General features: G+C 36.5%; 51 protein-coding genes (2 of these 51 running past the window's edge). 15 read left to right on the top strand and 36 right to left on the bottom strand.

The window, feature by feature from the left end:
* On the bottom strand, nt 1–682 hold the beginning of the coding sequence (gene ccsA / locus IC610_RS04440; RefSeq protein ID WP_191735416.1) for a cytochrome c biogenesis protein. It extends 2624 nt beyond the left edge of the window; 682 of the gene's 3306 nt are visible here — the first part of the coding sequence; it begins with the start codon at nt 680–682; its stop codon lies off the left edge, out of view.
* A 249-nt stretch (nt 683–931) separates the two neighbouring features.
* On the opposite strand from ccsA, the gene IC610_RS04445 reads away from it, so the two are divergent.
* Together IC610_RS04445 and IC610_RS04450 are read left to right on the top strand one after the other, a co-directional pair.
* Nucleotides 932–3451, top strand: coding sequence for an FtsK/SpoIIIE family DNA translocase (locus tag IC610_RS04445; protein WP_191735417.1), 2520 nt, complete (start codon nt 932–934; stop codon nt 3449–3451).
* A gap of 211 nt (nt 3452–3662) precedes the next feature.
* Nucleotides 3663–4310: a LolA family protein gene (locus IC610_RS04450; RefSeq protein ID WP_191735418.1), complete on the top strand. Its 648-nt coding sequence runs from the start codon at nt 3663–3665 to the stop codon at nt 4308–4310.
* 110 nt (nt 4311–4420) lie between these two features.
* Here the strand turns inward: IC610_RS04450 and IC610_RS04455 are convergent, their stop codons facing one another.
* A complete protein-coding gene (locus tag IC610_RS04455) occupies nt 4421–6982 on the bottom strand; it encodes a M4 family metallopeptidase (RefSeq protein ID WP_191735419.1) in 2562 nt (853 codons plus the stop codon).
* Between the two features lie 206 nt (nt 6983–7188).
* On the opposite strand from IC610_RS04455, the gene IC610_RS04460 reads away from it, so the two are divergent.
* Nucleotides 7189–8643, top strand: a complete 1455-nt coding sequence (locus tag IC610_RS04460) for an LptF/LptG family permease (RefSeq protein WP_191735420.1) — start codon at nt 7189–7191, stop codon at nt 8641–8643.
* A 283-nt stretch (nt 8644–8926) separates the two neighbouring features.
* Here the strand turns inward: IC610_RS04460 and IC610_RS04465 are convergent, their stop codons facing one another.
* The 12 genes from IC610_RS04465 to pepE form a co-directional block, all read right to left on the bottom strand.
* Nucleotides 8927–9397, bottom strand: a complete 471-nt coding sequence (locus IC610_RS04465; protein WP_191735421.1) for a DUF3347 domain-containing protein — start codon at nt 9395–9397, stop codon at nt 8927–8929.
* 6 nt (nt 9398–9403) lie between these two features.
* Nucleotides 9404–11608: a TonB-dependent receptor plug domain-containing protein gene (locus IC610_RS04470; RefSeq protein ID WP_191735422.1), complete on the bottom strand. Its 2205-nt coding sequence runs from the start codon at nt 11606–11608 to the stop codon at nt 9404–9406.
* Nucleotides 11609–11649: 41 nt separating this feature from the next.
* The gene (locus IC610_RS04475) at nt 11650–12168 is read right to left on the bottom strand and encodes a hypothetical protein (RefSeq protein WP_191735423.1); all 519 of its coding nucleotides are present in this window, start codon (nt 12166–12168) and stop codon (nt 11650–11652) included.
* A 64-nt stretch (nt 12169–12232) separates the two neighbouring features.
* Nucleotides 12233–13042, bottom strand: coding sequence for a 3-deoxy-8-phosphooctulonate synthase (gene kdsA / locus IC610_RS04480; RefSeq protein WP_191735424.1), 810 nt, complete (start codon nt 13040–13042; stop codon nt 12233–12235).
* Nucleotides 13043–13082: 40 nt separating this feature from the next.
* Nucleotides 13083–13610: a DUF1697 domain-containing protein gene (locus IC610_RS04485; protein WP_191735425.1), complete on the bottom strand. Its 528-nt coding sequence runs from the start codon at nt 13608–13610 to the stop codon at nt 13083–13085.
* A gap of 1 nt (nt 13611) precedes the next feature.
* Nucleotides 13612–14514 carry a hypothetical protein gene (locus IC610_RS04490; RefSeq protein WP_191735426.1) on the bottom strand — a complete coding sequence of 301 codons (903 nt, stop codon included), beginning with the start codon at nt 14512–14514 and terminating at the stop codon, nt 13612–13614.
* Nucleotides 14511–15188 carry a RadC family protein gene (radC, locus tag IC610_RS04495; protein WP_191735427.1) on the bottom strand — a complete coding sequence of 226 codons (678 nt, stop codon included), beginning with the start codon at nt 15186–15188 and terminating at the stop codon, nt 14511–14513. The genes IC610_RS04490 and radC overlap by 4 nt, the downstream gene beginning before the upstream one ends.
* Before the next feature lie 15 nt (nt 15189–15203).
* On the bottom strand, nt 15204–15779 hold the full coding sequence (locus IC610_RS04500; RefSeq protein WP_191735428.1) for a murein L,D-transpeptidase catalytic domain-containing protein: 576 nt from the start codon (nt 15777–15779) through the stop codon (nt 15204–15206).
* A 2-nt stretch (nt 15780–15781) separates the two neighbouring features.
* On the bottom strand, nt 15782–16450 hold the full coding sequence (locus IC610_RS04505) for an ABC transporter ATP-binding protein (RefSeq protein ID WP_056079509.1): 669 nt from the start codon (nt 16448–16450) through the stop codon (nt 15782–15784).
* Between the two features lie 70 nt (nt 16451–16520).
* Nucleotides 16521–17687, bottom strand: a complete 1167-nt coding sequence (locus tag IC610_RS04510; RefSeq protein WP_056079506.1) for a sensor histidine kinase — start codon at nt 17685–17687, stop codon at nt 16521–16523.
* A gap of 3 nt (nt 17688–17690) precedes the next feature.
* A complete protein-coding gene (dacB, locus tag IC610_RS04515; RefSeq protein WP_191735429.1) occupies nt 17691–19064 on the bottom strand; it encodes a D-alanyl-D-alanine carboxypeptidase/D-alanyl-D-alanine endopeptidase in 1374 nt (457 codons plus the stop codon).
* A 33-nt stretch (nt 19065–19097) separates the two neighbouring features.
* Nucleotides 19098–19790 (bottom strand): dipeptidase PepE, encoded by a 693-nt coding sequence (gene pepE / locus IC610_RS04520; RefSeq protein ID WP_191735430.1) that lies wholly within the window; start codon nt 19788–19790, stop codon nt 19098–19100.
* A gap of 152 nt (nt 19791–19942) precedes the next feature.
* On the opposite strand from pepE, the gene fsa reads away from it, so the two are divergent.
* On the top strand, nt 19943–20596 hold the full coding sequence (gene fsa / locus IC610_RS04525; RefSeq protein ID WP_056079496.1) for a fructose-6-phosphate aldolase: 654 nt from the start codon (nt 19943–19945) through the stop codon (nt 20594–20596).
* Nucleotides 20597–20892: 296 nt separating this feature from the next.
* Here the strand turns inward: fsa and IC610_RS04530 are convergent, their stop codons facing one another.
* On the bottom strand, nt 20893–21321 hold the full coding sequence (locus tag IC610_RS04530; protein WP_191735431.1) for a DoxX family protein: 429 nt from the start codon (nt 21319–21321) through the stop codon (nt 20893–20895).
* A gap of 68 nt (nt 21322–21389) precedes the next feature.
* The gene (era, locus tag IC610_RS04535; RefSeq protein ID WP_056079492.1) at nt 21390–22265 is read right to left on the bottom strand and encodes a GTPase Era; all 876 of its coding nucleotides are present in this window, start codon (nt 22263–22265) and stop codon (nt 21390–21392) included.
* A gap of 278 nt (nt 22266–22543) precedes the next feature.
* On the opposite strand from era, the gene IC610_RS04540 reads away from it, so the two are divergent.
* On the top strand, nt 22544–23107 hold the full coding sequence (locus tag IC610_RS04540) for a Crp/Fnr family transcriptional regulator (protein WP_191735432.1): 564 nt from the start codon (nt 22544–22546) through the stop codon (nt 23105–23107).
* Between the two features lie 160 nt (nt 23108–23267).
* On the top strand, nt 23268–23594 hold the full coding sequence (locus tag IC610_RS04545) for a DMT family transporter (protein ID WP_191735433.1): 327 nt from the start codon (nt 23268–23270) through the stop codon (nt 23592–23594).
* 122 nt (nt 23595–23716) lie between these two features.
* Here IC610_RS04545 and IC610_RS04550 read toward each other — a convergent pair whose 3' ends face one another.
* From IC610_RS04550 to gpmI, 6 genes are all read right to left on the bottom strand, one after another.
* Nucleotides 23717–24484 carry a class I SAM-dependent methyltransferase gene (locus IC610_RS04550; protein WP_317173346.1) on the bottom strand — a complete coding sequence of 256 codons (768 nt, stop codon included), beginning with the start codon at nt 24482–24484 and terminating at the stop codon, nt 23717–23719.
* Nucleotides 24485–24544: 60 nt separating this feature from the next.
* Entirely contained in the window at nt 24545–25354 is an 810-nt protein-coding gene (gene map, locus IC610_RS04555) for a type I methionyl aminopeptidase (protein ID WP_191735434.1), read from the bottom strand.
* Between the two features lie 61 nt (nt 25355–25415).
* Nucleotides 25416–25781, bottom strand: coding sequence for a four helix bundle protein (locus IC610_RS04560; protein WP_191735435.1), 366 nt, complete (start codon nt 25779–25781; stop codon nt 25416–25418).
* Nucleotides 25782–25843: 62 nt separating this feature from the next.
* Entirely contained in the window at nt 25844–26272 is a 429-nt protein-coding gene (locus tag IC610_RS04565; protein ID WP_056079475.1) for a BT0820 family HAD-type phosphatase, read from the bottom strand.
* A 99-nt stretch (nt 26273–26371) separates the two neighbouring features.
* The gene (locus IC610_RS04570; protein WP_056079472.1) at nt 26372–27352 is read right to left on the bottom strand and encodes an acyl-ACP desaturase; all 981 of its coding nucleotides are present in this window, start codon (nt 27350–27352) and stop codon (nt 26372–26374) included.
* Nucleotides 27353–27492: 140 nt separating this feature from the next.
* Nucleotides 27493–29034 (bottom strand): 2,3-bisphosphoglycerate-independent phosphoglycerate mutase, encoded by a 1542-nt coding sequence (gene gpmI, locus IC610_RS04575; RefSeq protein WP_191735436.1) that lies wholly within the window; start codon nt 29032–29034, stop codon nt 27493–27495.
* Between the two features lie 152 nt (nt 29035–29186).
* Between gpmI and IC610_RS04580 the strand changes: the two genes are divergently transcribed.
* Nucleotides 29187–29435: a hypothetical protein gene (locus IC610_RS04580; protein WP_191735437.1), complete on the top strand. Its 249-nt coding sequence runs from the start codon at nt 29187–29189 to the stop codon at nt 29433–29435.
* 277 nt (nt 29436–29712) lie between these two features.
* On the top strand, nt 29713–30036 hold the full coding sequence (locus tag IC610_RS04585; protein ID WP_191735438.1) for a translation initiation factor: 324 nt from the start codon (nt 29713–29715) through the stop codon (nt 30034–30036).
* 1 nt (nt 30037) lies between these two features.
* On the opposite strand, the gene IC610_RS04590 is transcribed toward IC610_RS04585, so the two are convergent.
* Together IC610_RS04590 and IC610_RS04595 are read right to left on the bottom strand one after the other, a co-directional pair.
* Nucleotides 30038–30934 carry a leucine-rich repeat domain-containing protein gene (locus IC610_RS04590; protein ID WP_191735439.1) on the bottom strand — a complete coding sequence of 299 codons (897 nt, stop codon included), beginning with the start codon at nt 30932–30934 and terminating at the stop codon, nt 30038–30040.
* A gap of 51 nt (nt 30935–30985) precedes the next feature.
* Nucleotides 30986–33652, bottom strand: a complete 2667-nt coding sequence (locus IC610_RS04595; RefSeq protein ID WP_317173347.1) for an alkaline phosphatase PhoX — start codon at nt 33650–33652, stop codon at nt 30986–30988.
* Between the two features lie 235 nt (nt 33653–33887).
* On the opposite strand from IC610_RS04595, the gene IC610_RS04600 reads away from it, so the two are divergent.
* Nucleotides 33888–34202: a hypothetical protein gene (locus IC610_RS04600; RefSeq protein ID WP_191735440.1), complete on the top strand. Its 315-nt coding sequence runs from the start codon at nt 33888–33890 to the stop codon at nt 34200–34202.
* 47 nt (nt 34203–34249) lie between these two features.
* On the opposite strand, the gene IC610_RS04605 is transcribed toward IC610_RS04600, so the two are convergent.
* A complete protein-coding gene (locus tag IC610_RS04605) occupies nt 34250–36097 on the bottom strand; it encodes a cytochrome-c peroxidase (protein ID WP_191735441.1) in 1848 nt (615 codons plus the stop codon).
* A 120-nt stretch (nt 36098–36217) separates the two neighbouring features.
* On the opposite strand from IC610_RS04605, the gene IC610_RS04610 reads away from it, so the two are divergent.
* Nucleotides 36218–37072 carry a nucleoside phosphorylase gene (locus IC610_RS04610; protein WP_191735442.1) on the top strand — a complete coding sequence of 285 codons (855 nt, stop codon included), beginning with the start codon at nt 36218–36220 and terminating at the stop codon, nt 37070–37072.
* A gap of 92 nt (nt 37073–37164) precedes the next feature.
* On the opposite strand, the gene IC610_RS04615 is transcribed toward IC610_RS04610, so the two are convergent.
* Both IC610_RS04615 and IC610_RS04620 read right to left on the bottom strand, forming a co-directional pair.
* Nucleotides 37165–37992 carry a hypothetical protein gene (locus tag IC610_RS04615; protein ID WP_191735443.1) on the bottom strand — a complete coding sequence of 276 codons (828 nt, stop codon included), beginning with the start codon at nt 37990–37992 and terminating at the stop codon, nt 37165–37167.
* Nucleotides 37993–38350: 358 nt separating this feature from the next.
* Nucleotides 38351–39502 carry a hypothetical protein gene (locus IC610_RS04620; RefSeq protein WP_191735444.1) on the bottom strand — a complete coding sequence of 384 codons (1152 nt, stop codon included), beginning with the start codon at nt 39500–39502 and terminating at the stop codon, nt 38351–38353.
* Between the two features lie 308 nt (nt 39503–39810).
* Between IC610_RS04620 and IC610_RS04625 the strand changes: the two genes are divergently transcribed.
* Nucleotides 39811–40110, top strand: coding sequence for a hypothetical protein (locus tag IC610_RS04625; protein ID WP_128414276.1), 300 nt, complete (start codon nt 39811–39813; stop codon nt 40108–40110).
* A gap of 118 nt (nt 40111–40228) precedes the next feature.
* Complete coding sequence (locus tag IC610_RS04630; RefSeq protein ID WP_056079442.1) at nt 40229–41038, top strand: enoyl-ACP reductase FabI; 810 nt, start codon at nt 40229–40231, stop codon at nt 41036–41038.
* 179 nt (nt 41039–41217) lie between these two features.
* Here IC610_RS04630 and IC610_RS04635 read toward each other — a convergent pair whose 3' ends face one another.
* The 5 genes from IC610_RS04635 to IC610_RS04655 form a co-directional block, all read right to left on the bottom strand.
* Nucleotides 41218–42030 carry a glycoside hydrolase family 16 protein gene (locus tag IC610_RS04635; protein ID WP_191735445.1) on the bottom strand — a complete coding sequence of 271 codons (813 nt, stop codon included), beginning with the start codon at nt 42028–42030 and terminating at the stop codon, nt 41218–41220.
* Nucleotides 42031–42165: 135 nt separating this feature from the next.
* On the bottom strand, nt 42166–44388 hold the full coding sequence (gene bglX, locus IC610_RS04640; protein ID WP_191735446.1) for a beta-glucosidase BglX: 2223 nt from the start codon (nt 44386–44388) through the stop codon (nt 42166–42168).
* Nucleotides 44389–44553: 165 nt separating this feature from the next.
* Nucleotides 44554–45984 (bottom strand): glycoside hydrolase family 30 protein, encoded by a 1431-nt coding sequence (locus IC610_RS04645; RefSeq protein WP_191735447.1) that lies wholly within the window; start codon nt 45982–45984, stop codon nt 44554–44556.
* A 2-nt stretch (nt 45985–45986) separates the two neighbouring features.
* Complete coding sequence (locus IC610_RS04650; RefSeq protein ID WP_191735448.1) at nt 45987–47450, bottom strand: RagB/SusD family nutrient uptake outer membrane protein; 1464 nt, start codon at nt 47448–47450, stop codon at nt 45987–45989.
* A gap of 11 nt (nt 47451–47461) precedes the next feature.
* Entirely contained in the window at nt 47462–50245 is a 2784-nt protein-coding gene (locus IC610_RS04655) for a SusC/RagA family TonB-linked outer membrane protein (protein WP_191735449.1), read from the bottom strand.
* 177 nt (nt 50246–50422) lie between these two features.
* Between IC610_RS04655 and IC610_RS04660 the strand changes: the two genes are divergently transcribed.
* From IC610_RS04660 to IC610_RS04670, 3 genes are all read left to right on the top strand, one after another.
* Nucleotides 50423–51607: an MFS transporter gene (locus IC610_RS04660; RefSeq protein WP_191735450.1), complete on the top strand. Its 1185-nt coding sequence runs from the start codon at nt 50423–50425 to the stop codon at nt 51605–51607.
* A 21-nt stretch (nt 51608–51628) separates the two neighbouring features.
* On the top strand, nt 51629–52417 hold the full coding sequence (locus tag IC610_RS04665; protein WP_056079422.1) for an NUDIX hydrolase: 789 nt from the start codon (nt 51629–51631) through the stop codon (nt 52415–52417).
* 81 nt (nt 52418–52498) lie between these two features.
* Nucleotides 52499–53677, top strand: coding sequence for an acyl-CoA dehydrogenase family protein (locus IC610_RS04670; protein WP_191735451.1), 1179 nt, complete (start codon nt 52499–52501; stop codon nt 53675–53677).
* A 62-nt stretch (nt 53678–53739) separates the two neighbouring features.
* On the opposite strand, the gene IC610_RS04675 is transcribed toward IC610_RS04670, so the two are convergent.
* From IC610_RS04675 to rsmG, 4 genes are all read right to left on the bottom strand, one after another.
* Nucleotides 53740–56442 carry a PD-(D/E)XK nuclease family protein gene (locus IC610_RS04675; protein ID WP_191735452.1) on the bottom strand — a complete coding sequence of 901 codons (2703 nt, stop codon included), beginning with the start codon at nt 56440–56442 and terminating at the stop codon, nt 53740–53742.
* Entirely contained in the window at nt 56439–56981 is a 543-nt protein-coding gene (locus IC610_RS04680; protein ID WP_191735453.1) for a DUF922 domain-containing protein, read from the bottom strand. The genes IC610_RS04675 and IC610_RS04680 overlap by 4 nt, the downstream gene beginning before the upstream one ends.
* A complete protein-coding gene (locus IC610_RS04685; RefSeq protein ID WP_191735454.1) occupies nt 56982–57389 on the bottom strand; it encodes a hypothetical protein in 408 nt (135 codons plus the stop codon).
* A gap of 63 nt (nt 57390–57452) precedes the next feature.
* On the bottom strand, nt 57453–57671 hold the final stretch of the coding sequence (rsmG, locus tag IC610_RS04690) for a 16S rRNA (guanine(527)-N(7))-methyltransferase RsmG (RefSeq protein WP_191735455.1). 417 nt of this gene lie beyond the right edge of the window; 219 of the gene's 636 nt are visible here — the last part of the coding sequence; its start codon lies beyond the right edge, outside the window; the stop codon is at nt 57453–57455.

Below are 57671 nucleotides of genomic sequence, written 5' to 3' on the forward strand. Positions count from 1 at the left end.
TGTTGGCAAATTCCACAGCGCCTTCAATTGCTCTTCCGAAAGAAACCAGAGTCCCGTTAACTGACTTTGTTTCTCCCTGTTTTAGATAGATATTCTGTCTTCCGGTACTGGCTGTAGAAACCAAATGAAGATATTCCGCACCCTGAGCATTAGGAACTAAACTGTCTTTTTTTCTCTGCACATATTCTTTGGCTACAACCTTGATTTTCTTATTGTGAAATTCGTAATTGGCTTCAAAATCTTTATGAAGTGGTGACATCAGATAAGGAATATCCTGATATGTAAGAATATCGCCTTTTTCTTCGATCTGAATTTTAAAGAAATGCTTGTCGGTAACAATTTCATTGGTCGTTTCTCCTTCACGGATGCTCATCTGACCTTCAAAACTGATGTATCTTGTAATTGCGCCACCAATAAAAATTAAAATAAATGAAAGGTGAAAAACCAAAACAGGCCACTTTTCTCTTTTCCACAGACGATACCTTGCAATGTTTCCACAAAAATTGATGATCAGCAAAACCATTACCATCTCAAACCATTTGGCTTCATAGATGAGTGCTTTGGCCGTTGGTGTTCCGTAATCATTTTCTAAAAAGGTGGCGTAGGCCATAGAGAAGGCATATACGAGTAAAAGTACTGCCATCGTTCGGGTAGAAATCAGTATGTCTGTTAACTTCTTCATTTTATTTTTTACTTGACATGCAAAAATAAGGATGATTAGACGAAAGGCAGATAAAAAAAACTGTTTTTTGTCAGTCAAAGCCTACGGGAAGCTTGTTTGGAATCATTCTTAATAATTAATTTTAATTCCTCATTATCAGTAAAAATAGAAGGACAGGAGACAGGAATTTAGATAAAAATCTACAAAATTGACTTGCCAAAAAGGAAAACTTTAAACTAAAAAAACATTAAATTTGCCCACATTGAAGCTATGGAAAAGAAAACACAAAAAACACAGCCCGTTGCGCAGGAGCAATCTAAAATATTATCCAAACCGAGAATCTTTTTTGGTTTGCTGTTCATCGTATTTGCAGGTATTCTTACAATATCATTTATTTCCTATTTAATCAATTGGAAATCAGATCAGAGCCAGGCAGGAGCACTGCTTGATAAAACCATAAAATCATCGAATATTTTCGGGAAAATGGGTCAGTGGCTTGGTAAAATTTTCATTTATGAAAGCATTGGTGTTGCGGCATTTATTGTGGCGTTTCTCTTTGTGGTTTTCGGTACAATGATCCTGAAAAAGAAGATCTTTAAACCATGGATGACTTTCGGACATTCCCTGTTTTTCATCTGCTGGCTTCCGATATTTTTTGGAGCGGTAACTAAAGGCCAAAGCGTACTTTGTGGTGTTTACGGATATCAGATTATGGATACAATGGTTTCAATGATTGGTTCCGTTGGTCTGTGGGTTGTTCTGTTTGTGAGCATTGCTTTATATTTTATACTTGAATTTAATTTAAGACCGAGCTCAATTAAAAATAAATTAGATTCTCTCAACGAAAACACAATCGGACGGGTAAAAGCGATGATGCCAAATTCAGACGAAGATTTTGAGGCAGATCAGGAACTTGCTGTTGAAGAAGAGATTCAGCCAGAACAGAAAATTACAGTTCAGGAAGTTGTTTCTACTCCTAAAAAGACGGAAATCATCCCTGAAGTTAAAATTGAGGAGCCTAAGCTCGATCCAATTGTTACGCCTAATCAAACTTCTTTCAATGAAGAAAAAGAAGTGAAAATAGACTTTTCAGCTCCTGTAAATCTTCCAGTGAATGCACCTGTTTCGCTTCCGAAAACGACTCCTCAGGATGCTTTTGATGTGAAAGTAAATTCTAATAATTCTGTTGACGATATTTCATTTAAAGTAGAAGTTGCTCCGGTGATCGACATTGTGGATGATGCAGACAGGCAGTCTCAGGATTTGGTTGACAAGCATGGTTTGTATGATCACAGACTTGATCTGGCTAAATTCCAGATGCCACCTTTAGATCTTCTGAAAGATTATGGGAACGAAGAAATTTCAATCAATAAAGAAGAACTTGAGGAAAATAAAAACAAAATTGTTGGACTTCTGAAAAACTTTAATGTCGGAATTGCCGAAATTAAAGCGACCATCGGGCCAACAGTAACTTTATACGAAATCGTTCCGGAAGCAGGAATCAGAGTAGCTTCCATTAAAAAACTGCAGGATGATATTGCTTTAAATCTTTCCGCTTTAGGAATCAGAATTATTGCGCCAATGCCGGGGAAAGGAACGATTGGAATTGAAGTTCCGAGAAAAAATCCTACCATGGTTTCAATGAGATCGGTAATTGCTTCGCAGAAATTTCAGAATACGGATATGGATCTGCCGGTGGTTTTCGGTAAAACGATTTCGAATGAAGTTTTCATGGCCGATTTATCTAAAATGCCCCACCTTCTGATGGCGGGAGCAACCGGACAGGGAAAATCTGTGGGTATCAACGCTATCCTGACTTCCCTACTCTACAAAAAACATCCGAGCGAACTGAAATTTGTGATGGTGGATCCTAAAAAAGTGGAACTATCTCTTTATTCAAAAATTGAAAGACATTATTTAGCCAAACTTCCGGATTCTGATGATGCGATTATTACAGACACTAACAAAGTAATCAATACGTTAAATTCACTTTGTATTGAAATGGATCAGCGTTATGATTTGCTTAAAAATGCTTTCTGTAAAAATTTAAAGGAATATAACAAAAAATTCAGCGAAAGAAAATTAAATCCTGAAAACGGTCACCGTTACCTGCCATACATCGTTTTGGTGGTGGATGAGTTTGCAGATTTAATTATGACCGCAGGTAAAGAAGTTGAGCTTCCGATCGCGAGATTGGCGCAGCTTGCAAGAGCCGTGGGAATTCACTTAATCGTGGCAACACAAAGACCTTCTGTGAACGTAATTACGGGTATGATTAAAGCCAACTTCCCTGCGAGAGCAGCTTTCAGAGTGATTTCAAGTGTGGATTCAAGAACGATTCTGGATTCTACCGGTGCAGATCAGCTGATTGGAAAAGGAGATATGCTTTATTTTAACGGAAACGAAATCTTAAGACTTCAGTGTGCTTTTGTTGACACGCCAGAGGTTGAAAGACTGGCAGAATATATCGGGGAGCAGAAAGGTTACGCTTCCGCATTTATGCTGCCTGAATTTGTTTCAGAAGACGGAGCAAGCAGCGTTGGAGCTTTTGATCCGAACGAAAAAGATGTTTTGTTTGAAGAGGCTGCCAGAATTATTGTTTCAACGCAGCAGGGTTCTACTTCAATGCTTCAGAGACAGTTGAAATTAGGATACAACAGAGCCGGAAGAATTATGGATCAGCTTGAGGCCAGCGGTTTGGTTGGTGGTTTCAACGGAGCTAAGGCAAGAGAAGTGCTCATCAGCGATCTCCATTCTTTGGAACAGTTTTTGGAAGACCTGCGGAATTAAAAAATCAAAAATTTCTTTAAACATTATTTTAAAATTTTAAATCATAAAAGACTTCTCAATGGTTGAGCTTTTTATTGAAACTATCTGAAAATATTCATTAAGCTTGACGGAAAATTTGAATTTAATATGAATAATAATTTGAGTTTTATAAATATTAAAATTTAACATAATACTTTAAATTTCGTCTAAAGAACAGAACAGAAATTAAAAAATGAAAAATCTATTATTAAAAATAACTGCAGCAGGTTTAATTATCATCAATGCAGGATTGGCTCAGGCTCAGAAAATCGATGCAAAATCGAAAAAAATACTGGATGACGTAACCGCCAATTACAATTCAAAGAAAAATTCTTATTTTAAATTTTCTTTCGGCAGCGGAATGAACGGAAAAGTAAGCAAAACTGAAACTGGAATCTATTATCTGGCCGGAGATAAATACAAACTGAAAATCATGGAGACGGAGCAGATTTTCGACGGAAACAAGATTTACAATATCAACACCGAAGATATGGAAGTTACCGTGGCAAAACCGAATGCCGGCAGCCAGATGTTTTCTCCGATCAATTACCTGTCGAGCTACAGAAATGATTATAATGTGACGTATAACGGCAAGAAAACAGTCAATGGGGTAAGTGCAGATTTTATCAAACTGACTCCGGTAAAATCAAACGGACTGAAACATGTGTACATTTACATTGATTCAGCAAAAAAACAGATGCTGAAACTTGAGCAGTACGGAAACAACAAAGACATCGCGGTAATTGCAATTCAGGAATATAAGGAAAACCAGCAACTCGATTCTCAGATGTTCAGTTTCGACAAAAACAAATACAAAACCTATCTGGTAACAGAATTATAAAACATAACACCCGCCGAGAGCGGGTGTTTTTTTATATCAACTTTGAATTTTAAGCACAGAAAATGCCTGCGAAATATCGCAGGCATTTTATATTTAGAGGCGGTTTAAAATTACTTTTTGATAATTTTAAAACTTTGAGTTTTATCTTTCGTTATCACTTTCAGAATGTAATTACCTTTTGTGATTTCCGTTAAATCCAATTTGTTTTCTGCAGATTTTTCAAGTGGATATATGTGTAACAGCTGTCCGGCAGTATTGTACAGTTCGGCATTTTTCACATCAACATTTCTGCTGTTGCTGATGGTGATGATTCCTGATGTAGGATTTGGATATACTGAAAGCCCCTTGAGTTTTTCAGTTTCCTGAACACTTAAAGTAGCAAAATTACAGTTGTAGACATAGATCTCGTCAATGTACCAGCCATCTACCCCACCGCATCCATCGGTTCCCAATTCAAATCTGAATTTGATATTTGATCCGGCAGTCACGCCAATATTGGTAAGATTGATAATACTTTGTCCCCATGTTCCTTCCAGTTCGCCTTGATCAATTCCTGTAAATGAGGGCTGACCACTCATTGGATTGTCATTTTGAACGGTTGCCAAAGTCGCGTTATACGCATTCATGGTAAAGGCGGTTCCAGGAACCGTTGTCCATGCGCCACCGTTCAGACTGTATTTGATATTTCCACCGTCATAATTCTTTTCTGTTGCAACATTATGGTTAAATGCCATTTCGTAATTTCCAGAAGTATAGTTGGGAAAAGTAATCAAAGGACTTTCTAAACGGATAATTCCGTTCTGTAAGTTTGTTGTACAGTTTCCGTTATTTGGATCTATTGCATAGATTGCTTTTCCTGCTCTGCCCCTAGGTAAAGAAGAATCAATCACCCAGTTTCTTGCTGTCCAGGTCGGGTTTGTACCAATATTTGTAACGACCCAACTTCCCATACCATTTTCCCATTTTTCCTGAAACAGTGGTGCGGAAGTAGCATTTGTACATAATTCCGGCGCTGATGTCGCTAAAACTTTGGTAAAATTACACTGTGTAGTTACAGAAGATCTAAGTTTAACTGCCAGCATTGCATTCTTTAAATTCTGAAGTTCTCCGATAGTAAAGATTTGTCCCGAAGGTCCTGCTGGTGTAGCTGTAGTAGAAAGACCCTGAAGATTAACACCAATCAAATCATTGAATGAGCTCTCCAAAGCGTCTGCAAAAGCGGCATAGTTGCTGGTAGATGTAAGATATACATTCTGAGTTCTCCACCATAAGTGAGCAGCTTTTGTAAATCCTATCGGAGTAATCGTATAACCACCGTAAGTACCACCGTCTACTAAAAGAGAATATAAACGGTTTCCGACACCGGAATTAATGTGTACACCTCCTGAATCAGTACTTGCGCAGTAATAATAACCCGAATCCAGCATATTTCCCGGATTACCATTACAATTTGGGTTCCACAAATCTCTCAATGGAGCAGGTATACCTGATGCGGTAACATCTTCGCCCATTTTCCAGCGCTGCGTTCCTGAGCACGTTGTAGTTGTACGGACTGCCAAATTTTCACCAGCATCCTGATAGTTGTTCAGCAAATCAATAGTTTCACCCCAAACATCAGAATAAGATTCATTAAGTGCTCCGGACTGATATGAATAGATTAAATCACTGGTATATTCGGTGTAAGCATGCCCCCACTCATGGGCTACCACATCATCCGCTGCAATATTGGTACAGTAATTAGCTGTTACTCCATTCCAGTTGGCATTTGGGCAGGAAATATTTGGGTTGTTATTAATGGTAATCATGCTGTGGTCAGCGCCGTCATAAGAAATATAGTTGAAAGCATTTTTAAAGAAATTGTAAACATGCTCAGAAGTGATTACTTCATTCTGTTGCCATATATCCAGCGTTCCAGGTAAAGCGTTTCCCTCCTGCCACTTTAGGTTGGCAGCATTAGTGTTGGTTTCATAAAGTTTTCTGTCAATTAAATTATGAATTCCCGTAAACTGTTCTACCAACTTTCCTGTATGAGCATCGATGAATACAAACTCACGCACATCATTTTTGTTGGTTACTTCAATTTCGTATGCTAAATATGTAGTGATAAACTCACCCTGGGCAAGACCTTTTGGAAAAAGTAAAAATCTCTGTCTCCCGATCTCGAGAGGTAAATCTTTGAAACCTAATTTTTGATCTTTTACAATTGACTTCGCTTTTTCTATAGCAACATCTTTTGTAATTTCTGCAATTGCAGTATCATTGATGTCTGGTATAATGTTTCCGTTGATTGAGGTGAGTTCTTCATTTTTATTAAAATGAAACTTTAAAAGCCCATCAAACACAGGAACACCTTTATAAACCTGAGCAAAAATCACATTCTTAAAACCATAGTTATCTGTAAATTCTTTTAGTAGAACCAAATCCTGTGAAGAATTTAAACTAAAAATCCCATAATTATCCTGAATGAAATTCTGAGCTTTCTCTACAGCATTTCTCCCTTTCAACTCAAGATTTTGAGAGTTGGCAAAAGAAATAAAACTTGGTGTAGAACTGCCTGTATTGTAAGAAATTGACGCTTTTGTATCGGCAGCGAAACGGGAAATATCGTTTGATTTTTGGGCAGTAGCCAAAATAGACGCAGCTGTAAATACAGTGCAGATCATTTTTTTCATGTATGTACCAGTTTAAGATTTAATTTGGCAAATATACAACACAAGTATGTTTATCAATGAAATATTTTAATAAAATTTTGATTTAATCTAATATTTAATAAAACCGAATTGAAATCGGTTACTCTTTTAATTGATTTTTCTGAAACAAAAATTCAGTCATTATAATTTATCAGCATTAATCTTCTGTTTTTTTATAAATTTGCTTCATGTTTAAAATTTTAGACCGATACATCATCAAGACCTTTTTCGGGCCTTTCTTTTTTATATTCAGTGTGCTGTTTTTTATTTTTATTGTCAACATTGTCTGGATTCAGCTGGGGCAGTTTATGGGTAAGGGTTTAAGCACATTTCAGATTTTAAAACTGTTGTTTTATCTCGGGGTCAACGTAATTACGATGGTTTTGCCATTGACCATACTTTTGGCAAGTATCATGTCTTTTGGAGAATTTGGTGAGAGATATGAATTGGCGGCGATGAAAGCTGCAGGAATATCATTAACCAGAGTGATGTTGCCGCTATTTGGAGTTGCAACCGTTTTGGCAATCATGCTCTTTTTCTTTTCGAATAATGTCGTCCCGGATTTTCAGCGGAAGGCAAAAAATATGCTTTTTAATATTGCTCAGGCAAAACCGGCACTTAACTTTACACCCGGACAGTTTATTGATCAGATTCCCGGATATATGGTGAAATTTGATAAAGTGGAAGGTGAAAATGCAGAAAAACTGGAAGGAGTTTTTATTCACAGAAAAGCCAACACTTTCGACAATCAGCAGTCTATCGTAGCTCAGAGAGGAGAATTTGTACCCGCAACCAACCCAGCATTTCTTAAACTTTTACTGTTTAACGGTTATATTTTTGAAGACAGCTATGCCGGAAAAGGTGAAAACGTGCGTGTGAAACAACCTGATCAAGCGATTAAATTTGATACATTAACTGTGCATTTTGATATTGCAGAACTCATAAACAAAGCTATTGAAAAAGAGCAGATTACGGATGATTATCGATTCCAGAGTTATACGGAAGTGAATTCTACAATCGCAACCACAAAAAAAGACAATAACAGACTTGCGGATAACATGAGCTCTGAACTTATTTCGCAAACCAGCTCGGTGGTGAGCTATATGGATAAGAACAAAGTAAAAGCTCCTGTAAAAGCACAGTATAAAATTGATACGATTAAATCTGCTAAAAAACTTGATCTCATTTTTAATGGGTACAATCGTTTGGATAATCTCAAAAGCAGTCTTGACAATAAAAATAACGAGCTAAACCCAAGTATTAAATACTTCAACAAAGTCATTATTTATCAGCAGAGAATCCTCACCTACTCTTTCACCTGTATTATTTTCTTTATGATTGGTGCAAGTTTAGGATCAATCATTAGAAAAGGAGGAATGGGTCTTCCGGTGATTATTGCCATCGTTATATTTATTATATTTTATGTAATCAATGTTGGTTTTGAGAATGCAGCATGGGGAGGAAAAATAAATCCTTATTTGGCTGCATGGCTTCCCAATATTATCTTGTTTCCATTCGGAGTTTGGATGACGTATAAAGCGCTTACCGATTCTCAGTTATTTGATGCAGAAAAGTATAAAGCTTTGCTAAAACCAATTACAAAAAGATTTGGCAAACAAAAGGAGCATAAAAGATATCAGTAAGAGTTTTGCTGGCACAGACTTTGTTTACTTTAAAATATAATTTCATCATTCACATTATATTTACATTGAAAAAAAATCCTCAGAGAATATTTATTTCTGAGGATTTTTTATATTAAGATTTAAATTTTATTATCAGCGAGAATTTGAATTGCAGTTGCAATTTAAATAATCTAATCAGAAAACTTTAAACATGAAATGAATTTGAACGACTTGTCAGAAAAGTAAGAAGTCCGTCTAAACTGATTGTTAGACGGACTTCTTATATAAATTTAAAAAAGCCTTTTTATTTTATTTCCTGCTGTACTTTACCGCAACTGAGCATCGAACTTCCATAGTAAGGATTTATGATTTTACTTTCATTGCTTAGCCACCCCGCATCAGCCATCGGACAATATTGAAGATAAACCGTTTTGTCTGCCAACTTGTAAGTCCTGGAAATAACAATCATCTGGTCTGAAATATTCTCAAATTTTTCACGCTGTATTTTGATATCCTTTGATGTTGAAATTAATTTGGCGTTATTTTTTAATTGGCTTAAAGTCGCTGCACTTAACGTTTTTGACTCTACACTTGAAATTGTTTTCAGAAAATCTGATGCCGCTGTTGCCGCTTCTGCAGAACTGTCTGACGCCAAAGCATTTTTCACAGTAATATAATTTTGATAAAGCTTTGAAACCTGCGCATTTTTTTTAGCCTGACCCAAAAACAAAGCTGAGGAAAAAGCTAATCCAAGAAATAAAAATTTCGTTTTCATTTTAAATTATTTAATTTTAAACTCAAGTTTTACGTTAAAAAATCTTCCCGTAAGTCGTACCGGAACCGGATACATTAAACTTGTGTTAGAATCTGTAATCCATTGGTTTGAAACCGTATTGTTGATGTTAAATGCATTAAATACCTGTACTCCTAAAATTAGCTCTTCAAAATTACCCCAGAATCCGTAAGTTTTCTTCTTGTCTTTTCTGTCGATGAAAACTTTAGACAAACCTAAATCTACCCTTTTGTACGAAGGTAAAGTTTTCTGATATTGGTAAGGATCGGTAAAAACCGGTGCTCCGTTGGGCAATCCCATTGCATATGTCAAAGTTAAATTGACTCTCATTGATGGAAATTTCGGCATGTAATCCTGGTAGAACATAGCAAATCTGAAACGCTGATCTGTCGGTCTCGGGATGTCTCCTCTTCCGTCAATATTTTCAAAAACTCTCGCATAACTTGCAGATAGCCAAGAATCAATTCCTGGTACAAATTCTCCGAAAAGCCTTGTGTCAATACCATAAGCGTAGCCCGTTGCATTATTTTGACCTGAATATCTGATCCTTACATTATCCATGTAATAAGGAATCAGATTATCCATTTTTTTGTAGTACAATTCTGTGGTCAGTTTGAAAGGTCTGTCTTCAAATGTAAATTCGTAATCATTTTTCAAAATAGCCTGAATTGATCTCTGAGATTTAATATTAGAATTAAAATCTCCATTCAAATCTTTAATTTCCTTGTAAAAAGGTGCCTGATAGTAAATTCCTCCAGATAATGTGAAGAGCATGTCTGCATTCCATTCAGGTTTTATGGCGAATTGTGCTCTTGGAGAGAAAATTGTTTCGTTATTAAAACTCCAGTGCGCTACTCTGGCTCCGGCATTTACAAAAACTCTGCTGGAACCCCAGTAAAACTTCTGTGAATATTGCCCGTAAGCCGAAAGTCTTGTTGGCTCAATGTGATTTTTACCTGAAATACTATAAAATAAATCTAGATCTGAAGCATCAGGAAATCTCGGATCAAAAGGCATTGTCGGAACGCTGTAACCCGAAGAATCAACCAACTTATATTCATTGGTCAAATCCTGAAGATTTTCTTTTTCGAATTTAAATCCAAACTCAATATCTGTGTTGACATTTGGAGAAAATTTTGTTCTCAACTGAGTTCCGTAGGTTCTCACAAACAAATCATTTCTTGCATGCTCAATCTGCCCTCCCACATCGTAAGAAGTCACCGGCGCGCCTGTAATAGGATCAAAAGTCTGCAGAATATAGCTTGAGGCAATCGTATAATATTCTCTTTCACGGTTTTGGTAAGCAAAACTATCCAATGTAAATCTCCACTTTTCTGATGGTTTGTAGTTTAAAGAAACCGTTCCCATCATATTTTTATAAGCGTCATTCTCTCTACCGTTATAAAAAACGTTCAGGTTGATAGGCTGGCTTACCGTACCAAAATTCACCTCACGCTCTTTAGGAATCATCTCGTAATCGTTTTTAGAATAAAATCCTATGAACGAAAGTGATAATTTATCGTTGAAATGATAGTTAATATAAGACTGAAAATCGTAATATTTCGGGTTAAAATCTGTGTCTTCATTTAAAGTATTCAGAACCAGATTGGTATTTCTGTACCTTCCTGAAAACAAGGCTGTCAGTTTTTTATTTTTTGAAGCTAAACCCGCAGTCAATCTTCCTCCAATCAAACTAGCTTCGCCTGAAACTTCAGATTTCTCCGGTTCACGGTAATAAATATTTAAAGCTGAAGACATCTTGTCTCCATATCTAGGCTCGAATCCTCCAGCTGAAAAGTTGACCGTAGAAACCATATCAGGATTGATGATACTGAGACCTTCCTGCTGAGAGTTTCTGATCAGAAATGGTCTGTAAATCTCAATATCATTAATGTAAATAAGGTTTTCATCGTAGTTTCCACCACGTACCATGTATTGTGAAGACAGCTCTGTATTGCTGTTTACAGAGGGCAAAGTTTTAATAATTGCCTCAAGACCTCCGGAAACACTGGCAACATTCTGGGCATCCTTTGCCGATATTTTCACTGTGGTAAGATCATTCGTACTTCCAACAGCTTTTTTCTGGAAAACGACTTCTTCAATATCGTTAACCCTTGTGGTGTCTCGCTTTTTCACCTGCGAAAACGCAAGTACCGGAAGGATAAGACCGAGTGGTAATACTAGTTTTTTCAATAGAAATGCTTTAAGATTTCGGAACGTGAAATTATTAAATTTTATTTTATAAACTGACTTTTAAGAAAAATTTTTGACCATTCATCCACAAATTCCGCAGGAAGTTTTTTCTGCTTAATGGCCGCGATACAGATAATGACATCCTGATCTCCTTTTAAAAAATAATAAACCTGAGACTCTGTACCCGAATTATCTTTGTAGGCATCGGCTTCCATTGTGAAAAGTCTAAACTCTTTTTCTCCTTCTTTATTTTTCGAAATCTCTGTAACCGTAAGATTGTTGACTTTTTCTTCAGCCATTTTTTTATGATACTCAAACACAGTCTGAAGCGGAACTGGTGCCATGTTTTTCATCGTCAGTTTCGTAATGATGATGCTGTAATTTTCCCAGTTTTCATTTTCAGGGATGTATTCCAGCACCTTCATCTGCATATTTTCTTTGGAATTAGCCAATTTCAGTTTATACTTTGCCGGAAAATCTATCTGCAAAGAATCTGTTTTCTGAGCCGAAGACCAAAAAAATATTGAAAAGAAAAACAGTAAAGAAATTTTCTTCAGCATATCATTTAATCAAACTAATGATTGGATTTTAAATTTAAATCAATGATCAAATATCAATCATCAATTATAAAATAGCTTCTCTTACTCTGGTAAGTTTTTGAAGTAAATCTTCAAGAAGATCCAGCCTCAACATATTTGCACCATCTGAAAGTGCTGTTTCAGGCGTTGGATGAGTTTCAATGAAAATTCCATCTGCACCTACTGCAATTCCAGCTTTAGCAACAGTTTCAATCAGTTCCGGTCTACCTCCTGTAACTCCCGAACTTTGGTTAGGTTGTTGAAGAGAATGCGTAACATCCAGAATTACCGGCGCGTAATTTCTCATCGTAGGAATTCCTCTGTAATCTACGATTAAATCTGTGTATCCGAAAGAATTTCCTCTTTCAATAATCGCCACTTTTTCGTTATTGGAATCTGTAATTTTTTCAACAGCAAATTTCATAGATTCAGGAGAAAGAAACTGTCCTTTTTTTAGGGAAACGCATTTTCCTGTCTGAGCCGCCGCCACCAAAAGGTCAGTCTGGCGAACTAAAAACGCAGGAATCTGCAATACATCAACGTACTGCGCAGCTAAAGCCGCATGTTCATTTTCATGAATATCTGTTGTCGTAGGAATGTTGAAGGTTTCGCCAACCTTTTTTAAGATTTCTAAAGATTTTTCTTCTCCAATTGTTGTGAAAGAATCTACTCTGCTTCTGTTGGCTTTTTTGAAACTTCCTTTGAAGATGTAGGGAATTTCATATTTATTGGTAAGTTCAACAACTTTCTCGGCAATTCTGAGTGCCATATCTTCGCCCTCAATAATGCAAGGACCTGCGATTAAGAAAAAGTTTTTTGAATCTTTGTGGTGTATGTTTTCTAAGTACTGAATCATTTTTATTTAATTAAAAAAGTTCAGTAAAAATACATAAAAATTAAGTCATTTTTTTGATGACTTTCTCAAAAGTATTCAAATTTCGGCTGGTAAATTGATCTTTCAAATTTTTTCTGCCTAAAATCTTCCCGAAAGTCGAGTCTAACGTATTTCCTTTGGGAACCTGCCAGTAAAAAAGACCGTTTTCTATTTTTGCTTCTTCATTTTCAGCTTTTGAAGCATTTTCAAATTCAGCCATTAAAGTTTTCTCAAAATCTTTATTACAGACAAATGCGTAAATATGTAAATCGTCATTTTTCTGAAAAGGATTGCTGTTCCAAAAATTCTCAATGTCATCCTGATTTTTCACAAATAGAAAAGCTTCATAACTGAAATGTTCAGACATTGCTTTTTCAAGAATAGATTTTAATTCAGATTCCGTTTTATCAGAAGAAAAAATAATGTTTCCGGAGGCCAAAACTGAACTTACATCATACATTCCAGCATCTGCAAATACTTTGCAGACATCAGCCATTTTCATATTGGTTCCTTTTACGTTTACACCACGGAGGAAAGCACAGTATTTCATTTTAGATTTTTAAATATTTTTTGATTGTTGCCCGTATCAAATCTTTTACATTATTTGAAATGTAGAAATATGGTTTCATTTCCGGTCTGAAGCCCCTGAAAAACTCATCCAGATTGGGAAGATTTCCACCTTCAAAATCAAAAATTTTATGTTCAACGGTTTCCTTTAAAACTTTGTCAATAAGGATTGATGCGCCTGACAACTTAATGTAATCCTGATGATTGAATGTCCCCAAAAGTACAGCTGTATTCTCATCTGTATACACTGCAATGATGTTGATTATCTCGTTTTGGTAGTACAGAGCTTCAAAAAAAAGACAATCATTACTGTAAAGAATTTCAAAAAGGCTGATGTATTCTGCGATATCATTTGCTTTATCAGCACCTTTTAAAGTATTGCGGATAAACAGTTCAGAATCTTTAAAACTGATTTTTCTGATCATCATGTCTTTCTGAACTTCAGGATCTGTCCTAAGTTTTCGTTTTCTTTTGGGAGAGAATTTAGAATAGACATTCTCATAAGAATCAGGTAAAATCAGATAATTTTTTCTGAAATTCAGCTGAAATGAAAATTCGTTTGAATCATTAAATGAATAATATCGAACAATATATTTTTTAGACAAAAAATTGAAAAACGAATCATTGATTTTCTTCTCATCCAATTTTGAATATATCCCGAGCTGCTGACAAAGTCTGGGATTCTGAACGATTTTAAAACCCAATTTCATCACATATGGAACCGGCATCATAGCTTCATAATCTCCATAAACCAGCACTTCCCATTTTTTCCCTGAAGTAAGATCCAAAAACTGTTTTGTTGCAGAGTATTTTCTCTGTGCAGAATTTTCAATGCATTGTGAATATTTCTCAAAATCAATCTCGTGGTATTTAAGTTTTCTAATCATAATAATCCTTCGTCGGCAAAACTTAAATATGCATTTTGGGTAATAATGAGATGGTCTAAAAGCTGGATGTTCAACAGATTTCCTGCATCCTTAATCTTTTTTGTAATGCTGATATCTTCCTGACTGGGTTTTAAATTTCCTGAAGGATGATTGTGAGAAACGATAATTCCGGTGGCAAAATGATCCATTGCAATTTTGAACAAAATTCTGAGATCCACCAAAGACTGATTGATACCACCCTGAGTAAGCTGCGAAAGATGGACAACTTTATTATTCTGATTTAAAAATAAGGCCCAGAATTCTTCCGTTCTTAAATCTGATAAATGAATTTTTAAAACATCGTACGCTGCTTTACTGCTCGTTATCTGTGGTTTGTCGGGAATTTCCTGTGCAGCTCTTCTTCTTCCAATCTCCAGTGCGGTTGCAATGGAAATCGCTTTTACTTCGCCAACACCTTTGAATTTGATTAAATCTTTAACTGTCATTAAACTAAGCTGATGCCAGCTGTTATCCACCGAAGCCAGAATTTTTCTCGCCAGTTCCACAGCTGTTTCGTCTCTGCTTCCACTGCCCATAATGATGGCCAAAAGTTCAGAATCTGAAAGTGAATTCTTACCTTTCAGTAAAAATTTTTCTCTCGGTCTGTCGTCTTCTGCTAAAAATTTAATGGACATGAGTTTAAATTTAAATTAATAAAACGCGTAAAGAATAACTGTTTTACTGGAATTATCGATGAATTTCGCTGTCTCTTTCAAGGCTTTTGGCGACAGCATCGGACAGCCTAAACTCAGACACGCCGGATTATCAGATTCAACATCAGCCACACAATCCAAAGAATGGATCACAATTGCCCGGCTTCTCGCACTGCTGTTGGTTGCGTCCAAACCGTCCAAACGGTATGATTTCCCGAATTTTCCGGAATAGGATTCTTTAATTTCGTACTTTCCCAAAGATGACTGGAAAGAATTTTCGGTATTGCTGAATTTCAGCTCTCCATACACTCTGCTGTTTGATCCGGAGCCATGCGAAACGATCGCAGACTGCAGAATTTTATCTTTCTTCAGATCATAAACAAAATACCTGTATTTTCCAGATTTAATTTTAAAATTGATGAAAATTGCCAAATCCTGACTGTAGTTTTTGTCGCTGATAAAAGTTTTCAGCTCAGTGATTTTTTCTTTTGGAATCTTCACATCAGCAGTCTGCGAATATCCTTCACAGCTTACCAAAAACAGAATCAAAGAAAAAAGAAAATTTTTAAGCATATTTATTCAACAATTAATCCGTCAACCATCACAAGCTTTCGGTCGGTGATTTCAGCAAGATTCGGGTTGTGTGTTACGATAACAAAAGTCTGGTTGTACTTGTCTCTCAAATCAAAAAACAGGCGGTGCAGATCATCCGCATTTTTAGAATCTAAATTTCCTGTAGGTTCGTCTGCGAAAATTATTTTTGGTGAATTGATTAATGCTCTTGCCACCGCAACACGCTGGGCTTCACCACCAGAAAGCTGTCCCGGCTTATGATCCAGACGGTGTTCTATTTTCAGATCATGAAAAATTGATTCTGCCTTTTCAATCGCTTCTCTTTCATTGGCCCCTGCAATTTTAGTAGGAATCAAAACGTTTTCAAGAGCCGTGAATTCCGGTAAAAGCTGATGAAACTGAAACACAAAACCAATATTCTGATTTCTGAATTTTGAAATCTGTTTATCGGTCATATTGATGAAAGATTCTCCCGCAATTGTGATTTCGGTACTGCTGTCTTTCGGAATTGTAGGACTATCTAAAGTGCCCAGAATCTGTAGAAGTGTAGACTTTCCCGCACCGGATTCCCCAACAATAGAGACTACTTCACCCGTTTTGATGTGAAGGTCTACGCCTTTTAAAACTTCTAAACTTCCGTATGATTTACGAATATTTTTGGCTGTAATCATGCTTCAAAAGTAGTGATTTTTTTGCTTCCTGTATTTTGGTTTCAGCAATAAAATTACTGATTAATTTTTATTACTTTCTGATTGAAATTCTAAAGGTTGTTCCTTTTCCTATTTCTGTCTGTGAAATTTTGATATCACCGTTGTGGTATTCCTGCACTACCCTTTTTGCAAGACTTAAACCTAACCCCCAACCTCTTTTCTTTGTTGAATAACCGGGTTTAAAAGCATTTCTCGCCTGATTGTGCGTCATTCCGCTTCCGTTATCTTTTACTTCAATCAGAATATTTTTGTTTTTACCGATCATCCAAATCTGAAGCTGACCCTGACCTTTCATAGCATCTACAGCATTTTTCACTAGATTTTCAATTACCCAGCTGATCAGAATTTTATTGTGTGGAACCAGAATCGGATAGTTTGGAAGGTTGAGACTGAAATCTACTTTTCTGGAAATCCGTGTCTTTAAATAATCAAAATTTTCTTTGATGGTGGCATTCAGATTCATATCATTTAGCTCCGGAACTGATCCTATTTTCGAGAATCTTTCGGAGATGGTTCTCAGTCTTTCGATATCTTTTTCAATTTCCTTTACGCCATCAGAATCAGGGGTTTCAAGCTTCATAATTTCCATCCAGCCAATCATGGATGATAACGGAGTTCCAATCTGATGTGCTGTTTCCTTTGCCAGACCTGCCCAAAGATATCCTTCATCGGTCTTTTTAATGGTTCTCAAAAACCAGAAAATAAATGCAAGATATGCAATGATGAAAAGTCCCAAAAAATAAGGATAATATCTTAAATCGCTAAGCAACTTTGAGTTATCGTAGAAAACCAGCTGTTTATCACCTTTTGCAATTTCAATTTCGAACGGTGCATAATTGCTTTCCATTTTTACGATCAGCTTTCTAAGTTCTTCAGGATTTTCTAAAATCTCCTGTGGAATATTTCGCGAACTGCCCTCAAAAATAAAAGGCTTCTTATTTTCATCTGTTAAGATTGTAGGAATCTGATCATTTTCAGTTAAGATTGCAAATACCAATTCCTGCGTTTCAGAGCTTGTCTGCTGGTTTCCCTGCATAATTTTTATCGCCGTTGCAAAAACCTTAATGCGTTCTGCTTCCTTATTTCTCAGATTATTAATAAGAATATTGGATGAAATGATAAGTGCCAAAACGATGACAGTCAGGACCGTAAATACAATCCAGTTGCTGATTCTTGCTAAAAAAGGACGGTTCTTCATTTATTATTTTAAAACATTCAGAATTTTCTGCAGTTCTGTACTTCCGCTGCCCTGATAATTATTGATGATAATTGCGTAAACATATTTTTTTCCGTCTTTTGAACTGTGATATCCGGCGTACGATTTTGTATCTCTCATCGTTCCGCTTTTCATTTTCATACCGTTGTCCTGAGTCGGAAAACCGTCGTAATAGGCTTCAAACCACGGTTGTTTTCTGGCGTAAATCAATGCCTGAACTTCTGCTTTTGCTGAGACATAGTTCTGAGGTGAAAGTCCGCTCCCATCTGCAAAATTAATCATGTTTGAACTGATTCCTTTTGATTTCCAGAATTCTTTTAAATACGAAACTCCACTTTTGAAACCCGGATCTCCTTTTTTCTCCTTGCCTAAAGTTTTAATTAAATTTTCCCCGTACAGATTCACGGATTTTCTTAAAAACCAATAGACAATTCTATCTAAAGTTGGAGATTCGTAAATGAGAATAATATTGCTCTTTGGAGATTCCAAAGTTTTTTTACCTTCGATTTCCAGTTGAGAATTGGTAACAACTTTCCCTGAAATTTCAATACCCGAATCTTTAAGCCATTTTTCAACTTCCACACCTAACTGCAAAGGTGGATTGGGAACAGATCCTGATACGGTCGTTACTTTTCCTGCAGGCAGATTTCCGTTAATTAATGCAACGTCAGAATGTGGAGCAGTAAAAATCAAACTCTGGTCTGAACTTCCTGCAGCTTTAAGGTCATTAAGCCATTTGATATTTGCTAAAGGATACGAGAAATTTTTAAAATCTGTTCCATTTATATTGATGTCAAACTGATTTTCGCGCCAGTTGACACCCCACACTCCGGCGCCGTAGTAATTTCCCAGATCATCCCACGGCCAGCCTCCCGGAATCGTCTGATGGTCAAAATATGAATCATCAATTATCAAATCACCGGAAATCTTTGTAATTCCTGATTTTTTAACAGCATCTAAAAATTTCTGCTTAAAATTTTCAGGTTTGTAGCCATCGTATCTCCAGCTTCCTAAAGTCGGGTCGCCGTTTGAAGTGATAAAAAGATTTCCATTTAAATTTCCTCCAGAAACTGTTCCTGAATAAGAAGACGTTGTTTTGTAGGTGTAGTTTTTCCCTAAAATCTCCAAAGCCGCAGCAGCTGTGAAGATCTTTTGGGTTGACGCTGTCGAAAGTCCTTTACTTCCCTGATATTCGTAAATTAAATTTCCACTTTCGTCTGCAACATAAAATGACAGATTTGATGAAACAGCCGTAGACGAATTCATTAAATTTTTTGTAGCGTCATCGAGCTTCTGACTTATGCTTTGAGCAAAAATAAGTTGTGTAGAAAACGCAAGTATGAAAAGAGTTTTTTTCATTAAGAAAAAGTTTGTTCAGATTTAAATTTAGAATTAAAGCTCAGTTCCGGTTTCGATTTCGTAAGGCTCTTTGTCTTTCTCAAAAATTCTCGTTAATTCATTTCCTTCCACGGTAATTTTATCACCTATTTTTCTGATCCAGTTCCCTTCGCGAAGCCCGACTACTTTAATGTCATTTTGAGTCAGAAATTCTTTAATTCTTGTTTCTCTCGTCTCACCGTTGTGCTTTAAATCAGGATTTGGATCGAGATAATGAGGGTTGATATTAAACGGAACCAGTCCCATACAGTCAAAGCTTGGTGGATAAACGATTGGCATATCGTTGGTGGTTTTCATATTCTGTCCGCCAATGTTGCTACCGGCGCTGCAGCCTAAATACGGTTTTCCGCTTTCAATGTTTTGTTTTAAAACAGACATCAGATTTTCTTCATGAAGAGTTTTAACCAGCAAAAAAGTATTTCCACCTCCTGTAAAATAGGCTTTTGCAGAATTTAATGCTTCCTGTTTGTTGTCAAATTCATGAAGACCTCTAACTTTGATATTAATAGTTTCAAAAAAAGACCTTGCTTTTTCGGTATAACTGTCATGCGAAATTCCACCAGGTCTTGCAAAAGGAATAAAGATAAGTTCGTCGATTCCTTTATACAGTTCAATTAATTCTTCCTTTAAATATTCTAAATAATTTCCACCAAAAAGCGTGGACGTCGAGGCGAGGATAATGTTCATTTTTAAATTTAATAAAATTCTTTTCCGGTAAAAAAGGGATAAAGAATAATTCTGTATTAACAAAGATAATTAAAACTGAGAATTGATGAGGCATAAGAAATTCATTTCAAAGGATTGTTTATCTTTGTGGAATATAAATCAATTTAAACGAAATGAAATTTTTTATTGACACTGCCAATTTAGAGCAAATTAAAGAAGCAAAAGATCTTGGAATTCTGGATGGTGTAACAACCAACCCATCTTTGATGGCTAAAGAAGGAATCCGTGGTAACGAAGACATCAAAAACCACTACAAAGCGATTTGCGAAATTGTGGACGGAGATATTTCTGCCGAAGTTCTATCAACAACTTACGAAGAAATGATCAAGGAAGGTGACGAATTGGCTGCCATTCATCCAAATATCGTCGTGAAAATCCCAATGATTAAAGACGGTATCAAAGCTTTGAAATATTTTTCAGATAAAGGAATTAAAACCAACTGTACTCTGATTTTCTCTCCAGGACAGGCTCTTTTGGCTGCAAAGGCTGGTGCAACTTACGTTTCTCCGTTTTTGGGAAGATTGGATGACATTACAACTGACGGTCTGAATCTTATTCAGGAAATCAGATTGATTTTTGACAATTATATGTACGATACTGAAATTTTGGCAGCGTCTATCCGTCATTCAATGCATATTATCGACTGTGCGAAAATTGGTGCTGATGTAATTACTTCACCGCTTCCTCCGATCTTGAGCTTACTGAAACACCCTTTAACGGACAGTGGTTTGGCTCAGTTTGTTGCAGATTCTCAGAAACTGTCTTAATGATTTGAAATTTGAGGTTTGAAATTTGAAATTCTTTTGAATATTTTACAGGAATTCAGATTGTCAAGAATTCAGGTTTTAAGATGATTTGAAATTTGAGGTTTGAAATTTGAAATTCTTTTGAATATATAGGAATCTAGATTATAAACAGATCAGATTTTTAGATGATTTGAAATTTGAGGTTTGATATTTGAATTTTTTTTGAAAATTTATAGGAATTCAGATTATAAACAATTCAGATACATAACAAATCCCGGAACTTTTAAAGTTTCGGGATTTCTTTTTATTTTTAATTTTTACCAGTCTGAGGATCTTCTCCTTTTTTCAATCATTCCATCTACGGAAAATCTTCCGGCTCCCAGTGTTATAATAATCACGTAAATTGAAAGGTATAATAAACTTGATTCTCTTTTATCAAAAGGGTCTTCACCGTGAACTACAAATGCAGCAACTGACATTGTGAAAAGCAGAAATCCGGCAGCAATTCTTGTAAACAGTCCAAGGATGATGAATATTGAACAGACAAATTCTGCAAAAACGGTTAATCCTAATGAAATTTTTGGACCTAATCCTAAAAAGTCGAAAAACTTGATATCTCCTCCGTCAATCAATGTCTGAAGGTTCGGATAACCGTGCGAAATCATTGCAAAACCTATAAATAATCTCACGACGAGAAGCACGATATCGAGAATAAGTGGATTAGTTTTTAAATTTTGATAGCTCATCTACTTAAAATTTAGTTTAAAGATAGCAAAAAATGTACTAATACAACGATGGATAGTGAGTCTTTAGTTTATCTGTATCCAAAATTCTTCAGATCCCTGTCGTTTTTACGCCAGTCTTTTTTCACTTTTACAAAAAGGTTCAGATGAATTTTTTTGGAGAAAAACTTTTCAAGATCAATTCTGGCTTCAGTTCCAACCTTTTTGATAGCCTCACCTTTATGTCCGATAATAATTCCCTTTTGGGTGTCTCTTTCTACGTAGATAATAGAATCTATGAAGATAATTCCCTCTTTTTCTTTGAACATTTCTGTAACGACTTCCACAGAATACGGAATTTCTTTATCATAATTCAAAAGAATTTTCTCTCTGATGGCTTCGTTGACGAAGAAACGCTCAGGTTTGTCAGTGTACATATCTTTGTCGTAATACGCCGGACTTTCGGGCAACATCGATTTTAATTTCGGTAAAATGACATCAAGATTAAATGCATTCAGTGCAGAAATAGGTAAAATTTCAGCCTTCGGAATTCTCTCGTGCCATTCGGTCGCTATTTTTTCCAAACCTTCCTGGTTGGTCTGGTCGATTTTATTTAGAAGTAATAAAACGGGAACCGGAATTTTATTTAATTTATCAATTAAAAATTCTGATTGTTCGGCTTTATCGGTAACGTCTACGATGAAAAGAAAAACGTCCGCATCCTGAAGAGAATCTTTTACAAAATCCATCATTTTTTCCTGCAAACCGTATTTCGGATCTAAAACTCCGGGAGTATCAGAAAATACAATCTGTAAGTCTTCCTCATTATAAATTCCAAAAATTCTATGTCTGGTTGTCTGAGCCTTTTGCGTTACAATCGCCAGCTTCTCACCCATCAGCTGATTCAGAAGGGTAGATTTTCCGGCGTTTGGCTTTCCAACGATATTTACAAATCCTGCTTTATGCATATAAAAAAATTAATCCGCTGTTATTACGATTTGCAAAGTTAGTAAAAACAAAATTGGTCTTTCAGACAATATTATTCAGATTTCTAAAATTGATTATTTTTGGGGAGAGATTGGGGTGCAAGTTGCGAGGTAGAATTGGATACGGGTTACGAGGTGCGTGATGCCGAATGAATTATTTTTAAATATATTTTTTTTAAACTGAAAACACTTATCGAACTTAAAATACAGATTCGAAACTTCTTAACCCGTATCCCGTAACCCGTAACCCGTAACCCGTAATGACCATCGACAAAATAATTGATACCATTTATCCGCTTCCTGAAATTTCCAGGGAAAAATTGAAACAGCATATTTCAGAAGTGAGCTTTCCAAAAGGTTTTTGTTTAATGGAAGTCAACAAAGTGGTGCCCTATATTTACTTTTTAAAAAAAGGAATTGCCCGAGCTTACGCTTCAACAGAAAATAATGACATTACGTTTTGGTTTGGAACGGAAGGCGAACCGATTGTTTCCATGAAAAGTTATGTGGAAGGAAAGCCTGGCTACGAAAGTATTGAGCTTCTTGAAGATTGTGAACTGTATCAGCTTGAAATCTCAAAATTAAGAATTTTATTTAATGAAGATATTCACATCGCCAATTGGGGAAGAAAATTTGCAGAACGTGAACTGATAAGAACTGAGGAACTGATTATTTCGAGACAGTATAAAACTGCTCTGGAACGGTATAAAGATTTAATGAAATACAAGCCTTACCTCTTGCAGAGAGTTCAGTTAGGGCATATTGCATCGTATTTGGGGATGTCGCAGGTGAGTTTGAGCAGGATTCGGGCGGAGATGAAGTGATTGAGTTGGAGGGTTGGAGGGTTTTAGAGTTATAGAGTTTTAGAGTTTTAGAGTTTTAGAGTTTTAGAGTTTTAGAGTTTTAGAGAAAATACTTTTTTTAACAATTGTAAAATTTTTATTGATTTTAAAACCTCAATTTTGACGGATAAATTTAATTAGAATGAACTGGATTATTTTAATCATCGCAGGATTATTTGAGGTTGCCTTTGCATCGTGCCTCGGAAAAGTGAAGGAAACTTCCGGAAACGAAATGTACTGGTGGTTCGGAGGATTTTTAGCTTGTCTTACAATCTCTATGCTTCTCCTCATCAAAGCTACCGAAACCTTACCTATCGGAACGGCTTACGCTGTGTGGACCGGGATCGGCGCTGTAGGAACAGCATTGGTCGGAATTTTTGTCTTTAAAGATCCTGCAAGCTTCTGGAGGATATTTTTTATCTGTACATTAATTAGTTCTGTGATTGGTTTGAAGGCTGTAAGTCACTAATGACACGAATTTTGACGAAAGACACGAATTGTAAATAAGTGTTCAAGTTTAAATGAAACGGTAAATAATTAAGCAAATTGGTACTTAAAATAAAAACGGCCTCAGAATCTGAAGCCGTTTTTTTATTTTTTTGAAACGACAGGTAGAATTTCGTTTTTTCTTAAACCGTATTTTTTGATTTCGTCATCAGAAAATTGTTGCGAATAAAAATTAATTTCAGTTTCAAATCCTGCGGATTTTAAACGGTCAAAATAATCCATTCCGTACCAACGAACGTGGTCATACTGCCCGAAATGTTTTTGTCTTTCTTTCGGATCGGTAATCGTGAAATCTTCATATGTTTTTTCAAGTGAATTCTTCATTGGCACCTGCAAAATCCCCCAACCTCCGGGTCTCATAACACGGTACAGCTCGCTCATCGCTTTTGCATCATCCTGAATATGTTCCAAAACGTGATTACAGAAAATTATATCAAAACTTTCATCCGCAAAAGGAAGATCCAGAATATCAGCTTTCACATCAACGATCGGCGAAAAAAGATCTGCAGAAATATAATCCAGGTTTTTCATCTTTTTAAATTTCCGCAAAAATTCCTGTTCGGGAGCGATGTGCAGAACTTTATAGTTTCTGGTGAAAAATTCGGTCTCATTCTGAAGATACAGAAACATCTGACGGTGTCTTTCAAGACTTAAAGTTCCTGGTGACAAAGCATTTTCACGCTGAGTTCCATATCCATAAGGCAAAAATTTTCTGTAAGATCTGCCATCGATAGGATCGAAAAACCGGTCACCTTTAAAGAACTGATAAATCAGCGGACGTGTCCAGACACTCATTTGAATAAGCATCGGACGGGGAATTTTGTTGAGTAAAAGTTTGGTTAGCTTTTTCACTATGTATTTGTGTTACAAGCTGCGAAGCAGCGGAATATTGGTAGAAAATTTAACAAAAGATTAAAAATCCAGTTGAAAAGCTTTCTCTTCATCACTCACAATTCCCAATGCTTCATAAACATACTCAAATGTCGATAACAGCACCGGTTTTCCGTTGATTACCGCAACATCATGCTCAAAATGCGCAGAAGGTTTGTTGTCTAAAGTCGTTACCGTCCAGCCATCGCTGTGGAACTTCACTTTTTCAGTGCCAAGATTAATCATGGGCTCAATAGCGATTGTTAAACCATCTTTAATGACTTTACCACTTCCCTGTCTTCCGTAATTGGGAACCTGAGGATCTTCATGCATCTTTCTTCCGACTCCGTGACCCACCAGTTCTTTAACGACACCGTAACCCTGTTTTTCACAGTGGTTCTGGATGGCATAAGAAATATCTCCGATTCTTTTTCCTCTCACACACTGCTCGATTCCTTTGTACAGAGATTCTTTGGCAACTTTCAGTAATTTTTTGGTTTCAGGATCAACTTCTCCGATCTCGAATGTGTAAGCGTGATCTCCTACAAATCCGTTGAGAATAGCGCCACAATCTACAGAAAGCACATCGCCTTCCTTGATTTCTTCCTTGCTTGGAAAACCGTGTACCACCTGATCATTAGGCGAAATACAAAGTGAATAAGGAAAACCTCCGTATCCTAAAAATGCGGGCTCAGCGCCGTGATCTTTGATAAAATCGTGAGCCAATTTATCTAAATGAAGCGTCGTAATTCCCGGTTTGATTTCTTTTGCAATCATTCCCAAAGTTCTGGAAACCAGTCTTGCGCTTTCTTTCATCAGACGAAGCTCGTCTATATTTTTTAAATGAATCATTCGTAAATAAGAACCAAGAGATAAGGAAAAAGAAACAAGTTATCCGACTCTTTGTTCAATTTTAATTAATATTATCTTTTTTATCGTTTGTTTTATTGAGAATACTTCCAAAAATATTCTTCAGTTCAAAACTTTCTTTTAGAAGAGCATCCAGTTCAGAGGACTCAAAATCATTTAATGATTTTATAATTCTCAACCAGTAGTTCGTTTCTCTGGTTTCCCTCAAAGATCTTCTGATTTTATTTCGAAAATCCTTCAAAGAGGAACCAGCCTGAGACTCTTCATAATTTGCTCCAAGTGAGGTAGCCGATTTACATATTTGAAACCTGATTACTTTGTACTCAGGATAGTTTGGCAGATTTCGAAGAAATTTAATACAGTTGACTCCAAACTTAAAAGTTCTTTCAAGTAAATCATTATCTCTCATTAAAATACGAGTTTAAATTTTACTTTATTTAATTTTGTATCTTTTTACTTTTATCTTGTTTCTTACCAAAATAAACCTTTCTTCTTTTCTCTCTTTAATTTTGAGTAGGCTAAGACTTCGCCGCCTTCTACACGGAATTCAATTCTTTCTGTGATGATATTGTAGATTTCTCCCCAGCCCGGAAAACCGCCGATATTTCTGTCATCGATAAACCAGTCGGCATCAATTTTTCTGGATTGTGTGGCAGAATCAAATACCTCACCTTCAAAACTTGAGTTTACAGCGTAGAATTCTACACCGTTTTTTCTGCAGAATTCGATGGCATCTTCCAGAGCGGGACCGTGACGGTACGTCCAAAGAATCAATCTGTATCCTTCAGACTGTAACTTTTTTAAGGTTTCAAAAGCAAAAATTTTAGCTTTCCCTACCGCCGGATAGGCATCTTCCACTACTGTTCCGTCAAAATCTACTGCTATTTTTTTATTATTCATCTTTTATGTATGATTTAGCTCGGCAAAGATACTAAATAAAATAAAAGAGTGCTGCATTGCTGCGGCACTCTGTATTTATAAAAACTGTTAAATCGAAATCTAACTTTTAACCCAATTAAACTGAAACTGCAGATCCGGAGTAGAAATTCTGTCTGTAATTTTCTGAAGTCTTGACGGAAGTTTCATTAAATATTCCTGAGCTTTTTCTGCCTTTTCTGTAAGTCCTGTGATGTGCTCAATTTTCCATTCATCCAGAAGATCTTTCATAATATTGATGTAGTCCTGACCTGTATAAACCATACATCTCTGTGCTGCATCTGAGAAATGTCCCCAAAGTTCACCTGCTGCCTGACCAGACTGTCTCATCATGTGCGCAGGCATCACGATTTTTTTACGCATCATATCTTCAAATGCCAAAATCATTTCCGACGGATCTAATTCTAAAATTTTTGCAACAAAATGCTTGTAGGCTTTAGCGTGTCTTGCTTCATCAGCCGCAATTACACCACACATCTTCGCCAGTTTTCCGTTTCCGGTCTGTTTTGCCAAAGTTCCTACTCTTCTGTGCGAAACGTTGGTTGCTGTTTCCTGAAAACTTGTATAAACAAAGTTTCTGTAAGGATCCATACTTGTTCCGATATCAAAACCATCACTGATCAGATATTGGGTAGTGATTTCCATCTGTCTCATATTTACCCTTCCACACAGGTAAAGGTATTTTCCGAGAAGGTCACCGTGTCTGTTTTCTTCGGCCGTCCATGATCTGATCCAGCTCGCCCAGCTCGGTCCGCTTTTTTCCTGATCAATTCCGTCTACGCTCATCAACCATGATTCGTAAGAAGGCAATGCCTCTTCTGTAATACAGTCACCGATAAGCGTTACGAACAAATCATAAGGCATCTCGCGTGCGAAAGTCTGAATTTCTTCTAAATCATATTTAAAATCAGCACTTGACGGATCCGGAAGATAATCTGAGGGCTGCCAAATTTTTTCGATAGGGGTCAAAAATTTATCAAGAAAAGAGCCCACTTCCTTTTCCAAAATTCCCATTACTTCTTTCCTTACCAAGCTTTGATACATTCTAAATTGATTTATTTGAGTTGCAAAGATATGATTTAATTTATTATTTGTAACATAATATACAGTTCGTTATGATGATTATCATAAAAGACCGCTGTTTGTACAACGGCCTTTATGCATTTATATTGCTGTATATTTTTCTAACTCACAAGAATATCTCCCGTCATGATTGCGGGAATCTCCACACCCATCACATGCAGAATTGTTGGAGCCATGTCGCCGAGTTTTCCATCTTTGAGTTTCCATTCATGATCTTTATCCATCACAATCAGAGGAACAAGATTGGTTGAATGCTGTGTATTCGGGGATCCATCGGCATTTCTCATTACATCAGAATTTCCGTGGTCTGCCAGGATGAAAACAGCATAACCATTTTCGTAAGCTGTTGTAGCAACCTGTTCAATGCATTTATCCACCGTTTCGGCAGCTTTTACAGCGGCTTCAAAAACTCCGGTGTGCCCTACCATATCAGTGTTTGCAAAATTCAAACAGATAAAATCTGCAGATTGATTTTTAAGTTCAGGCAAAATAACATTGGTAATATCGTAAGCAGACATTTCAGGTTTCAGATCGTAGGTAGGAACATCTTTCGGGCTTGGACAAAGCAATCTTCTCTCACCCTGATATTCTTCTTCCCTTCCACCGCTAAAGAAAAATGTAACGTGTGGATATTTCTCCGTTTCTGCAATTCTGATTTGTGATTTTCCGTTTCTCTCCAGAATTTCACCCATTGTTTCCTTTAAAACATCTTCATCGAAAACCACTTTTACATTCTGATACGTTTTATCGTAATTGGTCAGTGTAACATAATATAAATCCAGTTTTCTCATCTGGTAATCCGGCAAGTCGTGCTGACAGAGAACTTCAGTAATCTCGCGACCGCGGTCTGTACGGAAATTGAAGCAAATCACAACATCGCCATCTACCATTTTCGCCACCGGAACAATATTTCCTATCTGTGTTTCTTTGGTAAGGATGATTGGTTTGATAAATTCGTCTGTGATATTGTCATTATAAGATTCCTGAATTGCTGACAATACATCAGTAGTTCTGAAGCCGATTCCTGAGCACATTGCATCATAAGCCAGTCTCACACGCTCCCATCTTCTGTCTCTGTCCATTGCAAAATATCTTCCGGTAACCGTTGCCAGTTTTCCGGTGGTCTGAGCCATATGCTCCTGCAGTTCTGAGATAAATTCCAAACCTGAATGCGGATCACAGTCGCGACCGTCTGTAAATGCGTGAACGTAAACGTTTTCATTTAAACCAAAATCTTTGGCGGCAGACAGAAGTCCTTTTAAGTGATTGATATGGGAATGAACGCCACCATTGGAAACCAAACCGATGAAGTGTACACTTTTATTTTCTCTTTTAGCATAATCAAAAGCGTCAACAATTACCTGCTCGTGGCCAAGCGTTCCGTTTTCTACAGCCATGTTGAGTTTTACCAGATTCTGGTAAACAACTCTTCCGGCACCCAAATTCATATGACCTACTTCAGAATTTCCCATTTGTCCTGCAGGAAGACCTACGGCAAGACCGCTGGCTTCAAGCGTGGTGTGTGGAAATTTCTGGAAACAGCTGTCCATAAACGGTGTGTTGGCCTGTTCAATGGCCGAAACTTCAGGATTCAGTCCGATTCCCCATCCGTCAAGGATTGCTAATATTGCTTTTTTTGACATTCTTTGAAAATTTTAACAAAACAAATTTATCCATTTATAAATGAAAATCCGAATTTGTGGTGCTTAAATTTTGATTAAAGACTGTTAAAACCCAAGATTAAAAACATTTCTAATTGTAATATTATTATACTTATTAATATTAAATTTATGGTATGATAAAAATTAAAAAATACATTGTTCTAATTTCAGCATTATTTCTCTTTGCCTCTGTATCTTGTAATTATCATAAAAAATCAAATAAAATTGAAAATGTATCAGAAAATCTATCTGCTTTACAAAAAATATTAGATGTTTCTAAATTCAAACCACAAAAAGTTAAATTTCAACACATTTATATTGATCATTCTAAAGGCATTCTTGCGGGACCTTCCGATCGTTTTATTCAGGCTGAAATGCTTTAAGATAAAAAGAAAATTGATTCATTAAAAAACACTGTCAGTAAGTCAGAATCTGATTCACAATTCATGGAGATTAATGCTTTTTGAATAATTGGTTTGACCATAAAACTTCTGATGAACTTATTAAAAGTCAAAATAAACTAAAAGTTTATGATGATTTCCTCTTTAATACAAGCGGAAACATTGTTTTATCAGATGATAAAATTTTGTACAGAAAATAGCAGTTAATTAGAATCAGCATTCTATATCTTATTTGAAGAGAATTTTTTAATTTTGCCTTATGGATTTAAGAGACCAACTGAAAAACCTTTTCCCCACTCACGAAGAGCAGGATTTTGAAATGCCCGAAGAAGCTTTTAAACAAAAAGAACCTTTGGTGTGTAAATTTGAGAAAAAAGGCAGAAACGGCAAGCCGGTAACTATAGTTGAAGGCTGGGAAGGCAGCGATGAAGATTTGAAAAAAATCTCCAAAAAAATAAAAACCACCTTAGGAATCGGTGGTTCTGAAAAGGATGGAACGATTATCATACAGGGCGATAACCGTGATAAAATAATGGATATCCTTAAAGAAATGGGCTTCAAGACCAAAAGGGTCGGCGGATAATCTAGAAATAGATCTGGGTTTCCGGCATTTTTTTTCTGAGGTGTTCTACCTCATCTTTCTTCAATGGATTTCCGTTGAGAATTAATGTTTTTAAGTTTTTCAGCTGAGTAATTTCTTCAGGAATTTTTTCCAAAAGATTATTCGCCAGATTTAAACTCGCCAGCTTTTTCATATTCTTAATTTTCGGCGAAATTTTTGTGATTTTGTTTTCTCCGATGTTTAAAAATTCTAATTTTTTTAAATTTAAAATAGATTCAGGAATTGCCGTAATGGTATTTTTCTGAAGTTCGAGGTATTTTAATTTCTTTGGAAATTCAGAATCATTCAAATCATTGATTTGATTTGAAGAGAGATTTAAAAACTGCAAATTTTTTATTTGGTCAACATCAGAAACACTGCTGATCTGATTGCTGTGAAGATTAATTTCCTCAAGACCAGAAATTTTGGTCAGTGCCGGTGGAAAAATATTTAAATTATTGGCTTCAAGATGTACGGCTTTCAGATTCTGAAGTTTTGAAAATTCAGGATTAATGAATGTCAGTTGATTCAGATTCATTGAAAATGTCTTCAGTTTCTGAAATGCTGTAATTTCATCAGGAATGTATTTGATGTTATTTTCATTTAAATATAAAATTTCCATTTCCTTTAAAGTGAAAAGTACCTCATCAATTTTTTCAAAATTATTCCCCATTAAATTCAGAAAGAAAATCGAATTTAATTTTGAGATCTGTGCCGGAAGATTAAAAAGTCCCTTATCCCGGAAACTCATGCTGTAGACGGTCTCTTTAGATTGTAAAGCTGCGTCAATATCTGTATAAGTCGGATATTTTACAGGATCAATCTGAGCATTCATTTCAGATAAAAAGAACATTGAAATTAAAACCAAAAACTTCTTCATAATAAAAAAAGGCCACCGGAAAAATCCGGCAGCCTTATAAAAAAATTAGTATTATTTTTTAAGAATCTTCGCAGTTTTCTGGAATCCTTCTGCTTCAATATTTAAAACTAAAACTCTGGAAACATTCAGCTCATTAGTTAAGTCTAATTCAAGCTGACTTGTTGAACCGCTGTATTTCTTCTTAAACATAATCTTTCCGTCGATGCTGTATGCAGTGATTTCAAGGTTTTTCAGTGCTTTCGGAGAATTGATTTTTACAATTCCTGATGTAGGGTTTGGTGCTACTGTCACTTCAGTTTCTTTAACTACCTCGGTAGTTGCCAACGTTCCTGCAGTTCCTAAGAATTGTGAAAGTGCCACTACAACCGTTGCAGATTTCCCTCTGTAGTCGATGGTATTTCCTGTTGCATCAATATCTGTACTGATCGTTGAGTTTGGATGCTGAATACTGAAGAAACCGAATTTCTTATCTGGTGTAAACGTAAGACCTGTAGGCTCCGATCCTGCTGGCATAGAAGCAAACAATCTCACGTTCGGGTTTGCCTGAGTGTGATCCGGACCGATTACCCAAATGTAGTTTTTACCGCCATCCTGAAGAACCCAAAGATTACCCAATTCGTCAAAAGTAAGATTGTCATTTCCGTCACCCCACGATTCGGTTTTGATTCCCTGAGCAGTGTTGAAAGAATAAACTGTTGATGCTCCTCCTACAAAAGTTTCTACATTTGACAGAGTCATTCCGTTGTCTGTCATTCTGTACACTTTATCCAGACCTTTTGCAGTAAAATAGATTTTCCCGTCAAGAGGACTGATTTCCACATCTTCTACACCGTTGAAGGCAGTTCCGCCAAGAGACTGTGCCAAAGCGGTCGTATTATTTTGGTTTGCCTGTGTTTTATTTGGAATCTGTATCCATTCTCCGGTGGTTGCTACGGGATTTCCTCCGCTCAGTCCGCTGGTAAGTTTTAATACATAAAGATTTCCTGACGCAAGATTATTGGGTGTGTCCATCACATATTTGTACACCATATTTGTCCCGCCGTCTTCACCATAATAAGCGACCGTTCCTGCGTCATTTACAACTACATTTTCGTGGTTCATGATTCCCATTTGCCACAATTTATCTTTTGTGCCGTTGGTATTGTGAGACATCACCTGAGCTGTTGCAGGATTGATCTCTACCAACCAACCGTAATCTTTGTAACCGTCGGCATTGGTATCAGCTGAAGTTACAGATTCTTCTGCCGTAACCACAGTTCCCCATGGTGTAATACCTCCCGAACAGTTTCTGATGGTCTGCACCAGACTTGTATCTGAGAAGCTTACCGCTCTTGATCTCGACAATTGCCAAAGTTTTGTTGCAGCATTGTAGTTGACTTCTGCCATTGTCACTCCACCTGGGTTAGTCTCATGGTTGACAGATAAATAACCGTCTATACTGCTGTTATTTTTTGCTACATAAGCTGTAAAGTCATTTTGTCCACCTACTAATCCTCCGCCCTCTGTGTAGCTGTCTCCTTCTTTTAAAATCAGCTGATATTTGTGTTCAGCAGGAATGATAAGCTTTGAAGTCTGTGTTGTTGGAATAATAGATGTAAAACAGCTGATGTGTGTACCTGTGTTGCAACTTACAGGAGGCGCCACTACAGTTGAGTTTTGAATATAGGCATCCATTCTCAAATCTGAACTGGTCAAATCTCTGTTGTGAACTTCAATAGCAATTCTGTTGGTTCCCTGTACAAATTTATTTTTAGGAATTACAAACGTGTTGTAGATATTTTCTGCAGCTCCGTCAATAATAGTACTTGAAAAAGTATCGTGAGTGATAGTACCTGTCGGCATATTGTCTCTTACTACCTCCTGACCGTTCAAATACACTACGATACCGTCGTCTCTCATTACGCCTAATTCCATATTATTGGAAAGGTCAGCCAAATTCGCTGTGAAATCTTTGGCAAAATATGCTGTTGATAATCCTGTATTAAGAGTTGTAGTTACCGGATCTCCGTATCCCAGAGGTCCATCTCCAGTTGACCACGTTGAAATATTATAGTTTGAATCTTTCCATTGCGCTGCCAGAGGCTGGTTGTCATCTTTGTATTTCCAACTTGAACCCTGTACTACTACCGAACCTAAAGGCTGAGCAGCAACGATAGTTTTCAGATAAGCATCAATTGTTAAATCTGAACTTGAACCGGTTCTGTTATGCAGTTCAATTGATATTCTGTTATTTCCCTGTACAAATTTGTTTTTTGGAATGGTAAAAATATTGATTGCTGTCTCCGCAGCTCCGTCGATGGTGGTGCTGGATGCCGTTGTATGAGTAATCGTACCGGTTGGCATATTGTCTCTGATCACCTCTTCACCGTTCAGATAGACCACAATTCCATCATCTCTCCGTACACCAAATTCCATATTATTGGTAAGATTGGCAAGATTTACAGAAAAATCTTTTACGAAATATGCTGTAGATAATCCGACAGCACCGCCATGAATTACTGTGGTTACAGGATCGCCATATCCTAATGGCCCAATCCCTGATGACCAGGAAGACACATCAAAAGTTGTGGTTTTCCATGTTGAAGCTGGTGCATTATCCAGGTCATAATACTTCCATGAACTTGCCAGATCAAAAATAGTCGTTTGTGTAGTCTGAGCCTTGAAGATTGATGTAGTCATCAATGCAAGGGCTGCGATCGTAAGTAGTTTTCTTTTCACTTTTTTATTAAATTATCATTTTTCAAGTGCAAAACTATCTGTTTCCTGATGGCTTTGCGTTACGCTATCTTTAATTAAACAGCGATGAATATTAATAAAACTGAAGGTGAATGTTACGCAGGTTAAATTATTATTAAATCAGAAAAGAATGTCCGTTTTTGATCACAACGCTAAAATCAACATTCATTTTGTCATTCCGGAGGAATCTAAACTATTGTGAGGTAAAGTTGTATCTATGAAAATGTTATTTGTAATTATCCGTATGTCGAATGATATTCTTGCTTTGGCGAACTTAGTTTTTGCAAAGTCAAACAATATTTTTGCTTCCAAAAAGTATATTCTTGTATCCAAAAAGTATATTCCTGTTTCCCAAAACTATATTCTTGCATCCCAAAAGTATATTCTTGTATCCCAAAACTATATTCTTGCTTCCCAAAACAATATTCTCGCATCCCAAAAAGTATATTCTTGTATCCCAAAACTATATTCTTGCTTCCCAAAAGTATATTCTTGCATCCCAAAAGTATATTTTCGCAACCCGAAACTCTAATCCCGTATCCTTAAATTATAATTTTAATAATCTGAATCAACGGATGATTATTTTTTCTTCACCTGAGTTTTAGCCTTGCTGATATCCGTCAAAGTATTCAGAAAACTAATCAACTGTTTCTTCTCTGCCTCAGAAAGATTGAGTTTGTCCGCAGGAAGTGTCTGGTTTTTCATGGGCAATCCCAAACCTTCTCCTCCACCTTCGTTATAGAATTCAATCACTTCTTCCAGAGTATTAAAAGCTCCGTTGTGAAAATAAGGTTTCGTTAAAGCAATATTTCGTACGGTCATTGTTTTAAAAGAATTTTCATAAATCCACGAACTTTCTTTTTTCACGTTGGAATTTATTCTTCCTTTGTCATCATCGAGTTCTACAGGTAGATTTGAAATCGGTTTTTTGGTCACTCCCAAAACTTCAGATTCATTTTCATTAAAAAACGGCGGCACCAAACCCGAAAAGTGTGGGGCAAAATGACAGGTCGCACAATTGGCTTTTCCCATAAAAAGATTAAATCCTTTCTTGGCATCTTCAGAAATTTCCTTTTCATTTCTCATAAAACGGTCAAAATCACTTTCAAAAGAATACAGTGAAGCAACAAATGAACTTAAAGCTTTCGAAAAATTCTGTTTTGTAATCTTTTTGTCTTTAAATAAAGTTGAAAAAGATTTCTTATAGTTTTTATCTGAATTTAATTTTGCAACTATCTTTTCATAATCCGTATCAAATTCTTCCTTGTTATAAATCACATGTTCTGCCTGCTGCTCGAGGTAAAAAGCACGCATGTCATAGAAAAATCTTTTCGCAAAAACCGCATTGTAAAGTGAAGGCGAATTTCTTAATACCGTTTTTCCTTCCACATTGCTCAGTGATTTTGAATTTAAATCGGTGTATGCATTTTCCGGCAAATGACAGCTTGCACAGCTCATCTTTCCGTTCGCACTGAAACTGGTGTCATAAAATATCTTTTCGCCTAAATTCCGCAATTCTTCACTGTCTTCGGAAGATTTCAAAAGCGTATAGAAATAGGGATCAAAAAAATCAGCTTTAAAGAAATCTTTGTTGGAAACATTCCATCCTGAAAAGTTTTTGAGATCATCCGGTCTGCCATCCCATGTACCGAATTCCTCATACAAAGGCTGAATGAATTTTTTATAAAATAAAATACGGTCAAAAGTTTCAAAATCATTATTTCTCCCTAAATATTGAATAGTCTGATCTAAAATCTGAATAGCTTTTTCAGTTTTATAACTTTTAAAATAAACATCATCCGAAATATAATTTCTCATTCCCAGAAAAGCGTGAGCAGACTCTTCAGAAATATTTAAAGATCCCGGCGTATCAAAACCAGTCACTCCCAAACTGTAGATTCTGATCAGTTCGATTCTGAGGGGTAACGTCTTGTTGGTTCCGCTGCTTACGCCATTTTTGAGAGTACTCAGGTAGAAATTAGCATAACTGTTATATAGAAAATTGGTGATGGTTTTTATCTCTTCCTTTTCATTTTCGGCTTCATCAGAAAAAATCAATTCTTCTAAAACCTGCAACCCTTCCGGTGGTAAAGTGAAAGCGGTTGTTCCTGCTGCTTCAATATGAAAGAGCGGTGCAGCATTAAGATGGGTTTTTGTAAATTCAGGATAATGATAGGCTACAAAAAATTCGATTTCTTTGAAAGAATTTCGGGTCTTTCTGATGGTTTCACGCAGCTTCTCAACTGAAATTCTGTTTTCTGAAAAAAGTTCGGCATCGTTTTTCAGATATTCAAGCTCGATTTTGAAATTGGTAAGACCTTGACTGATGAATGTATTTTCGGTTTTTAAACCTCTGTCAGCATCATTAAAAGACATGGAAAATAATACAACCAGAATAGCGGGAATAAGTATAAAGTAAGATCTCACGATTTTTTTACCGGCAAATGTACCTTCTTTGAATTGGTAACATTTTAACGATAAATTAAATAATGTTTACATTTCGTTTATATCAATTTTAGTACTTTTAGAAACAGAAAAATAAATATTATGCTTAATCAACTTGCAGCTTCGGAACTTATTCTCAATGAAGACGGAAGCATTTATCATTTAAATCTTCTACCCGAAGACATTGCCGAAAAAATTATTCTCGTAGGCGATCCCGACCGTGTGGCAAAGGTTTCAAAACATTTCGACAAAGTAGAAATCAAAAAAAATAAAAGAGAATTTTATACCCACACGGGAATTTTAAGAGGTGAAAGAATTACCGTGATGTCTACAGGAATCGGTACCGAAAATATTGATATCGTGATGAATGAGCTCGATGCTTTGGTCAATATCGATTTAAAAAAGAAAGAAATCAAATCTGAAAAAACTTCACTTAAACTTTTCAGAATGGGAACCTGCGGAAGTGTGAATCCCGACGTGGAAGTAGACAATATGCTCGTTACCCAAAACGTTGTCGGTCTCGACGGACTGATGAATTTCTACAAAGATTATCAGTTTGAAAATGAATTTTCGAAAAGTTTTTATGAAAAATTCCCTTACGAAAAGATAAAACCGATGCTTTATTTTTCAGAATGGTCTGAAGAATTGGGCGAACTGTACAAAGACGCAAAATACCACGGAAATACAGCAACTTTTCCGGGATTCTATGCGCCACAAGGCCGACAGTTGCGTCTGCAGGCAACAGACGAACAGTTTTTGGAAACTTTAAATGATCTGGGAATTACCAATTTTGAGATGGAAACTTCTGCTATCTACGCTTTCTCTAAACTTTTAGGTCATAAAGCCATTACCGTAAACAATGTAATCGCCAACAGACGAAGAGGCGAATTTTCGAAAGATCATCACGCTTCCGAACAGAATCTTATTGATTGGGTTTTGGAAAGAGTTGTGAAATAATTTTAATTACCGATAATAAAAAAAAATAATTGCAACTTTAGACTTACATAAAATAAAAAGGATTTCAAATGTTGAAATCCTTTTTGATTAAATTAATTGGGGCAATTTTTTTCGTATTCCCTTACGATGCCTCCATAGAAATCAAGGTAAGCCTGAAGCATGTACTGACCTATCAGTTCCTGTGTGCCGTTATATCCTAATTTATCTTTCTTTGCATCTTCATAAGCCTTTTTTCTGATCCCTTTAAATCTTGTAGCAATTTCTTTTTTGAATTCTTTATCTTCAAGTTTTGCATCAAACTGTTCCATATATTTCAGGAATTCGGGACAGTCTCTGCCGGCGTACTTAAATGCTTCCGCCATCTTATCATAAAGTGATCCTGCAAAAAGTCCCATCTTATCGTAATCCACAGGCATTACAGCAAAATCATCCTTTGCATTTTTGATATAGATTTTAGAATAGACATAGTTACAGGCTGCACCTGTGCAGATAGTAAGATTTGAACCGAAAATCTGTAATTTTCCATCATAAAGCATCGGCTGAAACGATCTTTTTTTCTTGTCTGAAACCTGACCGTTTTTATCGATATATTTCATGTCCAGTCTTTCAATGGCATTCACTACATCATCATGGTCATCATAAATTTTCACCAGTTTCACTTCATTTGCACCAAATTTTTCATCGGCTGATGTTTTCGTTTTTTTATAAACAAAATTGTAGATATCATCCTTATCGAAAAAGCCCGGATAAGTACCGTTGGGATAGGTATATCCTACGAAGAAAGCGTCAACTTTAGAACCGTCAGCTAAGATAAATTCAACTTTAGGAAGATTTTTAGACTGCTGTTTGCCGTAATATTGCTGTGAAAAAACCTGTACACTGTAAATGCACGTTACAAGAATGAGTAATTTTAGTTTCATTGATTATCAGTAATTTTAAATTATAGTCTTTAGAAAATATTTTACGGTTCAAACATAAAGAAAAATTATGATTATTTGTAAATATTTTACGAAAGCTATATCGGCAGGGAAATAATTTTTGACTTTTAATAAAAATTTCGTTAAAATCATCATTATTCGGAAATCAGTCTACCCTAAAAACACTAGTTATAATGTATATCACCATAAATGTAAAAACCTCAAAATCATGTGTTTATTTGACATTTTATATTTACAGAGGACATTAAATCCGGAAAAAAAATTATCAAATGGCACGTGAGATTGGGACAATTTTAAATCGTAAGTTATCTGAAAAATATTCCTATACTCCCGTTTCCTTCTAAAATTCATTCACAGTCACAAAAAAATGTCCGTAATAAAGACTCGCCGCAGCACCGGAAATATTGGTTACATTAATTCTGATGTTGGAGGCGGAAGTGTACCTCGGATTTGAAACTGCAAAAGTAGAATTACCAGGAAAATCTCCTGCAGGCGAAACCACAATGCTTGCTCTGCCCGAGCTGATCTGTGCTGCAGCAGGAACTGCAATATCAATTTCGGCAGAACCTCCGGCAGAAAGATTGTTGATGGATACGCCCGGCCAGGTTTCAAAACTTACTATATTTCTTATAATACTTCCTTTCTCTCCCAATTTAAACTGTCCGTTAACATCGAGTTTAGCTGACGTATTCGGTGAATTTGTTCCAATACCGATATTAGCTCCTGAATTTCCCAGAACAATTGCATTGGCCTGAGTTGTCGCAGCACCATATCCTATCGCAGACGAATTTTGCCCTGTAGCAGACGCTCCGGAACCTAAAGCCGTTGAGTTTTGCCCGTTTGTCACTGTATTGTAACCGATTGCAGTCTCACTGTTGGAATTTGTTTTGGAATTATACCCAAAAGCAGCTGACTGAAATCCTGCCGCAGTTGAATTTGCTCCTACTGCAGTGCTTTCGTTGCTGGTAGACTTAGCATTTTGCCCAACAGCAGTTCCGCTTTGAGATGCCGAAGTTCCCGTTCCCAGCTGTACAGAATTATTAGTTCCCAGCCTTCCTGCGTATGTATTATTAACTTTAAAAATCAGATCATCAAAGGTGGAAGTTCCAAGAGACATGGCTGTACCTGCTCCGGAACTGCTGCCTGAATTATTTCCAGTGGTGTTCCAGCCGGATGTTGTACCGATTCCTGTTGTGGTAAGTCCTGTTGACAAAATATTCCATTTGGCATTGTCCCAATAGTATAAGCCAGCCGGACTGAAGCCGCCTGTACCGTTATTCCAGATAAGCAGTCCTGCTGCCGGAGACGGAATCGTGGTATTATCTGTTGATGATGTCAGCGCAATGCTCGTCAGCAGAAGACCTTTGTTTGTACTGTTAAGGTGAAGTATTGATGACTGGTCTGGTGTGGTGGTGCCAATGCCGACCTGCCCATAAACCGTATTAAAAGAAATCAGAAATAAAGCTGAGAAGGAAACTATCTTTTTTTTCATTGAAGTTCATTTGAATTTTTCAGGTGCAAATATATTTAATTATTAAACATAAAAACATTAATATAAATCAATTTTTAACTGATTAGCATAAATAATTTATCTAATATTTTAAATTATATAGAATTTTAATCATATGAGACTTGACACAATGAAAAATTATTTTGAGTGAAAATTCTGACTTTTGATAAATTATTTTTATCATGACAGACCGACAAAATTAATTTATGACAATTTTAACATTTGCAGAACTTTCTTAGGAATGCTTATTGTTTAAATATAAAATATAACACCTTAAATAATTAAATATAATGGAAAATCAAGATTACAACAAAGCAGAAAACGCAGTAGACAACACCAAAGATTCTTTGAAAAACACTGCAGACAACGCAAAGTGGAAAGTTGAAGATTTAGCAGACAGAGCTAAAGATTATATCAACGAAAGAAGAAATAACGACGAGGAAGCAACAAGCGAAGGCTGGCTTGAAAGAGCAAAAGAAAAAGCTGGAGATACCTGGGAAGATATTAAGCAGGGAGCAAGCGATGCTTGGGAAAAAACCAAAGATGCCGCAGAAGATGTGAAGGCAGAATGGAATAAAAAAACAAATTAGAATTCAGTCATATAAATATTTCAAAAAAAACGAAGCCTTTTAAGTAAGGCTTCGTTTTTTATTATGCTTACAACACAAATAATCGTTACATTTGTGGATTAATAAACATTAAAATACTATGTCATACGGTTTACTTAAAGGCAAGAAGGGAATTATATTTGGAGCCCTTAATGAACAATCAATCGCTTGGAAAGTTGCAGAAAGATGTCATGAAGAAGGTGCGGAATTTATCTTATCAAACGCTCCTATCGCCCTCAGAATGGGAGAATTGAATGCTTTGGCTGAAAAAACTGGTTCTGAAGTGATTGGTGCAGATGCTACCTCCATCGAAGATCTTGAAAAACTTTTTGATGCCGCAGTTGCAAAATTTGGTAAAATCGACTTTATCCTGCACTCTATCGGAATGTCTATCAACGTAAGAAAAGGAAAACACTATACAGAAATGAACTACGACTGGTTGGAAAAAGGTTGGGATATCTCGGCAGTTTCGTTCCACAAAGTGATGAGAGTAGCTTATGAGAAAGACTGTATGAACGAATGGGGAAGCATCTTGGCGCTGACTTATATCGCTGCTCAGAGAACATTCCCTGATTACAACGATATGTCTGACAACAAAGCATATCTTGAAAGCATCGCAAGAACTTTCGGAAACTACTGGGGACAGAGAAAAGTACGTGTAAACACAGTTTCTCAATCTCCTACTCCAACTACGGCAGGAAGCGGTGTGAAAGGTTTTGGAGGATTTATGGGATATGCGGAAGATATGTCTCCGTTAGGAAATGCTACTGCTCTTGAATGCGCGGATTACTGTGTAACTTTATTCTCAGATTTAACCAAGAAAGTCACTATGCAGAATCTCTTCCATGACGGAGGTTTCAGCAGCTCTGGCGTTACTCAGAAAGTGATCAGCAAGTATGATGTTGAGTAATCATGGGTAATAAGTAATTTTTCAATTGTATATTTAAATCCGGAACTTTTTGTTTCGGATTTTTTTTGATTTTAAACGAAACATTTTGACAACTTATAAAATTTAATTTGTTTGGAAACAGTTCCGGCAGAACAATTGCCCTGCCGAAACTTAATAAAAATGTTAATATGAAGTGTGGTTTATTTCTTTCTCTGATAGACTCTCACATAATCAATCTTATATCTCTGCGGAAAAACAGAATCATCAATTCCTTCTTTTCCACCCCAAAATCCGCCCACGGCAAGATTTAGAATAATAAAATAGGGTTGATCAAAAGGCCAGGATTCATAAGTCTTTTCTTTATTTTCATAGGTGAAAAACTTCTGATCATCGATATAGACATCAATTTTTTCAGGCGTCCAATCCGCTTTGTAGACATGGAACTTTTCGCTGGCATCTTTTACAAACAAAGTGTCTGTCTTCTGGGTATTGATGATGTGATTATACTTTTTAGTGTGAACCGATGCATGTACAAATCCTTGGTTGAAACCCACATGTTCCATAATATCCAGCTCACCGTCATCCGGCCATTCTTTCATATTTTCGCTCATCATCCAGATGGCAGGCCATGTTCCCCGACCTTTCGGAAGTTTTGCACGGACTTCAACTGTTCCATATTGAAATGAAAATTTTCCTTTTGTCAAAAGTCTTGCCGAAGTATATTTAATCTTTTCCCAGTTTTCTTTTTTGGCTTCGATCACAAGATTTCCGTCTTCTACTCTTGCATTTTCCAATCTGTTTTTGGTATAAAACTGAGCTTCGTTATTGCCATAACCATCGCCACCGACATCGTAATGCCATTTGGTGGAATCAGGCAGGCCTTTGTAATTAAACTCGTCGCTCCAGATTAATTTTCTGCTTGAATCGGGTTTGTTTGAAACACAATTTAATAATGAGAGAACTAAAGTCCCTGCGATGATTGGATGGAAAATATATTGAATTCTACTTTTCATAAATGGAAACTATATTTGTCTGACAGCCTATGTTTTACACAAAAATCACACATAGATAATGTGTAGATTTTGGTTAAAACCAAATGTCTTTTACCTACGAAAGCGGGCTAAAGCCCGCTCCTATTGATACAATGATTATTTTTCCCAATTAATTCTTTTTGTCTGAACATTCTGAGAATCGGTTCCCACCATAATATCAAATTCTCCGGCTTCCCAATCGTAGTTTAAAGCATCATCATAGAATTTTAAATTTTCAGGAGTCAATGTAAATGTGACTGTTTTAGTTTCTCCTTTTTTAATGAAAACTTTTTGAAAGCCTTTCAATTCTTTCACAGGTCTTACCACTTTTCCCACCAAATCTCTGATGTACAGCTGCACCACTTCTTCCCCGTCGTAATTTCCGGTATTGGAAACAGCAACATTGATGTTTATACTCTGATTTCCTTTCAAACTTGTCGAACTTAATTTCATGTCAGCATATTTAAACTGAGTATAGCTTAACCCATATCCAAAAGGAAATTTCGGGTCGTTATCCAGATCGATGTAAGCTGAAACATAATTTCTGTCCGTATTATTTTTTGCAGGTCTTCCGGTATTGTAGTGATTGTAATAAATAGGAACCTGACCCACCGTTCTCGGAAAAGTCATCGGTACTTTTCCACCCGGATTAACAGTGCCGAAAAGAATATCTGCAATAGAATTCCCTGCTTCAGTTCCCAGCCACCAGGTGTAAACAATGGTTGGGATATTGTCTGCTGCCCAATCGAAGACCAATGGTCTTCCTGCGTTAATCATTAAAACAGTCGGCTTTCCGGTCTTGGCAATTTCCTTCAGCAAATCTTCCTGAACACCGGAAAAATGAAGATTGCTTCTGCTTTTCGCTTCACCGCTCATGGCGTGACCTTCGCCTAAAGTCATAATCACAACATCTGCTTTTTTTGCCGTTTCCACAGCTTCAGCAAACATGGACTTATCCTGATCATCTACGTTAGCGCCCTTTGCATACAGCAATGTCGAGTTTTTGTCCAACTGATTTTTAATACCGTCAAACTGCGTTACAATTCTTTCGTTATCATCTTTAAAAGCCACAGACCAAAAGCCGTGATTGGCGACCGTCTCTTTTCCGAAAGGTCCGATCAGCGCAACCGTTTTTGTCGACTTTGAAAGCGGAAGAATATTCTTTTCATTTTTTAACAAGACAATCGATTTCGAACCAAATTCTCTTCCGAATTTTCTATGCTCCTGATTGTTTAACTGTTCTTTCTGTCTCTTCTCACTGCTGAATCTGTAAGGATCGTCAAATAATCCCATCTCAAATTTCTTAACCAAAATTCTTCTTGCTGCATCATCAATTAATTTAGGATCCACTTTTCTTTCCTGAACTAATTTCGGAAGCTCGGCCATGTACGCACGGCTTTCCATATCCATGTCACTTCCGGCGTTGATGGCTTTTTCTGCAGCTTCTTTATTGTCTTTGGCGTAACCGTGAGGAACCATTTCCCCAATACTTCCCCAGTCCGAAACCACAAAACCTTTATAGTTCCATTGACCTTTTAAAATATCTCTTAAAATATATTGGTTTGCCGTTGCAGGAATTCCATTGATATCATTAAACGAATTCATAAAAGTCGCAACGCCAGCATCTGCCGCAGCTTTGAAAGGTGGCAGGTAGGTTCCATGAAGCTGTCTTAAACTCATGTCAACAGAATTATAATCTCTTCCGCCAACTGCTGCTCCATACGCTGCAAAATGTTTTGCACAAGCCATAATCGCATCAAGATTTCCAAGACCTTTCCCCTGAAAACCCTTGATTCTTGCCAAACCAATCTGCGTTCCCAAGTAAGTATCTTCGCCCGAACCTTCCATCACTCTGCCCCATCTCGGATCTCTTGCAATATCGACCATCGGAGCAAACGTCCAGTGAATTCCGTACGCAGAGGCTTCTGTTGCAGCAATTCTTTCAGATTTTTCAATTAAATTTAAATCCCAACTCGCCGCCTGACCCAAATTCACAGGAAAAGTAGTTCTGTAGCCATGAATCACATCCTGACCAAACAACATTGGAATTTTTAATCTTGATTTTAACGCTAATTCCTGAAATTTTCTGGTCTCCTCTGCTCCTGCCACATTCAGCATAGAACCGACTTTCCCTATTTTGATTTCATTTAAAACATTAGCAGAATTGGAATTCTGAGGACCTGTGGCATATTCAAAACCACTGTACTGAACGAGCTGACCGATTTTTTCTTCTAAAGTCATTTTAGAGAGAAGCTCAGAGACTTTCTGGTCGACTGTTTTCTGTCCGAATGCGTTGAATCCGAATGCTGTAAAGGTTAATATGAAATAAAGTTTTTTCATTGTAATTTAATTTTTGCTGGAAACTTTAATTAATTTTAAACGCAAAGTCCACAAAGATTTTTTTGCAAATAATTCTGTTGATTTTTAAGCTCGCAAAAGCGTTCTACTTAGCAAAGAACACAAAGTTTTCATTCTAAAAACTTTTAAATTCGTCATTTTTAAAATTTAAAAAACATATGTAGCAACAGAACTTGCTGTAATGTTTACCGGAGCAGTTTTATTTTTAAATTTGATATTAAAATTTTCGTCTGTCTTACTGTAATTCTGCACAATCAAAACTGTTTTTCCTTCGGGAGTTTTGAAAGCCACTGTTGAAAGTTGGTCGGTCTGCGTTGAAGAAATTCTTTGTGAGTTGGCAGGAACAAATTTCGAAGCGTGAGCAATGATATAATATCCTACATTTCTTGTGAAGTTTTCTCTATCTGAAACCGTAATGGCACCTTTACATTCTGTACAACCTCCCGGAGTGTGTGGTTTAAAATCAGTATCATTTGCCAGGTTCCATTCCAAAGCAATTTTGCTCCAGTTCCTCATCGAACCTATAATTACATTTTTTGCGTGCCAGTTTAAATCTCCATCAAAAGTTCCTTTTGATCCAGTCCATTGTTCTGTGAAATATAAATTTTTGTTCGGATGAGCTTTATAAACAGTGCTTAAAGCTGAAATATCGCCTTCGTACAAATGAAAAGCTGAGCCATCGATATATTGGTTTGCTTCAGCATCATTTAAAATATTAATAGCGTATTCAGGTTTGTTGCAATTGTGATCGTAAACCACAATTTTAGTTTTAATTTTATTTGACTTAAAAATGGGTCCCAAACTTTGCTTAATAAAATCTCTCTGCTGATCTGAAACCATCAACAAACTCGGATTGTTTCCGGGATGCAAAGGTTCGTTTTGTGGAGTTACAGCATCGATTATTATTCCTTCTTTAGCCATTCCCTGAATGTATTTGACAAAATAGTTTGCATAGGTATCATAAAACTCAGGTTTCAAACTTCCACCAATTGATTTTCCGTTGTCTTTCATCCAAACAGGAGGCGACCAGGGAGCTGCAATGATTTTGATTTTCGGATTGATGTTTAAAATTTCTTTTAACATCAAAATTAAATCTTGATCTCTCACCAGACTGAATTTAGATAAAGTGCGATCAGTCTGTCCCTGAGGCAAATCATCGTAAGAAAAAACTTCACCATCCAAATCTGATGCGCCGATGCTTAATCTTAAATAACTGATCGAAATCGAATTTTCATCTTTCCCGAAAAGTTCGTTCAGTAATACTTTTCTTTTTGCCGGTGAGAGACGGTTGATTACTTCAACACTTCCACCTGTTAATGTAAATCCGAAACCGTCAACATATTGAAACTTTTGGGTATCGTCAATTTCAATATTCTGAAAATTATTGGATGTGTTCACAAAAACCAAGGGTAGCTGTTGCTGTAATTTTACGCTTTCATCTCCTTTTGTAAGCCATGACTGAACCTGATTTTTCGTAGAAATTGTTGATGCACAAGAACCTAAAGATAAAAGTACCACACCGCTGAAAAGCAGTGCAGTACTCTTTGAAAAGAAACTATATGATTTTTTCTTTAACATATTTAGTAACCGGGGTTTTGGGTTAGATTGGGATTATTATCCAATTGTGTTTGTGGAATTGGCCATAATAATCTGTTTTGATTTAGATTATTGACGTACGGAAGAAGATTTCCAGCAGCATTTTTCTGTTGCGAAAGGATTTCAATTGCTTTTCCTGTACGTTTCAAATCAAACCAACGGTGGCCTTCAAATGCAAGTTCCAGTTTTCTTTCTTTAAGAATTTTATTAATTCCATCGTCGGTATTTGCAATAGTAACCGGTGTTAAACCTGAGTTGGCTCTTGCTCTTACCTGATTAACCAAAGTTGCAGCATCCGTGAAATTTCCCTGACGCACTAATGCTTCAGCTCTTATCAAAAGTAAATCTGCGTAACGCATCACATAGAAATTCTGATGACCTGTAGTGATTCTCATTTTATTCATAAAAGGAAATGCCGAACTCGGCCAATAGTTATCTGACCAGCCGACAGCAGTAGGAGAAACCCAAATACTTGAATTTTTTCTCACCAAATCATTTTCAGTATTGAATGTATTTACAAGATCATACGAAGGTGTATTGAATTTTTTCCAGTCTGTTCCATAGAACATCGAAGAGCCCCATGCCCAAAGGTTTCCTGCGTTTCCATTGGATTCAAAAATGGATTCTGCATTGGCTTCATGAGCTCCATCAAATAAATGGTCGTAATTTGGAAGCAAAGAATATCCTTGTCCCATTAACTGCGTTGTATAGTCTAAAACTTTTGCGTAATCCGGATTTGGTTTTGTAGCATATACTTTTGCCAGCAATGCTAAAGCTAATCCTCTATTCGCTCTGTATTTATTTGAACTTGCAGGTGCACTAGCCAAAGCTCCCTCCAAATCTGAAATTATCTGGGTATACACCTCATTAACCGCCTTTCTTGCAGGATAAACCTGACTGTAAACTTCATCAAAATTACCTGCATTTACTCCCACTACTGCTTTTGTAACTAAAGGAAAATCTCCCCACAACTGTACTCCGTGAAAATTGTACATTGCCCGCATAATGGCAGCTTCGGCTTTCATTTCCGCTTTACGTGAAGTCGTCAAGGCGGGATCTGGAATATTGTCTACATAATTTAGAACTTTGTTACAATTGTTTATAAATCTGAACAAATAATTCCAGTCTCTGTTGACGTTTGAATTGGTTGCGATAATTCTGTACTCATCAATCTGGAAATTCTGAATATTATCACTTCCGGCATGAGCTACATCAGTTTGAGCATCACCATTAAAAAAATAATCCAACTGCCAGTATTCGTTACCCAAATCTGTGTAAATCACAGTCATCAAACCTTCCGCTTCATCCGCTTTTGTATAAGGCGTATCATTATCTGGCACTGCTCTGTCTGTAAGTGGCTCTGTATCTAAATAATCACTGCAAGAAGTTGTTCCAACTGTTAAAGTTGCTCCAAGCAAAAAATAATATATTGTTTTGTTGATTTTCATGAGAATTTTAATTAAAAATTAGCTTTAAGACCAAAAATAAATGTTCTTACCTGAGGATAAGTTCCGTAATCTACACCGGAAACCCCGTTTGTAGTGTTGAATGCATTAACTTCCGGATCAAATCCTGTGTAATCTGTCCAGGTTACCAGATTTTGTCCGGTCACATAAAGATTTATTTTACTTACACCCTTAAATGGACTTAAGAAATTATAACCAAGGGTAGCACTTTTTATTTTAATAAATGAGCCATCTTCTACAAATCTGTCTGAAACATATTGTGAGCTGGTAGAATTTGCCCTTGGTGTATTGGTTATTTGCCCAGGGGTTGTCCATCTGTTTAAAACTACTGCAGACTGGTTTTTAAAATCGTTCATCATTTCAAGATCAAATCTTGAAGCATTGTAAATTTCTCCTCCGTAAGATCCTGTCACCAAAACATCTAAATAAAAGTTTTTATACGAGAAATTATTACTGAAACCAAAACTAAAATCAGGATTTGGATTTCCAATTATTGTTCTGTCATTAGGATCAAAAATACCATTCCCATTATTGTCTTTATATACCAAATCCCCTGTTTGAGAATCGACATGACTCACCTGATAGCCGTAAAAAGAACTAATTGCCTGACCCGGTGTAAATCTAACTAAGTTGGCTCCTACGGTTTCAATGTTTGCTACATCAATATTAGGTCTGTAATTTAAATTTAAAACCTTATTTTTCGTAAATGAAATATTGAAGTTGGTATTCCAGTTGAAGTTTTCACCTTTAAAATTCTGAGTGGTCAGCGCAAATTCTAGTCCCTTATTTTCCATGCTTCCAATATTCTTCAGGATATTTCCGATACCGGCACTTTCAAATGAAATAGGAACAATTAAATCATTAGTTTTTCTTTTGTAAGCATCTGCGCTTAATTTAATTCTGTTGTTCAGAAAGCCAAAATCAATACCTACATTCGCATCTGTAGTTGTCTCCCAACCTAAGTCGCTACTGTCCCACTGATGACTAAACCAAACACCATCTGGACCTAATCTTGACAATCTTTCCAAATTATAATGAGAATACGGCGGAATTCCTGATGCGTTACCACTCTGTCCCCATCCTCCTCTTAGTTTTAACTCTGAGAAAATTTTGCTGTCTGCCATGAAATCTTCATTGGAAACCGTCCATGCTCCGGAAACTCCAGGGAAGAATCCCCATTTATTTCCCGGTGCTAATGCTGAACTACCGTTGTATCTGAAAACTCCCATGATGGTGTATTTATTATCATAGGTATATAAAGCTCTTCCGAAAAATGAAAGCTCACGCAAATGCTCTTTTACTAAAGTTTCTCTTTTATTATCAATTACCGTATTGTAATCAAAGAAAGTCGTTCCTTCCGGGAAATTATTTCCTTCAAAATTATTCCATGAATTTCTTTTCTCGTGGATCTGATTTCCTCCTAATAAAGCTAAATCGTGTACTCCCGATTTGATGGTATAGGTCAAGGTGTTTTCAATATTTAAATCCTGATATTTTGATAAATATTTTCCACCAATACCTTTTTGCTGTCTTCCATAACTTGTTTGATAGCCATCTGTGAATTGGTCATTTGTCACATCAATTAAGTCAAATGAAACAGTTGGTTTCCAGACCAAGTTTTTAAGTAAATTAACTTCCAGTCCCAAATTACTCATGAAACGCTGAGTTTGTGTTTCATTTTGTCTTGATTGATAAGCTACCGGATTTTCCCAAGATGACTGAAATGGGTTCAACGCAAACTGACCGTCTTTGTAACCATCCAGATAATTTCCATTGACATCCGTTTCTCTGACAGCAAGCTGACTACCGTAAATCGGTAAAAATGATGGTGTATTTAAAGCACTTAAAATAACGCCGCCTCTTGATGTTCCCAAATTGTCATTGGTATTTTTAAGCGTTGTATTGATGTAATTAAAATTACCCGTCAGTTTCAGCCAATTGGTAATTTTTGCATCTAGATTTACCTTTGCCGAAACTCTGTCGAATCTCGCAGGATCAATAATTCCGTCAATTCCCTGATAACCTAATGCAGTGTAAGCTCTTACTTTTTCGTTACCAAAAGAATAGTTTACATTGTAATTCTGATCAAAACCTGTTCTGAAAACTTCGTCTCTCCAGTTGGTGTTGATACCCACATATCGGGGATTATTAATAGTTGTAAGGTATGACGGATTTATTTCTCCCATCAAAGCCTTATACTGATCTAAATTTAGTACATCAATATTGTTCACGGTTTTAGACATTCCCCAATAGGCATTGAATGCTAATTGTGGCTTATTTACTTTCCCTCTCTTAGTTGTAATAATTACAACACCTGATGAACCATTAATCCCGTAAATTGCAGCAGAAGTTGCATCTTTTAAAATCGTCATATCGGTAATATCGTCAGGATTAATTCCGCTGATGTCAAAGGTCTGAATTCCATCCACTACATACAGCGGGTTTACACTTGATGAGATAGAATTGTTTCCTCTGATTTTCACATCAATCGCAGCACCAGGCTTTCCGGAAGACTGAATCACGTTCACACCTGCAGCATTTCCCTGCAAGGCCTGTCCTACATTGTAAATGGGCCTGTCATCAAAACTTTCAGCCTTCACAGTAGAAACTGCACTTGTTAAGTTTGATTTTTTTACGGATCCATATCCAATCACCACAACTTCCTCAATCTTCTGCTCTTTTTGTACAGTATCTTTCGGAATTGTCTGTGCACTGAAATTCGCAGTAAAATAGAGCACTGCAATCAACCCAAACCCTTTTGTTAATTTTACGTTCATATATAGTTCTGTTGTTTAATTCTCAATTTGAGACAATAAAAATATTATTTTTTTTGGTTAGTTAACATATTTTTCCTCATTATTTTGATATTTCTTTTATTTTTGGGGATTATGAGAATACATATTCTTCAGATTTTTAATATTTTAAGTAGAAAAGTTAAGTAATTTAATCCCAAAATGGCGACCAACCTCCGTAAAATAACACTTCCACTGAAATTGACCTTCCTCATTTTCTCAATGGTTCTGAACTGTATGGGCATCATCATCCTTCAACTGTCAGAAGAAAATATTTCCTACGGTAAACTGGGACTTTTAGAAGCTTTTAAAGATCTTCCAATCGCATTCATTTCTATTTTTGCGGTAAGTTTTATCAGCAGAATCGGGACGAAAACTTCACTCATTTCTGCATTACTGATTGTCGCAGTATGTTCTGTAATTTTACCGTTTGTACAGGTTTTCTGGTTTTATAAATTGTGGTTTGCGATCATTGGTGCGTGTTTTGCGCTGGGTAAAATCTGCGTTTTCAATATTATTAAGAACAATATTTTTGATGAAAAAACTTTAACCAAAACAATGAGCAGTGTAGAAGCGTCCTTCATGGTCGGTATTTTTGTTGTCAACACAGGTTTCGGATGGCTCATTTCAAGCCAGTACGGTGAATTCTGGAAATTTGGTTTTTTTGGAATTTCGCTTATCAGTTTTTTGACCGTTTACCTTTTTTTGAAAACAGAAATCACCGAAACGGAAAATAAAAACATTCCTCTACTACCCGATCTTACAGGATTCGGAAAACCTGCATTCACTGCTTTTTTTGGACTTTTGTTTTTCATTGTGTTTACCGAACAGAGTTTTAATTCCTGGTTGCCTTCTTTTTATAAAAACCATTTGGGTGTAGATTCGTTTTTTGCACTTCAGGCCACATCATTTTTGGCAGTTTTCAGTTATTTGGGCCGGATATTTACGGCACAGATCATCAGACGGTTCGATTTGTCAAAATACTTTTACATCTGCGTTTCTATGGTTCTTCTGATTCTGTTTTTGATTATTGCAATCCAGTTTTTCAGTAATGGAAAATCAGCAATCTTAATCTACATTTTTCCGGTGATCGGTTTCTTTCTTGCACCGCTTTATCCCGTTGCCAATTCAAAAATGATTTCTTCCACAGATAAAGAAAAAGTGAATGTGCTTACTTCCGTCATTGTAATTTTTTCATCTTTGGGAAGTTCTGCAAGCTCTGCACTGATTTCGGTTTTGTTTCAAAATCAAATGCTGAATTATTACGCGGTCTTCATATTTTTGGCGGTAATGACAGTTTTTATCTTCGGATTTTCATTTTTTAAAGCAATTAATCAAAAATATTAGAAATAATTTTATTTTTACAGCATGAAAACAGATCACAATAAAAATATTGAAACCCTGAAGCAGCTTATCGACAGCAAAGATTTCATTCCAAATCTTTCGGTAGACTGCACTATTTTTGGTTTTCATGATGGTATCCTGAAAGTTTTACTTTTAAAATATCATGATCTTGATCTGTATTCCCTTCCGGGAGGTTTTGTTTTTCTGGATGAAGATCTCAGGGATGCTGCAGCAAGGGTTTTATTTGAAAGAACGCATCTGAAAGACATTTTTCTGGAACAGTTTCACACTTTTGGAAGAATGAGTCGTACAGAAAACAATGTGCATAAAACATTAATTCAGAATAAAGGTCTTGATGTCACCGAAAATCACTGGATTCTGCAGCGGTTTATCACTGTGGGTTACTGTAGTCTGATTGATTTTTCCCTTGCCAATACCTTCCCCGATGCCTTCAACGAAACCTGCGCGTGGTTTGAGGTAGACAAGCTTCCGCAGATGGCTTTTGACCACGACAGAATCATCAGGTCAGGACTGGAATTTCTGCGGGATAATATTGACACTCAGGTCGCCGCATCCAATCTTCTTCCCGAAAAATTTACCATGAAAGATCTGCAAAGCCTTTACGAAACAATTTTGGGTGAAACATTCAGAAGAAACAATTTTCAGCGCAAAATTTTAAGCATGAATATGCTGGAAAGGCTTGAAAAACTGTATGACGGGTCGGCAAACAAAGCACCTTACCTCTATAAGTTTATAGAAAAATACCATTCAAAATCAAAACCTTACACTTTTTTGGAGGAGGATTTTATCTGAATTTTGTATTCTTTGCCTTTAAAAACACATTATTTTTTTGTCACTGTCTAAAAAATCTTATTTTTAGAAAAACAAAAATTTATGTCATATTATCCGCTTACCAGCATACCAGATTATTTTGGAATTGATGCTTTCCTCACCGATGAACACAAGCTCATCAGACAGTCTGTGCGTGACTGGGTTGAAAGTTTCGTGATGCCGAATATCGATCAGGCTGCACAAAATCATACTGATCTGCCAAATTTAATGAAAGAACTGGGGAAAATCGGAGCTTTGGGACCTTACATTCCTGAAGAGTACGGTGGTTCCGGGCTCGATCAGATTTCTTACGGTTTGATTATGCTGGAACTGGAAAGAGGCGATTCTGCGGTGCGTTCTGCAGCTTCCGTTCAGAGTTCTCTTGTAATGTTTCCGATTAATGAATTTGGTTCTGAGGAGCAAAAGAAAAAATACTTACCAAAATTAGCCTCAGGCGAAATGATTGGTTCATTTGGTTTAACGGAGCCTAACCATGGTTCAGACCCGAGTTCTATGGAATCGCAGTTCAAAGACATGGGCGATCATTATTTGCTGAACGGGGCAAAAATGTGGATTACCAACGCTCCCCTTTGTGATATTGCAGTGATTTGGGCAAAAAATGAAGAAGGAAAAGTGCAGGGACTCATCGTGGAAAGAGGAATGGAAGGCTTTACCACTCCGGAGACGCACAATAAATGGAGCTTAAGAGCTTCTAAAACCGGCGAATTGGTTTTCAACAATGTAAAAGTTCCTAAAGAAAATCTATTACCCAATGTTACTGGATTGAAAGGTCCATTATCATGTTTAAATTCTGCCCGGTACGGAATTTCATGGGGCGTAATCGGTGCTGCGATTGACTGCTACTGTACTGCAGTTCAGTATTCCAAAGAAAGAAAACAGTTTGGCAAACCTGTAGGAGCATTTCAGTTGCAGCAGAAAAAACTGGCTGAATTTTTAACTGAAATTACCAAGGCTCAGTTGCTTTGTCTTCAGTTAGGAAATTTGAAAAATGACCACAAGGCAAGTCCGGCTCAGATTTCTATGGCGAAAAGAAACAACGTGAAAATGGCGATTGATATTGCAAGAGAATCGCGACAAATCCTTGGTGGAATGGGAATCATGGGAGAATTTCCGATGATGCGCCACGCGGCCAACCTTGAATCAGTAATTACGTATGAAGGGACACACGATGTTCACCTGTTGATTACGGGATTGGATATTACTGGGTTTAACGCATTTTAAAGTGTAGAATTCAAACCTTCAAGGTTTTGGAAACCTTGAAGGTTTATTTTTTTTTTTACCAATTAATTTCCGGCAAAAGTCTTTACATTTTCCACAAAACTTATTTCAGGATTTAAAATCTCAAGAATTAAATTTTTAATGGAAACCATAGCATTTTCCAGATTGCCCTGTGCAAATTCCAGCGAAACTACTCCTTTTTTGGCATCTGCGAAACTCCATATTCCTGTCTGCACAGGAAGTCCCCAGAATTCCGGTAAACTCTGAACTACATACTGATACAGACAAAGCTGCATCGCCTGTTTCCGGTCTTCCCTGTGAAAATAATCATCCTGATTTAATTCATCAATTTTTACTGTCAGATTTTTTGTTTTAGCCGTTTTGTAATCAATGATTCTGATGGTTCCGTTCAGCTGGTCGATCCGGTCGATATAGCCGTAAAAAGATATTTTATCTTTTGATTCTTCATCAATATACAGATCTGCATTTTCAAATTTCCTTTCAATATCGATGATCTTCAGTTCATTTCCGCTATTCACCAATTCAAGATCGAAATTCAGAACCGCTTCGATTACTTTTTTGGCGATGGCCCTGTGAATGAAATTCATTCCTTTTTCATAGAATTCCGGCTGATGTTTCAGCTTTTCAATGGCTCCGTCAATATACTGATCTATTGCTTTAATTGATTTTTGTAAATCACTTTCTTTTAAAACTTTGCCTTTCAGTTCTTCATAAACATCCTGCAGTGAATAATGAACCAAATTTCCGTAATTTCTCACTGAAAGCTCTTCTTCGATTTCGTCAGTTTCAGAAGTGTTGAGAATTTTAGAAAGATAAAAATCTACCGGATTATAAAGATAACTCGTCAAATGGGAAGCTGAAACCCGCTCCTTCCAGTTCTCAAGTTTCTGCAGTACAGCTTCTGTTTTCTGAATTTCAATAGGCTCAGTTTTTATGGGCTCGCTGGTGTTTTCAATAATCAAATGTTCGATGTTGTGACTGCTCTCCATTTCAATCTGGGTGATGAAACGGCTCTTTTCACCAGTGTTTACGCCCGAACTCAATGCATTGTACAGCAGGTGCACATTCTCTGCATCCTGTATCAGACGGTAAAAATGATAGGCATAAATACTGTCGTTCTCCAGATAGGTGTGCAGTTCAAAATGTCTGCGGATATCAAAAGGAATATATGTATTCTGCGAATTTCCAAGCGGAAGTTTTCCTTCGTTTACAGAAAGTAAAATGACGTTTTTAAAATTGAGCAAACGTGTTTCCAAAAGTCCCATTACCTGCAGTCCTTTCAAAGGTTCGCCTTGAAAATCAATACTTTCTGTGTTGATATGCTGATTGATCAAAACCTCAAGCGTCTCCATCTTAATATCAAACTGATACGGAAGAATCTGGTTTTTTAGAAGTCTGAAAGCGTTTTCGAAGTGAGAAATATTTTCATATTGAATATCGTCGATATCCAGCCATTTAAGACCAACACAAAAGTCCGTCAGCAGGTCAAGATAAGCCTGAGCTGAATCTGCTTTCAGCAAAAGTTTAAAATAAGAAAGATCAGAAAGCAATTCCGAGAATAAATGTTTTGAAATATAAACAATATTCCTCTCCTCTATTTTCGATTTAAAATTTGAAATAATTTTTTCATCAGATTCAGAAGATGGAAGTTCTTCTAAAATCGGGTAAATGTCTCTATAATAATATGTTGTTTTATTCTTCTCAAGCTGTTTCTGAAGATAAAAAAGTTGTTTTACAGCATTTGAAAAAGAAAGATTTTTTAACGGAAAACCCATTGTAATATTCAGATGCTGCACAGAATGCATCACATCAAGACTCGCAGGCAGAAGATTTTCATCAAGGAGAACCACTGCGGTGTCAGAATAATCGGCATCGGGGCTTTCTTTAAAGATTTCAGGCAAAATCTTTGTCTGGGTGATATTTCCCGAAACTTCGTAAACTTTTATGTTTTTTGGCTGATTAAAATCGTTTTCAATCCACCTGAATTCCCGGCTGTCATTGAATTCTTTCCAAGTTTTGTGATCTCTCAGAAACTTTCCCGCTTCCTGTCTTTCATCGTCGAAATAATAACGGTCGCCCTGAAAATAACATTGCGCTTTATCCCACTGCAAAAGATTTCTCACAAGTTTTTCTTCAACTGGTGTAAAGGCATTGAAACCACAGAAAATAAATTTTTTATCGCTCTCTGTGGCATATTTTTGAATCTTTGCCGTCGCAATTTCATGAATCATCCCTGAAGTTGCCCAGTTTTTCTCAAGTAAAGCAGATTTTAAAGCCGGGAGGTAAATATTCATATTCCGCCAGAAGTTCAGAAACTTTTTTCTTGGAACTTCGTCGTCATCACCCAAATCCTGGGCCCATTCCTTAATACGCTCTTCATCAAACATGTATTGCAGAACGGCTGTATCACTGTCTGAAAATTTTAGAATATCATCCCAGTCTTTTTGCAGCGTGGGAAACCATTTCAGAAAATCCGAAAAACTGTCTTGCGGAATAAGATTGAGTTTTCTGTAAACGTCATAAGAAAAAAGCCATAGAGAAATCCCTTGAATAGGCTGCTGATCTACGATGTCTGTGATAAGCTCTTCCACCGTAAAAAAATCCGGCAAAAAACCGGAATACTTTTTTTCTTCGAGAATATGGCGGATGAAAACTATAGGTCTTTTCCCCGGCAATACAATACTGAATTTGGAAAGATCATTTTCCTGAGCCAGCAGTTCACTGATTATTTTGTTGAGAAACTTCAATTTTTCCGGAATTTATTTAATTTTTTAAGTTCTTCAGCGATAAAACTATTGTAATACATCTGCTTTTCTTCATTCAGACCGTGGTTGGTTTCGCTGTCGTATTTCTTCTGAAAGCTTTTATACTGAGCCAAATTCTCTTTGTAGAGAGGAACGAATTTATTTTGATAATCAAGTGAATTTTTAATATTTGCAGCAATCAACTGTCTCAATTTTCTGCCATAAACTTCAGCAATATCAAAATGTTTTTGCTCGTGTAACAGTACACGGTCACCCTTGATGTTATCAACTTTCCAGGATCTCTGAGTGTCAAAATACACTGAAACCTCAATGCTTACAGGAGCCTTGGGATTGGTAGTGGTTTCTGCAGAATATCCCATCCCAACATTGGCAAATGCCACAACCGAAAAGTCATGCCCGAGATTATCCCTGCTTTGAAAGTCGCTCCATGTCAGCTTTCGGTTTTCAGACCAATAAATTTTCTGTGCTGAAGCAAAGAAAAATGTTATTAAAACGAAAACGGCTGAAATTCTGTATTTCATTTATTGAACAACGATTGTTTTGGTGATGAACGTGTTATCTCCTGTCCAGAATTTAAAATTATAAGTTCCTGCAACTTTCGGAGCAAAATTAATCTGATTAAAACCTGTAAAGCTTCCCGCACCACAATTGGCATTGGTTTTAAACTTGTAAGCGGTCACATTTCTGTCGAAATCTGCGGTATGAACGTAATCATAACCATAAAAACCTTCGCACTGCTGCGTGAATTTCTGATATGTTCTGATGCTCTGAATATCAAAAACATTCATCGTATCGTTGACAATTGACACACTGTCAATCTTTACTTTTTCTACCGACTGTATAGTTTCGTAATCATCATCGTCATTGCATGATATAAAAGCTACGGACGAAATTACAGTCAGAATAAATATAGAAAGTAAATTTTTCATTACATTAAATTTTAATTAATTATTTTAAATTTTCAGCAAATATAATTCCATATAAATACTTATTTAAGAATTAAAATTGCCTTTTGATAGATATACCACTTTTTTAGTGTCATAAAATTCTTCTACAAAGTAATTTTTAAGACTGAAGATTTCACATTTCAGTCCTGCGAGTTCTTCAGCGAGTTCTCCGCCTTTCAGATAAAGCACACCATTGTGTTTTGCGTTGATCTGCTCTTTTTCAAATTTACCTTTCAGCCAACGGAGAAATTCAGGCATCTGCGT

This window comes from Chryseobacterium caseinilyticum (genome assembly GCF_014837145.1).
Taxonomy (GTDB): Bacteria; Bacteroidota; Bacteroidia; order Flavobacteriales; family Weeksellaceae; genus Chryseobacterium; species Chryseobacterium caseinilyticum.

Coding starts and splice junctions, on each gene's coding strand:
- IC610_RS04445 (WP_191735417.1), top strand. CDS start 932: ATGGAAAAGAAAACACAAAAAACACAGCCCGTTGCGCAGGAGCAATCT.
- IC610_RS04450 (WP_191735418.1), top strand. CDS start 3,663: ATGAAAAATCTATTATTAAAAATAACTGCAGCAGGTTTAATTATCATC.
- IC610_RS04455 (WP_191735419.1), bottom strand. CDS start 6,982: ATGAAAAAAATGATCTGCACTGTATTTACAGCTGCGTCTATTTTGGCT.
- IC610_RS04460 (WP_191735420.1), top strand. CDS start 7,189: ATGTTTAAAATTTTAGACCGATACATCATCAAGACCTTTTTCGGGCCT.
- IC610_RS04465 (WP_191735421.1), bottom strand. CDS start 9,397: ATGAAAACGAAATTTTTATTTCTTGGATTAGCTTTTTCCTCAGCTTTG.
- IC610_RS04475 (WP_191735423.1), bottom strand. CDS start 12,168: ATGCTGAAGAAAATTTCTTTACTGTTTTTCTTTTCAATATTTTTTTGG.
- kdsA (WP_191735424.1), bottom strand. CDS start 13,042: ATGATTCAGTACTTAGAAAACATACACCACAAAGATTCAAAAAACTTT.
- IC610_RS04485 (WP_191735425.1), bottom strand. CDS start 13,610: ATGAAATACTGTGCTTTCCTCCGTGGTGTAAACGTAAAAGGAACCAAT.
- IC610_RS04490 (WP_191735426.1), bottom strand. CDS start 14,514: ATGATTAGAAAACTTAAATACCACGAGATTGATTTTGAGAAATATTCA.
- radC (WP_191735427.1), bottom strand. CDS start 15,188: ATGTCCATTAAATTTTTAGCAGAAGACGACAGACCGAGAGAAAAATTT.
- IC610_RS04500 (WP_191735428.1), bottom strand. CDS start 15,779: ATGCTTAAAAATTTTCTTTTTTCTTTGATTCTGTTTTTGGTAAGCTGT.
- IC610_RS04505 (WP_056079509.1), bottom strand. CDS start 16,450: ATGATTACAGCCAAAAATATTCGTAAATCATACGGAAGTTTAGAAGTT.
- IC610_RS04510 (WP_056079506.1), bottom strand. CDS start 17,687: ATGAAGAACCGTCCTTTTTTAGCAAGAATCAGCAACTGGATTGTATTT.
- dacB (WP_191735429.1), bottom strand. CDS start 19,064: ATGAAAAAAACTCTTTTCATACTTGCGTTTTCTACACAACTTATTTTT.
- pepE (WP_191735430.1), bottom strand. CDS start 19,790: ATGAACATTATCCTCGCCTCGACGTCCACGCTTTTTGGTGGAAATTAT.
- fsa (WP_056079496.1), top strand. CDS start 19,943: ATGAAATTTTTTATTGACACTGCCAATTTAGAGCAAATTAAAGAAGCA.
- IC610_RS04530 (WP_191735431.1), bottom strand. CDS start 21,321: ATGAGCTATCAAAATTTAAAAACTAATCCACTTATTCTCGATATCGTG.
- era (WP_056079492.1), bottom strand. CDS start 22,265: ATGCATAAAGCAGGATTTGTAAATATCGTTGGAAAGCCAAACGCCGGA.
- IC610_RS04540 (WP_191735432.1), top strand. CDS start 22,544: ATGACCATCGACAAAATAATTGATACCATTTATCCGCTTCCTGAAATT.
- IC610_RS04545 (WP_191735433.1), top strand. CDS start 23,268: ATGAACTGGATTATTTTAATCATCGCAGGATTATTTGAGGTTGCCTTT.
- map (WP_191735434.1), bottom strand. CDS start 25,354: ATGATTCATTTAAAAAATATAGACGAGCTTCGTCTGATGAAAGAAAGC.
- IC610_RS04560 (WP_191735435.1), bottom strand. CDS start 25,781: ATGAGAGATAATGATTTACTTGAAAGAACTTTTAAGTTTGGAGTCAAC.
- IC610_RS04565 (WP_056079475.1), bottom strand. CDS start 26,272: ATGAATAATAAAAAAATAGCAGTAGATTTTGACGGAACAGTAGTGGAA.
- IC610_RS04570 (WP_056079472.1), bottom strand. CDS start 27,352: ATGTATCAAAGCTTGGTAAGGAAAGAAGTAATGGGAATTTTGGAAAAG.
- gpmI (WP_191735436.1), bottom strand. CDS start 29,034: ATGTCAAAAAAAGCAATATTAGCAATCCTTGACGGATGGGGAATCGGA.
- IC610_RS04580 (WP_191735437.1), top strand. CDS start 29,187: ATGATAAAAATTAAAAAATACATTGTTCTAATTTCAGCATTATTTCTC.
- IC610_RS04585 (WP_191735438.1), top strand. CDS start 29,713: ATGGATTTAAGAGACCAACTGAAAAACCTTTTCCCCACTCACGAAGAG.
- IC610_RS04590 (WP_191735439.1), bottom strand. CDS start 30,934: ATGAAGAAGTTTTTGGTTTTAATTTCAATGTTCTTTTTATCTGAAATG.
- IC610_RS04600 (WP_191735440.1), top strand. CDS start 33,888: ATGAAAATGTTATTTGTAATTATCCGTATGTCGAATGATATTCTTGCT.
- IC610_RS04610 (WP_191735442.1), top strand. CDS start 36,218: ATGCTTAATCAACTTGCAGCTTCGGAACTTATTCTCAATGAAGACGGA.
- IC610_RS04615 (WP_191735443.1), bottom strand. CDS start 37,992: ATGAAACTAAAATTACTCATTCTTGTAACGTGCATTTACAGTGTACAG.
- IC610_RS04620 (WP_191735444.1), bottom strand. CDS start 39,502: ATGAAAAAAAAGATAGTTTCCTTCTCAGCTTTATTTCTGATTTCTTTT.
- IC610_RS04625 (WP_128414276.1), top strand. CDS start 39,811: ATGGAAAATCAAGATTACAACAAAGCAGAAAACGCAGTAGACAACACC.
- IC610_RS04630 (WP_056079442.1), top strand. CDS start 40,229: ATGTCATACGGTTTACTTAAAGGCAAGAAGGGAATTATATTTGGAGCC.
- IC610_RS04635 (WP_191735445.1), bottom strand. CDS start 42,030: ATGAAAAGTAGAATTCAATATATTTTCCATCCAATCATCGCAGGGACT.
- bglX (WP_191735446.1), bottom strand. CDS start 44,388: ATGAAAAAACTTTATTTCATATTAACCTTTACAGCATTCGGATTCAAC.
- IC610_RS04645 (WP_191735447.1), bottom strand. CDS start 45,984: ATGTTAAAGAAAAAATCATATAGTTTCTTTTCAAAGAGTACTGCACTG.
- IC610_RS04650 (WP_191735448.1), bottom strand. CDS start 47,450: ATGAAAATCAACAAAACAATATATTATTTTTTGCTTGGAGCAACTTTA.
- IC610_RS04655 (WP_191735449.1), bottom strand. CDS start 50,245: ATGAACGTAAAATTAACAAAAGGGTTTGGGTTGATTGCAGTGCTCTAT.
- IC610_RS04660 (WP_191735450.1), top strand. CDS start 50,423: ATGGCGACCAACCTCCGTAAAATAACACTTCCACTGAAATTGACCTTC.
- IC610_RS04665 (WP_056079422.1), top strand. CDS start 51,629: ATGAAAACAGATCACAATAAAAATATTGAAACCCTGAAGCAGCTTATC.
- IC610_RS04670 (WP_191735451.1), top strand. CDS start 52,499: ATGTCATATTATCCGCTTACCAGCATACCAGATTATTTTGGAATTGAT.
- IC610_RS04680 (WP_191735453.1), bottom strand. CDS start 56,981: ATGAAATACAGAATTTCAGCCGTTTTCGTTTTAATAACATTTTTCTTT.
- IC610_RS04685 (WP_191735454.1), bottom strand. CDS start 57,389: ATGAAAAATTTACTTTCTATATTTATTCTGACTGTAATTTCGTCCGTA.